Genomic DNA, 57,195 nt, shown 5'->3' on the forward strand with positions numbered 1-57,195 from the left:
CCCGCCGTTCTGTTCGTCCGCGTGTCACCCGCCCGAGGGGTCCGGGCTGTTCCGGAGCTGGTCCGATTGGTTAGAGTCCCTGCCATGGCTGAGAACTATGAAGACCCCGCCGGCAGCACCCAGATGTTCCGTGCCTTCGTGGAGACCCCGCAGGTGGAGACCCAGAGCAACGTGTCGGTGCACCGCGCCGGCAGCGGCGGCGGCCGCAGCGGGATGATCGTCATCGGGGCGGTCGTCGCGCTGGCTGTCGTCGCCGTCGTCGTCTGGCTCGCCGTCAAGTAACGGCGAGCCCCTCGCAGTACCGGGGCGGACGCGGCGTCAGCAGGGCTGGCGCCAGGCGTCCAGCTCCAGGTGCTTCTCCATCGAGCTGAGCTGCAACTGCTTCGACCGGCCGCAGTACTGACCGTTCGGCACGTTGTACTCGACGTGCAGCACCGCCTTGCCCTGCTGGATGAACGGGGTGAGCTTGTCGCACTCCGAGTACTCCGCGCACTGCTCGTTGACCGCGAAGTCGAAGTCGTTCACCAGTGCCGGGATCTGGTCCAGGTCGTTCTTGAGCGCGACCCCCAGGCCCCGGTCATGGGCGAGCCCGGCCACCATCCGGTTGAACGCCAACTGCTGGTCCGCGGTGAGCGGGAAGCCGCTCTTGTTCACGTAGGCGTCCAGCAGGTCGGGCTCGACGGCGTCGAAGCCCTTCCCCTTGCACATGTCGAACCGCTTGGCGAGCAGTGGGCGCAGCACGTCCAACTGCCTGATGTCGAGCCACTTCTCGCCCTTCCAGCCGTTGCCGGACCCCTCGACCGAGTTGGGGAAGGCGGCGGCGTCGGGGCGGAAGCTCTCCCAGGAACCGGCGTTGACGTAGCAGATCACCTTGCGGCCCTTGGCGTGCAGGGCGGCGACCACGTCGGCGCCGTTCTCAAAGCCGTCGATGTCGTACACCGGCACGTCCACCGACTGGTCGACCGAGCCGCCCAGTTGCCACTGCCAGGCGGTGCCGGGTGCGGGGTGCCAGATCGCCCCGGTGGTGCTGCCGGTACCCGGGGAGCTCGCCGGGCCGCTGGGGTGGCCCGGCGCGCTGCTGCCGGGGGAGGCCGAGGTCGCCGGTCCGGACGGGGAGCCCGAGGGCGAGCCGGGGGCCGAGGTGGCGTCGGAGAGCGAGGGGACCGGCTGCGGCGCCGGCGTGGCGTCCCCGTCGTCACCTCCGCCGTCGCTGCCGCAGGCACTGGCCAGCAGTGCGGTGGTCAAGGTCAGGGCCGCCCACAGGGCGGCGGCGGATCGACGGGTCACAGCGGGCACTCCGGGTCGGTCGGGGGCGAGGGCGATGGAGTGGCGGGTCGGCCCTTGGCGGAGGGGTGAGCTGAGAGGTGGGCAGTGGGGTGAGCTGAGGGTTGAGCGGTGGGGCCAGTGGTGGGGGACAGCCCGTACGGCAGGCGGTCCCAGGGGTTGGCCCCGCTGCCGGGCACCGCGCAACCGACGCCCGCTCGCCGGGAGGCGATCAGGGCGCCGGTGGCCTCGGCCCGGTCGGCGGGGACCTCGTAGACCAGGTGGCAGAACCGCTCGGCCGGGTGGTGTCCGGTCCACAGCGGCAGCACCAGGTCCTGGTAGCTCTTCCAGGTGCCCTCGAAGGTGACCAGAAGGTCGCTCAACTCGGGCTCGGCGTAGGCGGGTTCGGGGTGGTCACCGTGACCCAGCACGACCGTGGCGCAGCCTGCTGCCCGGGCTGCGACGGCGAGTCGGCGGTAGTGCGGGACGGCGTCCGGGTGGGTCGCCGCCTGGTCGAAGTAGACCCCGGTGGTGCCGTACCAGTCGCGGTGGTTGAGGATTTCGGCGACCACCTGGGCGTGCGGCCGGCTGCCGTAGCCGGTGTCGACGTACCCGAGCACCTCCACCCCGGCCTCGGCCAGTCGGGCCGAGGCCTCGGCGAAGGCCGGCTCCAGGGCCGGGCCCGGGCCGTCGGCCACGTTGAGTACCACGGCTCGTACCGTACCGGGTCCCGCGGCCGCCACCGCCTGCCAGGCCGCCGGGTCCACCGCGGGGTGGACGTACAGCGGCACCAGCAGGCGGGTGGCCGTGGCGGTGCCGGTCATCGTGCTCCGGCGGTCGGTGCGGCCCCGCCGGCTGCCTGCCACAAGTCGCGCAGGCTGTCAGCGAGTTGGAAAGTCGGCTGCCAGCCCAGGGTGGCGCGGGCGGCCGAGATGTCGGCCTGCTGCCAGGAGACCGCGGCCGACCGCTCCGAGCCGGCCCCGGTCTCGGCCAGCTCACCGGTCCAGCCGGCCGCCGCGATCAGGCCCTCGGCCACCGCCCGGACCGGCCTGGCCAGGCCGCCGGCGATGTTGAGGATCCGCGGCAGCGGCCCGGTGGCGGTGACCGCGGCGGCCACCGCCGCGGCGACGTCCCGGGCGTCCACGAAGTCGCGGTGCGCGCTCAGGTCGCCCAGGGTGATCACCCCGGTCGGCCCGGCAGCCAGCTCGGCCGCCAGCCGGCCCGGCAGCGAGGCCGCCGGTGAGCCGGGGCCGAGCGGGTTGAACACCCGCAGCGACACCGCGTCCAGGGCGGACTCGGCGACCGCCAGGGTGCCGGCCAGCTTGGTGACCCCGTAGATGCCCAGCGGGCTCGGCTGGCTGCGCTCGGTCAGCGAGCTGCCCGGCTCCGCGGGGCCGTACTCGCCGGCCGAACCCAGGTGCACCAACCGGGCCCCGGGCCGGGCCAACTGCAGCGCCTCGGCCAGCACCGCCGGGCCGCGGGCGTTGACCTCGGTCTGGTGGAGCGCCGAGCCGCTGACCGCACCGGCGCAGTTGACCACCACGTCGGGTGCCTGCGCGGCGAGGTCGACGGCCAACTCCTTGACCTGACAGGTGGCCAGGTCGAGCCTGAGGTGGTGGTCCGGGCGCCGGCCGGCCGTGCGCAGCTGCACCGCGGGCAGGGCCCGCAGTGCAACTGCGACGTGCCGGCCGAGGAACCCGTCCCCACCCAGCAGCAGGATCCTCACGCGGCCCGCCCGTCGGCGACCGCCTCGGCGAGCTGCGGCACCTCGACCGGCCCACTGGCGGGCTGGGCCGGGATCAAGGTGGGCTCCGCCACGGCCACCTGTGCCACCTGCGCCACCTGCGCCGCGTGTACCGCCTGTGCCGCCGGTGCCACCGGCGCCACAGAGCCGGCCGGAGCCACCGGGTTCGCCGCGGGCAGCAGCAGATCGCGGCGCAGGGCGAACTCGGCGTTGGCCCGGTCGTAGTCGTCCGGGCGGCCGATGTCCAGCCAGTAGCCGTCGAACTCGTAGGCGGACGGCGGGGTCTGGGAGTCCAGCAGGTCGAGCACCAGCTCGTCGAAGCCGAGCGGCAGCCCGGGCTGGTACTTGGCCAGGGCGTTGCGGGACACGCCGTAGACGCCCATCGAGACCCGGTAGTCGTAGCTGGGCTTCTCGTGGAACCCGGTGATGGTGCCGCGCTCGGTGGTCAGCACCCCGAAATCGATCTTCACCTCGCGCGCGTAGGTCGCGATGGTGAGCGGCGCACCCGACTCCTCGTGCTGCTGGAGCACCCCGGCGAAGTCCAGGTCGGTGAGGATGTCGCCGTTCATCACCAGGAAGTTGTCGGGCAGCCGGTCGAGCATGGTGAGCAGCGGGCCCATGGTGCCCAGCGGCGTGTCCTCGACGGCGTAGCCGACCCGCAGCCCCCACTGCGAACCGTTGCCGACGTAGGCGCGGATGATGTGGCCGAGGTGGCCGATGGCGAGCGTGACCGTCTTGAAGCCCGCGGCGGCGAGCTGCCGCATCACGATCTCCAGGATGGCGTGCTGGTCACCGATCGGGACCAGCGGCTTGGGCAGGGCGGTGGTGTACGGGCGCAGCCGAACACCCTTGCCGCCGGCCAGGATCACTGCGTGCATGTGGTCTCCCCCACGAAGTCGACTGGACTGTGTCAACACAGAGCGTGCTCAGAACTGGACGCTGTTCAGCGCCGTGACGTGCTCGGACCGGGTCACACGTTGTACAGGTCGGTCTTGTAGCGGGCCAGGTTGGCGGGGTCCCGGAAGAAGGCGATGGTCTTCTCCAGGCCGGCCTCGAGCGAGTGGGCCGGGGCCCAGTCGGTGGCGGCGCGCAGCCGGCTGGCGTCGGCCACCAGGCGCATCACCTCGGAGTTGGCCGGGCGGATCCGCTGGGTGTCCTCGCGGACCGTCAGGTCGACCTCCATCAGCTTGCCGACCAGGGTGACCAGGTCGCCGACCGAGATCTCGCCGCCGGTGCCGGCGTTGAAGGTGCGTCCCACCACGGTGTCGGCGGGCGCGGTGCCGACCGCGTGGAAGGCGGCGGCGGTGTCCTTGACGAACATGAAGTCGCGGGTGGGCCGCAGGTCGCCCAGGGTGATCTCGCGCTCCCCGGCGGCGATCTGCGCGATCACGGTGGGGATCACGGCGCGCATCGACTGGCGCGGCCCGAAGGTGTTGAACGGACGCAGCGTCACCACCGGGGTGTCGAAGCTCGCGTGGTAGCTGTCCGCCAGCCGGTCCCCGCCCGCCTTGGAGGCGGCGTACGGCGACTGGGTGTTGATCGGGTGGTCCTCGGTGATCGGCACGGTCTGCGCGGTGCCGTAGGTCTCACTGGTCGAGGTGTGCACCAGCCGCGGGATGTCCAGGTGGCGCACCGACTCCAGCACGTTCAGGGTGCCGGTCACGTTGGTCTCGATGTACGAGTGCGGCGCCTGGTACGAGTACGGGATCGCGATCAGCGCGGCCAGGTGGTAGACCGCCTCGGTCCCCTTGACCAGCCCGTTCACCGAGCCCGGGTCGCGCACGTCGCCGAGCACGATCTCCACCGAGTCCAGGGTGTCCCGGTCCAGGGTCTCCAACCAGCCGAAGGAGGAGAAGGAGTTGTACTGGACCATGGCCCGCACCCGGTGCCCGTGGGCGACCAGGTGCTCGACCAGATGGGAACCGATGAATCCCTCGGCTCCGGTGACTGCGACAGTGGTCATGTCGGTGAACTGCCTTCTGTTGTGTGGTGTGGGAAATCAGCGGTGACGCGTGGTGCGGCCCAGCACCACGACGGCGACCGGGACCAGGACGGCGGCTGCTGCTCCACAGCCGTAGACCTGGGCCATCACGGGGTCGCCGCCGAGGAGCAGGGCGAGAATCTCGGAACCGGCCGCGAAGACGGCCAGTCCGGCGGTGCGCCAGGCCACCGAGAGCGCCTGCAGCAGCAGCGCGGTCCATAGCGCGGCGGCGAGCAGGAGCAGGGCGGCCAGTCTGGTGGGACTGATCAGGTGGGCCGAGGCCCACAGCGGGGTGACCGCGTAGTCCAGCGCGGCCACCGCGGCGACGTAGCCGCCCAGGCAGCCGGCCAGGGCCAGCGTGGTGCGGCGGCGGAAGTCGCCGGGACTGAGGCTGACCCGCAGCGCGGTGGTGGCCGCCGCCCGGTAGCGGTACAGCAGCCACTCGGCCAGGCCCAGACTCAGGGTCAGGGCGACCAGCGCGGGGCCGGCGGCGGCCGAGTCGGGTACCGCCGGGGCGTGCGGTCGCAGGCCGTGGTGCACGGCGGCACCCAGGCCCGCGACCATGGTCAGGGTGCCGACGCCCAGGCCGAACAGGCCGGCCGCCAGCGTGCTCGACCAGCTGGGGCCGGTGTGCACGGTGGCCGGCGCGCGCAGGCAGTCGGTCAGTTCCCAGCCGGCCAGGCCGAGCGCCGCGGCCAGGGTGCTCACCAGCACCGCGGCCCGGGCCAGTCCGTTCAGGTCGACCAGGTGGACCAGCAGCGCGCCGACGGCCGAGGGGGCCAGCGCGACCAGCAGGTGCTTCTCCCGGCCCAGCACCAGCAGCACGGTGGCCGCGGCCAGGTAGCCGGACTGGCCGAGGAGGAAGACCAGGGCGGCCAGCGGCCCGCCGATCAGCCAGCCGCAGCCACCGGCCAGCACCGCCCCCAGCGGGGCGCCGATCGCCAGGGTCAGCCCGGCCGAGCGGCGGTCCAGCCGGCTCTGCCAGCCGTAGGCGCGGTGCGCCAGCGCCTGGTTCCAGGCCCAGCTGATCAGGGTGGCGGCCGCGGTGGCGGCCATCCCCGAGGGCAGGCCGTAGCGCAGCCGGTGCGGTGCGAACAGGTCGGCGCCCAGCAGGTAGGCCAGGCCCGGCAGGGCGAAGACCAGCCCGCGCAGCACGCAGCGCCAGGGGTCGATCCGCCACGGGTTCTCGGCGCTGCTCGGGCCCGGGTAGCGCCGGTCCACCTTGGCGAAGAGCTCCTCGGCCAGGGTGAAGGCGTCCGCGCGGCCGTAGAGCAGGGCGGCCTGCTCGTCGGTCAGGCCGTCGGACTCCAGGAAGGCGGCGATCTCGTAGGGGTGCACCGCGTCGGCGCACAGGTCGGCCAGCCGCTCGGCCAGGTCGTCCAGCGGGTCGGCGGAGACCGGCGGGTGCTTGGGGTCGGCGGGGTCCGGCGCCTGGGGGCGGCGGCGGCGCGGCGGCAGGGTGCGCAGCCGCATCGTCTCCTCGGCCCAGCCGGGGGTGCCCTCGTCCGGCACCAGCCGCAGCGGGCCGCTCACGCGGCACCCTCCGCGTCGCGGGACTGGGAGTGGACCACCGTCAGGTTGGTCTGACCCGCCGTCAGCTCGGTGTAGATGGAGCGGAAGCCGTCGATGTTCTGGCGGAGCGTGAACTGCTCGATCACCCGCAGCCGCGCCTCGGCACCCATCCGGGCCCGCCGCTCGGGGTCGCGCAGCAGCTCCAGGGCCGCCTTGGCCATCGGCTCCGGCTCGCGCGGCGGCACCACCAGGCCGGTCTCGCCGACCGCCTCGCGCACCCCGCCGACATCGGTGGAGACCGTCGCCCGACCCGAGGACATCGCCTCGATCAGGGTGAACGGGAAGCCCTCGCTGATGCTGGAGAGCATCACGATGTTGCCGGCCGCGTAGGCGTCCTGGATCAGCTCGACCCGGCCCTCGAAGACCACCGAGTCGCCCAGGCCCAGCTCCTGGGCCAGCTTCTCGCAGCCGTCCCGGTAGCCCTCGGCGCCGCGCGCGGTGCCGCCGAACAGGCGCAGCCGGGCGTCGGGTATCTCGGCCCGGACCAGCGCGAAGGCGCGGATCAGGGTCTCCAGGTCCTTGATCGGGTCGACCCGGCCGGCCCAGGAGAGGGTCGGCGTGGTCGGCTCGGGGCCGGCCGCCGGGAACAGCTCGGGGTCCACCCCGTTGTAGACGGTGCGGATGTTCTCGGTGGGGGTGCCGCCGCGCTCCTCCCAGCGTCGGTTGTACCGGTTGCCCGGGGTGACCAGCGCGGCCTGCGAGTAGCTCTCCTCGGCCAGCATCCGGTAGAAGCCGAGCAGCAGCGCCTTGACCGGCCACCGGTACGGCCCCGTGCGGTAGCCCAGGTAGCGCTCGCGCAGGTAGATGCCGTGCTCGGTGAGCAGGAACGGTACGGCGAACTGCTGGGCGGCTATCAGGCCCGGCAGCGCGGCCAGGCCGCCGCTGACGGCGTGGGCGACCCCGTGCCGGGGCGGCTCCACACTGAGCGGGCGCAGCGCGTGCTCGAGCAGGTCGGTGGCGTGCAGGGCGTCGTGCAGGGAGGGGTCCGAGGCGGCCGTGGGCAGGTACGGCCGGGACCACACGCCCTGCAGGGTGCGCAGCGCGCCCTCGGTGCGCAGCGCGGGGCTGAGCAGGCCGCGGCGGGCCAGGTCGGCGAAGCTGTACAGCTCGGTGCCGAAGTGGGTGGCGTAGACGGGGTCCAGCAGCGAGTGCAGGAACCGCTCGTAGGAGTCCAGGAAACGGCGCAGCTCACGGCCGCGCGGCGGCTTGCCGGCGGCGGCCGGTCCCCACAGCGGTGCCATGGTGACGGACCTGACCTGCGGCGGCAGCTCCCAGGCGAGCTCCTCGGCGCCGGTACCGGTCACCGCGATGATGTCGAACTCCACGTCGGGCATGCCCTGCACGAGCTGGTCGCACCAGACACTGACCCCGCCGTGAGCGTGCGGGTACGTCCCCTCGGTGAGCAAGGTGACGCGCATCCTGCTTCCTCTCCCCCCATCGGTGGCACCCGGTGGCGGCCGGGCGCCGCACCGGTGCGGTCTCGTCACGGTGGACGAGCCGCACCGATGGGTTCCGCTACTTGCTGCTGGTGTTACTTGCTGGTCGGGACCAGCGACTTGCCCTTGGTGCCCTTGGAGTCACCGGGGCCGGCCGAGACCGCCTTGCTGGTGCCCGTGGGCACCACCGCCTTGGGTGCGGTGCTGTTGGTCTTGACCGTGGTCGGTGCGACCTTGGCGGCGCTGACCGCGGCCGGGGCGGAGCCCGAGCTGAGGGTCAGCGTGACCGAGCTCTGGAAGACGCCCGGGGTGGCCCAGCCGGACAGCGTGCCCGCGTAGGCGCTGCCGAACGCGGTCGAGCCGAGCAGCTGGGTCTGCACGGTTCCGGTCGGCATGGTGGCCTCCACCTGGACGCCGGACGGCGCCTGGACGGTGACGGTGTTGCCGATCCGGTAGGCCGTCACCTTGCCGGCCGAGACCGCCTGGTTCCAGGCCGCCCGCTTCTGCATCTCCTGGCCGATCGCCGCCTCGCGCAGGTTCACGATCGGGGCCGTGCTGTTGTACAGCCCGTTGTAGCTGCTGATGATCGAGTTGAGCACCGGGTAGGCGATCCGGTCCTCGGCGAAGTTCGACTGGTGGATGAAGTGCGGCCGCGGGTCGTTGCTGGTCACGTGCCGCAGGTCGATCTGGGTCTCCAGCGGCACGATGTACGAGGCGTACCCGGTGCCGGTGTTCAGCGGGGCCGACAGGCAGGTGGAGTTGCCCGCGGTCTCGCAGACCCCGCTGCCGCCGTTGGCCTTGCTGGTGTAGATCCAGTTGTACTCGTCGACCTCTTCGTTGGTGTGGCCGGCGTTGTAGAACACGTTCATCGGGTAGCGCGGGACGGTCAGCGCGGAGCCGATCTGCCGCTGGCCCGACTCGCGGGACGCGTCCGAACCCGTGAACTTGATGCCCTCGGCGGTGAACGCGGGCGCCAGGAACGGGTTGTCGGTCGGCTGCTGCGGCAGCGTGACCAGGCCGGAGTGCTCACCGGTGAGCAGCTCGGTCTGGTCGATGTTCAGCTTCTGCTGCTTGGCCCAGTCGATGTTCTTCTGGATCGCGCTCTGGATGTCCGCCTGGCTGACCCACTGGATGTTGCCGGCGGCGTCCGTCTGGCACTTCCACGGCACGACCGTGACGTTCTGCTGGCAGCCCAGGAACGGGTGGTCCCAGGTGTGGTTGATGAACCGCATGGAGTTCTGGTTCGCCAGCACCGAGGTCAGCAGACCGTCCGTGGTGGCGCCCGTGCGCTCCAGGTAGTCCTGGCTGCCGAACCCGTTGAACGGCCAGTCGATCGTGAAGTTGTTCGCCTTCTGCCACTGCAGCAGGTAGCTCACGTCGTCCGAGGTCATCCGGATCGGGCTGCCGTCGGCCGGGGTGCCCGGCTGGCAGGTCACGTCACCGGGGGTGCACTTGAGGTTGGTGTCCCAGCGGTCGTCGGACAGGAACAGGTCGTCCGCGTGGAGCGCGAAGTAGTTCCGGTCGTAGCCGAGGTGCACGCCCTGGGTCAGCCAGTCCACCATGCCGCGCGCCAGCAGCCGGTACTGCTGCTGGTACTGGTTGTAGACGAAGGTGACGACCAGTTCCTTGCGGCTGTCGTGGCTGTACTCGCCGACCAGCGAACCGCGCGAGGTGGTGCCCGGGATCGGCATGTCCACCAGCGGGGTGAACGAGGCGCCGGCGGGCAGCGTGGCCAGCGGGGTGGCCAGGTAGCCGTAGCTCTCGCTGACGCTCGGGTCGTTGTCCTCGAACGGGACGTTGCCCTGCAGGTAGCCGAACGGCCCGGCGGTGCCGGCGGCGGTGACCCCGCCCTGCATCCCGTCCAGGGTCCCGATGAAGCCCGGGTTCTGCGCCCAGTTCAGACCGACGTCCGGCCGGGCGTAGGTGTACGCGTCGACCTGCCGGATGCCGAACTGCGCCTCGTAGGCGGCCAGCGCGGTCATCTCGGCGGAGCCCGAGGCGAACGGGTTGTCGTTCGGCAGCACCACGCCCTGGAACTTGGCGCGCGGCGAGCCGTTCACGGTGTCGCTCAGGAAGGCCGTGGTGATCTGCGGTCGGTTGGGGTCCGACAGCTTGACCACGGTGTAAGGCGTGCCCTCACTGGTGAGCTCCGCGGTGATCGCGGCGACGGCCGGGCCGCCGTCGTCGACCACGAGCACGGTGAGGTCAATTCTGTTCTGCGTTGCTGCGAACGCGGTCGTGGACTGCAGGCCCGCGGCCAACAGACCGGCTACCGCGCACGCGGCAGCCCGACGGGTCACTCGACCCATGTGGTTCCTCCCCTGAGAAGGTGGAGCGCCCCCGTGCATCCACCCGGCTGTACTTGTGTCCCCCGAGTCGCACGGTCAGCCGTGCTCGTCACTGCCGACCATGGTGGGCCAGAAATACCGGCTGCATGGGCTGAACGAGTGATAGTGCAGCCAATCTGTCATAGACGTTCACCTTGGTGCCACCTTGGGCACCGGAAAGTTGTTAAGCCGGACTTAATGTGCAGCTAAGCCGGGATGGGCCATGACAATTTCTGTTTGATGAACGCGTCTCACCAGGCGAAACATGTCGTATACGGGCGCGCAAGACCGCCTCGCGCGCTCCGAGTGACTTGTGTGCACGAGCGGGCGCACTTCGTAGTCTTGTCGGACCGCAGTTCGGCAGACCCCGAGGAGCAGTAGTGATCGACCAGCCCGCTCACCCCGATCAGGCCGTGGGCGAACTGGCCGCCCGCAGCCTCGGCTTGCCCGGCGCCGTCAACGCACGTGACCTCGGCGGTTACCGCACCGCCGACGGACGGCCGGTGCGCAGCGGGTTGGTGCTGCGCAGCGACGGGCTGAACCGGCTGACCGAAGCCGATCATGAGCCGTTCGCCGCGCTGGGCGTCCGACACGTGATCGATCTGCGCAGCCTGGCCGAGGTCCGGCAGGCCGGACCCGACCGGGTGCCCGGCCTGCCTGTGGCGGACATCACAGCGGTGGAGTACTCCGCCGAGCCGCTGAGCGTGCGCGCGCCCGGACCCGACGGCCTCACCCTCCACCACCTGCCGATCTTCGCCGCCGACTTCGACATCTACGTGGCGCTGCGCCGGGCGCTGGCCGACCGCGACCCGGTCAAGCAGCGCGAACTGCTCGGCGACGGGCGGGCCGCGGAGATCATGGTCGGCCTCTACCGCTGGTTCGTCACCGACCCGGTGGCCCGGCAGCGGTTCGCCACGGTGCTGCGGTTGCTGGCGGAGCCGGGGCAGGGGCCGGTGATCTTCCACTGCACGGCCGGCAAGGACCGCACCGGCTGGACCGCGGCCCTGCTGCTCACCGCCCTCGGGGTGGACCGGGACACGGTCTTCGAGGACTACCTGCTGACCAACGTGCGCTCCGCCGAACTGATCGACACCTTGGTCGACAGCTTCCACACCCGCGGCCTGATGCAGGAGCCGACCCTGCTGCTGCCGCTCTTCCTGGCCGACGCCGCCTACCTGGAGGCGGCCTTCGCCGAGGTGGCGGCCGGCTGGTCGGGCTTCGAGGAGTTCTGGCGGGCGGGCCTGGGCCTGGACGATCAGGTGCTGGCCGGGCTGCGGGCCAACCTGCTCGACGGCGCCTGAGCCCGGCCGCAGCCTTCGCCCCCGCGGCAGGGGCGGTCGGCCTTCGAGAGGTCAGCCCTCGCTGGTCAGCCCCTCGCGCAGCTGGGTCAGGGTCTTGGTGAGCAGCCGGGAGACGTGCATCTGCGAGATGCCGATCTCCTCGCCGATCTGGGACTGGGTCAGGTTGCCGAAGAAGCGCAGCATGATGATCCGGCGCTCCCGGGGCGGCAGCTTGGCCAGCAGCGGCTTGAGCGACTCGCGGTACTCCACGCCCTCCAGCGCGAGGTCCTCGTAGCCGAGCCGCTCGGCCAGCGGGCCGTCCCCGTCCTCCTCGCCGGGCGTCGAGTCCAGGGAGCTAGCGGTGTAGGCGTTGCCCACCGCCAGGCCCTCCACCACGTCCTCCTGGCTGACCCCGAGGCACACGGCCAGCTCGGCCACGGTGGGGGAGCGGTCCAGCCGCTGGGAGAGCTCCTCGCCGGCCTTGGTGAGCGCCAGCCGCAGCTCCTGCAGCCGCCGCGGCACCCGGACCGACCAGCTGGTGTCCCGGAAGAAGCGCTTGATCTCGCCCACCACGGTGGGCATCGCGAAGGTGGGGAACTCCACCCCGCGGTCCGGGTCGAACCGGTCGATCGCCTTGATCAGGCCGATGGTGCCGACCTGGACGATGTCCTCCATCGGCTCGTTGCGGCTGCGGAACCGGGCCGAGGCGTAGCGCACCAGCGGCAGGTTGAGCTCGATCAGGGTGTCGCGCACGTAGATGTGCTCGGCGCTGCCCGGCTCCACCGTGGCGAGCCGGCGGAAGAGCGAGCGGGAGAGGGTGCGGGTGTCCAGGTTCGCGGTGGCCTGCGGCGCGGCCGGCTGGGCGGGCACCGGCTGGGCGGGCGTCGACTGGGGGTCCGTCGGCTGCTGGTCCGTCAGCTGGTGGTCCGTCGCCCGGGGCTGCTGCTCGGCGACCGCCGTACCACCGTGGATCTTCGTGCTGACCGTTTCTGCGGACATGCACCCACCCCCTCGTGACTGGTCAACGGGAGCCCCCGCTCGGCGGTTCCCCGGTCTGCGCCGAGTGATCGGCGTGCCCCACCGCTTGCTTACCGGCCGGGCGCGGGTCGCAAACCCCGACGTCGCGAGATGTCACATGGCGGTAACGCGCAGCTATGGGTTGTTCCTGCTCATTCGTCCCAGGAGTTTCCGGTCCGCAGCCTGGTCAAGATTCTCGACAACAGCCGGGAGACGTGCATCTGCGACATGCCGAGCTCGCTGGAGATCTGGGACTGCGTCAGGTTGGCGAAGAACCGCAGCATCACGATCCGGCGCTCCCGTTCCGGCAGCTGGACCAGGAGGTGGCGGACCATGTCGCGGTGCTCGACGTCGGTCAGCGCGGAGTCCTCGTAGCCGAGGCGGTCCAGCAGGGCCAGCCCGCTCTCGTGCTCCTGGGCGGCCTCCAGCGAGGCGGCGTTGTAGGCCCGCCCGGCGTCCAGGCAGGCCCGTACGTCCTCCTCCGGGATCCGCAGGTTGGCCGCGATCTCGGGCACCTTGGGGGTGCGGCCGTGGGTGACCGTCAGTTCCTCCATCGCGCCGCTGACCTGGACCCAGAGCTCCTGGAGCCGGCGCGGGACGTGCATGGTGCGCACGTTGTCGCGGAAGTAACGTTTGATCTCCCCCAGGATGGTCGGCAGTGCGTAGGTGGGGAACTGCACGCCGCGGTCCGGGTCGAACCGGTCGATCGCGTTGATCAGGCCGATGGTGCCGACCTGGACCACGTCCTCCATCGGCTCGTTGCGGCTGCGGAACCGGGTGGCGGCGTAGCGCACCAGCGGGATGTTGACCTCGATCAGGGCGGCCCGCACCTGCGCGCGCTCGGGTGCGTGCGGCGGCAGCTCGGCCAGCCGCTCGAAGAGCACCCGGGTCAGGGTGCGCACGTCGATCGGGCCGCCGCCCTCGGCGGGCGGCTCCGGTGGCTCCGGCGGCTCGGGCGGCTCGGCGTGCTCGACCGGCTCCGGCTGCTCCACCGGCTCGGTGGGGGACGCCGGCTCGGTGCGGGCCACGGGCTCGGTGCGGGTCGGTGCGTCCGTGCGGGCCGACGGCTCCGCGAGTGCCGCCACCTCGGTCCGTGCCGCCGGCGCCGTCCGCGCCGTGCCGGTGTCCGTGCCGGCCCGCGGCCGGTCGTCCTGGATCCGCACGGACGCGCCACCCCCTCCTCGTTGACCGCCCTGCCCTGACCGGCAAAATCGGTCATAGCATCACAAGCCGGGCGCGCTCCGTTCAAGCACCACTCGGAGGCGTGTTGACGGACCGTCGGGTGGCTGCGGCCGAATGCGCCACGGCCCCCCGATCGCCCGGATGCCGCGCGTGGCGGTACCGGGTGGCGGGGGGCCGTTGGGTGGTGCGTGTGCGACTGACTGGCAGACGGGGCCGCCAGGGCCGGTCAGACCTCGAAGTCGGCGACCACCAGGGTGGCGATCTCGCGCCACTGCTGGGCGACGGCCACGTGCGCCGGATGGGTGGCGTAGGCGTTCAGGCCCGCCTCGTCGGCGAACAGGCTGTTCAGGGCGAAGTCGTAGGCGACGTCGCGCGGGCTGACGTTCCAGCCGGTCTGCCACTCGAGCAGCTCGGGGATCTGCTGGTCGAGCCCCTCGAAGCCCTTGGCGGCGGCGAGCGCGCGCTCGTCGTCCTTGGCGATGCCTTCGTTGAGCTTGAACAGGACCAGGTGGCGGATCACGGGAGACTCCAGCGGGGTGAGGGCGACAGACCTCGACACGGTAACCCGGGGCCCGCGGCGGGCGGCCGGAGTGCCCGCTATTTGACCAGCCCGGACATGAACTGCCCGAGCGAGTTGGCCGCGTCCGAGATGCCGACGAAACCCGACTGGACCAGTTCCGCCGCGCGGGCGGGCGAATGGATGATCGTGTACACCACGAAGATCAGCAGCAGGTACATGCCTATCTTCCGTGCCTGAGCCATCCCGACCGCCACCCTCCGCCGTCTTCCCCACCCGGGTCAGAGCGCAGCTTATCCACCGTTCGGCGTAATCAGGTGAGGGGCGCGTTCACCCGGCGGGACGAAGGTCCCAGTGACTCGGGTCATTGTGCGGATGCCTCGGACCGAGCGCGACGGCAGGATGGTTGACGTACCGGGGACCTGGCAGGAATCCCCGGTGCGTTGGTCCGGAGTCTCCCCGCTGTGGGACCGGGTGCCGTGGCTTCCCCCCTGACACGGCACTGGGTTGGGGAACTCCGCCGGGGCAGCCGACTAGTCCCCCCGAGTCGGCTGCCCCCTCAGCGGAGCTGATGGGTCGTCGGCTCCGCTGTTCCCTCTCTTCCGGCCGATCTCAGGCCGACCCCCCGGCCGACCACCCCGTCCCGGCCGGCGCTACGACTGGGTGAAGCGCACCTCGGCCTCCGGGACCAGCCCCAGCTCCTCGCCGGTCACCGGCTCGCCCGTGCTGATCAGGATGTTGTAGTGGTTGGGGAAGTGGCAGGCGTCGAAGCCCAGCACGGTGCCCACCGGGCGGCCGCCGATCCAGACCGTGTCGCCCCGGTCGATCACCCCCGCCCGGGAGATCTCGGTGAAGCCCAGGAACCCGACCCGGTCCACCCGGGTGCCGGCCTGCGCCTCGGACAGGTCGGTGGTGACCAGCTCGTGCAGCTCGCCGGCCCGCACGCAGCGGCTGGCGTACGGCTCCACCGTCATGCCGCGGTCCTCCCGGCGGTGCACCAGCACCTTGACCAGCTCACCGGCCACCGCGCGCTTGGCGCCGTCCTCGCGCGGCCGGACCTGGTGGTGGGTCAGCTCGGTCATCGGACCTCCTCGGGAATGCGGATCGCGACGTGGGTGGCCTGTTCGCCGGCCAGCCGGTAGGCCGCGTGCACCAGGTCGAGCGCGGCCTGGCCGCCGTCGCGGTGCCCGCCGGGGCGGTCCAGCGCGGCGCCGAAGGCGGCCAGGATGCCGCGGTACTCGTGCCAGAGCGACTCCTTGAACCCCGGGCACCCGGCCAGCAGATCGGCCCGGTGCACGCTGCCGTCGGCCAGTGTGATGGACACGTCCTTGAGTTCGCCCGGGTAGCTCCAGTCCAGCTCCACCCGGGCCCGGCGCGGCGGTGCCTCGTCGGTGGCCAGCTCCACCACCGCCCGCCGGTCCAGCCCCGCCGCGTCGCGCTCCACCGTGGCGCGGACCACCGCCGGCTCGGCGCCGGCCAGCACCAGGCGGACCAGGTCGAAGGCGTTCGGCCCGTTGTCCGCCACGCAGCCGCCGCCGCAGCGCGCCGGGTCCAGGTACCAGCGGTCCTGGCCGATGTGCTCCTCGATCTGCTCGAAGTAGCGCACCGTCAACTGCCGCACCGGCTGGTCCAGGCGGGCCAGCAGCTCGCGCAGCGGGTGGTTGTAGCGCCGGTGGAAGGCGGTGAACAGCACGGTGCCGCGCCCGGCGGCCAGCGCCGCCAGCCGCTGCGCGTCGGCCGGGTCGGTGGCCAGCGGCTTCTCCACGCAGACCGGCAGCCCGGCGGCCAGCAGGTCCCGGCAGAGCGGGTAGTGCGCGTCGTTGGGCGCGGTGACCACTGCGGCGGCCAGCTCGGGGTGGGCGGCCAGCAGCGCGCGGTGGTCCCGGTAGCCGGGCACCGGCGGGCCGTCGGCCAGCGCCGCCGCGCTCAGGTCGCAGACCGCGGCCAGCTCGAATCCGGGGTCGGCCTCGATCGCGGCCAGGTAGAACCGGGAGATCACCCCGAGGCCGATCACGGCGACCGGGCGCGGCGGGTGGTTCACGCGGCACCGCCGATCGGCCGCGGCGGGGTCAGGCCGGTGGCCGCGGCCAGCTCGGTCAGTTCCGCGAACCGGGCCGGCGACAGGTGCACCCCGCTGATCTGCTGACGGGCCGCCAGCTCGCCCTCGGGGTGGCCCGGGTAGCCGACCGGCGCGGTCGGGTCCACCGGCGGGCAGTCCAGCAGGGTGGCGAACAGCTCCGCCGCCTCCCGGGTGAAGTCGGCCCCGGAGCGCAGCGCGCCGGGGGCCACCGCCAGGGCCAGGTAGCCGATGTCGTCGTCGCGCCCGGTCGGCCCGCCGTCCCCGGCCAGCGCCTCCGGCGCCGGGCCCAGGCCCGCGCCGGACAGCAGCGCGCCCAGCACCTCGACCACCAGGCCCAGCCCGTACCCCTTGTAGGCGCCGGTCTCCGGCCGGCTGCCCAGCCAGAGCAGGTGCGCCTCGCCGCGGTCGAAGGCGGCCGGGTCGGTCACCGGTGCGCCGTCCTCGTCGGCCAGCCAGCCCTCCGGGATCGGCTGCCCGGCCCGGGCCGCGGCCCGGATCCGGCCGGTCGGCACCGCGGTGGTGCTCATGTCCAGCACGAAGGGGTGCAGCCGCTCCCCGGCGGGGGCGGCCACGCTCAGCGGGTTGGTGCCCAGCAGCGCCGCCCGCCCGCCCGGCGGCCGGGCGATCCGCTGCCGGCCGCAGTTGGCGGCCAGCAGGCCGATCATGCCGCGGCGGGCGGCCCGCAGGGTGTGGAAGCCGGCGCACCCCAGGTGGGTGGCGCCGCGCACCGAGACCAGCCCGATGCCGTGCGCGGCGGCCCGCTCCACGGCCAGGTCCATCGCGGCCGGCGCCGCCCACAGGCCCAGTGCCCGGCGGTCGTCGCGCAGCACGGCCGCGCCCAGGTCGGCCAGGGTCTCGGGTTCGGCTGCCGGGTCGGTGCGGCCCTGGTCCAGCAGCGGCAGGTACAGCCGGGTCAGGTTGGCCAGGCCGTGCGAGGTCAGGCCGGTCAGGTCGCCGTAGCAGAGCGCCTCGGCGGCGGTGCGGGCCCGGGCGGCGGGCAGGCCGCGGGCGGCGAACACCTCCGCGGTGAAGCGCAGCAGCTCGGGGTAGCGGACCAGCAGGCCGGGGCGGGGGGCGGTGGTGCCCAGGCGGGCACCATCGCCTTCGAGGGTGGCGGTCAGGGGCATACGGGGTGCGGCTCCTGGGGGTGCGGGATGCTCGGAGAGGGCTTGGGCAGGGTGGGGTGCCGGTCGAAGGCGAGCAGCAGCCGGCTGATCGACTCGGCGAACGCGGTCAGCTCGGTGGTGCGGACGAACTCGCCCTCGGCATGGGCCTGGTTGCCGGCCAGCGTGCCCGGGCCGAGCACCACGGTGGCGGTGCCCGGGCGGTTGGCCAGCCAGATCGCGTCGCAGGTGAAGGCCGGGCGGTCGACCGGCCAGCGGGCCAGGCCGGCCGCGGCCAGCAGCTGCGGCAGCCAGGGCTCGCCGAGCGGCGGCTCCAGGGCGGGCAGGCCGCGCTTGAGCCAGTCCAGCCGGGTGATCCGGCGGGCGTCCACCGCGGTGCGGGCCAGCAGCGGGTTGGCGGCGAACCGGTCGGCGAAGGCGGTCAGGCCCTCGGCCACCGCGGTGGTGAGGGCGCGCTCCAGCCGCTGGGCGGTGGCCCGGTCCGGGTAGGCGAGGTTGAGCAGCAGCTCGCCCCGGCCGTAGACCCGGTTGTGCAGGTGGCCGGTGTGCAGGCCGGCCACGCACAGCCGTCCGTCGCCCGGGTGCACGGTGGCGGCCAGGTGCTGGGCCAGGAAGCCGAGCAGCACCGTGGCGTTGTGGCCGGCGGCCGGCTGGTCGTCCACCGCGTCCTGGCCGACCACCCGCAGCCGGGCGGTCATCGCGGCGGTGCTGCTGGTCAGGGCGAGGTTGCCGGTGGGCTCGCAGAACACGTTGAGCCGGCCGTAGTGGCCCTGCTCGACCAGCGGGCGGGTGCCCAGGGTGCCCAGCGCGCCGCCCTCCTCGGCGGCCACCGCCTGCAGCAGCACGGTGGTGTGCCCGGGCAGCTCGGGCCGGGCGGCCAGCGCGGCCCGCAGCCCCGCCAGCAGCGCCACCGCCGGGCCCTTGGCGTCCACCGCACCGCGCCCGTGGTAGGCCCCGTCGGTGCAGTGCGCCGGCCAGTGGCCCGCCACGGTGTCCAGGTGCACGTTGAACATCAGGGTGCGGGCCCGCTCGCGCGGCGGCCCCAGCCGCAGCAGCAGGCTGGGCTGCTCGGCCAGGAAGGCCGGGTCGGCTGCGGCGGCGGTGCGCACCGGAACCGGCACGTCCGGCAGTTGGGCCCAGCGCGGGGCGGGCGCCGCGTGCTGCACGGTGGCGAAGCCCAGTTCGGCGGCGGCCTCGGCGTAGCGCTGCTGGGCCTGCCACAGGGCTGCCGGGACCACCGGCTGCTCCAGCGGCCCGGCGGTCGGCAACTCCAGCAGATCGAGCAGGAGTTGATGGTCGGCCGGGGTCAGCACGCCAGGCCCTCGGGGCCGGTGCGCCAGCCCGGTTCGCCCGCCACCACGGCCTCGGCCAGCGAGCGCAGCGCCTGCCCGCACGCGGCGAACTCGGCCCGGCAGACGGCGGCCGGCGCCCGGAAGCCCTCGTGCGGGCGGTGCACCAGGTGCGGTTCGATCGACAGGTGGCCCTGGTAGCCGGTGTCCAGCAGCAGCCGCAGGCAGTCGGCCAGTTCGGCCGTGCCCTGACCCGGCACCCGGTACTCGACCTGGTCGCCGCGACGCACCGCGTCCTTCACCTGGACGTGCCGCACGTACGGCGCCAGGGTGCGCAGCAGCTCCAGCGGCCGGTAGCCGTGGGCGGCGCCGTTGCCGGTGTCGAAGAGCAGGCCGAAGTGGTCGGTCCCGCCGGCCGCGTCCAGCAGCCGCAGCGCCCGCCCGCCGTCGCGGCCGGCCCAGCCGGAGCAGTTCTCGTGCAGCAGCACCACGCCCAGCTCGGCGGCCCGGCGGGCCAGCACCCGGATCCGGCGCAGCACCTCGCGCTCCCACTCCTGCTCGGGCAGTGCGTCGTTGGGGTAGGACATGATCCGCAGGTAGCGGGTGCCGAGCGCGGTGCACCGGTCGGCGAGCACGGTGAGCTCGACCAGCTCCTGGTCCAGGTCGCAGCTGATCGGGCGGGCCCAGCCGCCGATCCGGGAGGCGACCACCGGGACGGTCAGGCCGGCCTCGGCGATCCGGGCGGCGGCCCGGGCGAAGGCGGGGCGGCTGAGCAGGTCCAGCGGCTGGCCGTCGACGGTGCGCAACTCAATGGCCTGCCAGCCGAGTTCACGGGCGGCGGCGAGCTGTCCGGCGAGGTCGGCGGCGGCCTCGTCGGTGATCCCGCAGTAGCCGATCCGCCGTTCGGTGCGGCCCGGCGGCGAGTGGCTGGTGATCCGGCGGGGGGAGAGGTCAGTGGACACGGGTGAGCTCCGGTTCGCAGGGGGCGACGGCGGTGAGGGCGGGAGCGGTGGCGGCAATGCCGCTCAGGGCCTTCGCGGCGCCGAGCAGCTGGACCGCGCGCAGTTGGGGGGCGAACTCCCGCTCCGGGGCCAGCGGGCCGGCCAGGAAGCGGGCGTAGGTGCGCTGCAGGTAGCTGCCGAGCGAGTCGTCGGGGAACACCTCGCGCAGCTGCAACCGCTGGGAGTCGACTCGCAGTTGGGCGTACTCGTCGTCGGCGCTGCCCGGGTAGTGGCCGGTCGCGGTGCCGTGCGCGAAGCGCAGCGTGATCCGCCGCTCGCGCACCGGGCTGGTCAGGTCGGACACCAACTCGCTGCGCACGCCGCCGTGGTGGGCCAGCAGCAGTCGGGCCCCGCCGAGCCCGGGGCGCAGCCGGCCGGCCGCCCGCAGGTCGTGGCAGGAGGCGGCGGCCACCTCGGCGTCGCCGGCCAGCCGCAGTACCACGCCCAGCGAGTGCGGCAGTTCGACGTCGAAGGCGGTGGGGTGGCCGTCGGTGGTCAGCGAGCGGCGGAACCGCGGCTTGTGCTGGCGCACCGCGATCCGGCGCAGCTCGCCGAGCGGACCGCCGCGCACCAGGGTGGTCAGCCGGTCGGTCAGCGCGCTGGCCAGCCAGGGGGCCACCACGGCGACCTGCAGCCGGTGGCGGTGCACCAGGGCGGCGAGCGCGGCCAGGTCCGCCGGGTCGGTGGCCAGCGGCTTCTCCAGGATCAGCCGCTCGAAGCCCAGTTCGGCGAGCTCGGCGACCAGGGCGGCGCGGGCCCGCGGCGGGGTGCAGACGTGCACCACGGTGCGGGCCGGGTCCAGCTCGGCGCGGGCGGCGGCCAGGGTGGGGAGCCGGCGCAGCTCGGCGGGCAGCTGGGCGGGCCGGGCGGCCGGGTCCACCGCGAGCACCGGGGCCGGGGCGAACAGGCCGACCGCCGTGCGGCGCAGCCGCAGCAGCACGGGCAGGTGCAGTCCGGCGCCCGCGCGGCCGAGGCCGACGATGAGCGTGCGGAGCATCGCGGTGCCTTCCTTGCTCGGGCCCGTCGGCGGGCAGGCGGCGGTGGGGTCGGCGCGGGCAGGGGGTCCCGACCAGCCTGCCGATCTCGCTGACGACAAGTCAATTCACTTTGGGGTGTTTCTTCTCGAAAGAGTGGATTACTCGCTATCAACACTCTTTTGACGGTATGCGGCCTTGGAGTTGACATACCCTCGGTGCCCCCGAGACCAGCGCGAACACCCAGTGAGGGGGAGCCGTGCCGAGCCCCGCCGACACCGTTCCGCAGCAGAGCGAGCGGCCCGCAGTGCCCTTCTTCGACCAGGCCCGCACTTTCGCCGAGCTCTGGCCGCTGATCGAGCGCCACGCCCGCGAGGTGCTGGACGACGGAAAGTTCTCGCACGGCCGCCAGGTCGAGCGGCTGGAGCAGGAGCTGGCCCGGTACACCGGCGCCCGGTACGTGGTCGGGGTGAACAGCGGCACCGACGCGCTGGTGCTGCTGCTGCGCGCCGCGGGGCTGCGGCCCGGTGACGAGGTGGTGGTCCCCGCGTTCAGCTTCTTCGCGGGGGCCTCCTCGGTGGTGCTGGCCGGCGGCACCCCGGTCTTCGCCGACATCGAGCCGGTCGGCTACGGACTGGACCCGGCCGCGGTGGCCGCCGCCGTCACCGAGCGGACCAGGTTCCTTCTGCCGGCGCACCTCTTCCACCGGCTCGCCGACCTGCCGGGGCTGGCCGCCGTGGCCCAGCAGCACGGGCTGACCCTGCTGGAGGACAGCGCCGAGGCGATCGGGATGCGCCGGGGCGGGCGGCACGCCGGCCTGTTCGGCGCCGGCGGGGTGCTCTCCTTCTTCCCGACCAAGACGCTGGGCGCGATCGGCGACGCCGGGGCGGTGCTCACCGACGACGAGGAGCTCGCCCGCACCGTCGACGCGCTGCGCCACCACGGGCGGTTCGGCCGCACCATCGGCGACTTCCGGGCGATCAACACCGCCACCTCGCTGCCCGGCTTCAACAGCAAGATGGACGACCTGCAGGCCGCCGTGCTGCTGGCCAAGCTGACCAGGCTGGACGCGGACATCGCCCGCCGGGCCGAGCTGGCAGCCGCCTACGAGGAGCGGCTGGCCGGGCAGCGCGGGGTGCTGCGCCGCCCGGCGGTGGGCGGGGTCGAGGGCCAGGTCTTCTACGTCTACCTGATCGAGGCGGAGCGGCGCGACGAGTTGGCCGCCCACCTGGCCCGGCACGGGGTGGAGACCGAGGTCTACTACCCCTCGCCGCTGCCGCTGCAGCCGTGCTTCACCGAACTGGGCCACCGCCCCGGTGACTTCCCGGTGGCCGAGGCGGCCTGCGCGCACACCCTGGCGCTGCCGCTGTACCCCGAGCTGACCCTGGACCAGCTGGACCGGGTCTGCGAGCTGATCAGGAGCTTCTACCGATGACCACGACCGATCTGGCCATCCCGTTCTTCCCGCCGGACCTGTTCGAGGGCGACCGCGAGGTGCTGCTGCGGCTGCTGCGGGAGACCGGCACCGCGCCCGGTCAGCAATTCATCCTGGGCGAGCAGACCGCGCTGTTCGAGCGGGAGCTGGCCGAGCGGTTGGGCGCGGCGGACGTGGTGGCCTGCTCCAGCGGCACCTCCGCGCTCACCCTGGCGCTGGCCGCGATGGAGGTCGGCCCCGGCGACGAGGTGGTGGTGCCCGCCTTCGGCTGCGCCCCCCTGGCCTCCAGCGTGCTGGCGCTGGGTGCGGTGCCGGTCTTCGCCGATGTCGACCCGTGGACCATGGTGCTGGACCCGGGGGAGGCGGAACGGCGGATCACCGGGCGGACCAAGGCGCTGATGCCGGCCCACATGTTCTCGGTGATGGCCGACCTGCCGACCTTCGCCGCGCTGGCCGGGCAGTACGGGCTGCGGCTGCTGGAGGACTCCGCGGTGGCCCAGGGCGGGGTGCTGGCCGGGCGGGCTGCCGGGCTCTGGGGGGAGGCGGGGGTGTACTCCTTCGTCCAGGTGAAGACCTTCGGGATGCCCGGCGAGGGCGGCGCGGTGGTCACCCGGGACGCCGGGATCGGCCGGGTGGTGCGGATGCTGCGCAACCACGGGCAGGACGGGCGGACCAGGTTCCGGCACCACCGGATCGGCTGGAACAGCCGGTTCGACGAGCTGCAGGCGGCCTTCCAGCGGTACCGGCTGCCGGGGCTGGCCGGGCGGCTGGCCCGGCGGGCCGAGATCGCCGCCTACTACACCGAGCGGTTCGCGCCGCTGGCCGGGCGCGGGATCCAGGCCCCGCCCGCCGCCGCGCCGGAGCGGGACGGGCGGTGCTTCTACGTCTACACGCTGCTCGCCGAGCGCCGGGACGAGCTGGCCGGGCACCTGGCCGCGCGCGGGGTGGCCTCGCACGCCTACTACCCGTTGGCGCTGCCCCGCCAGCCGGCCTTCGCCCCGCTCGCCCGCCCGGGTGACGACTGGCCGGCCGCCGACCGGGCGGCCGAACAGGCCCTCTCCATCCCGGTCTACCCGCATCTGACGGATCCTCAGGTCGAGCTCGTCGCCGATGCGGTGTGTGAGTTCGCCACCAACTGACTTCTGTTTCCCGACTTTTGAAGCTGGCGTTCGTCCGACTTGTCGGCTCCTGGGCCCGGTTGACCCCGAATGGCGGGTGTCGGCCGGGCCCGCCGTTCGGGTGAAGCAGCAGCCCCGTCCGAGTGAAGCACGCATCCGTCCGAACGGGCGACGCCGCGTGACCGGACCGACCAAGATCCCTTGGCGCGCATGGGCGACGGTCGGTCGCCCCCGATCGACCCGCCCAGGACACGGAGCGTGACGGTTTGCTGCCTGGTTGTGATCAACTGGCGCCGAGCTCGGGCAGTCCGCCCGATATGTCCTAGGAGGACCCATGCAACGAGTCGTCACGGTCAAGCGTTCCGTCGCCCTCGCGGTCGCTGGTCTGGTCGTGGGCACCGTCGGTGCGCTGAGCATCCCGTCGGCGCTGGCGACCAACCACACCGCGCACAAGGCCGCCGCGGTTCCGGCGCTGACCCTCGACTTCTCCGGCACCAACGACGAGGCCAACGTGCCGCAGACCGTCGGCGCGGCCTTCGGCGGCACCGCCCGGGTCAAGGACACCAACGGCGCCGTCGTCGGCACCGCCTACGACCTGTGCGACAAGGACGCCGTCTCGGCCGCCGCCGACCAGGCCTTCTGCACCGGCCTGATCAAGTTCAACAGCGGCGACCAGATCTCCTTCAGCGCCGAGCTGCCGATCAGCAACACCGGTGCGTCGGGCGGCGACTCCTTCAACGGGGTGGTCAACGGCGGCACCGGGATCTACGAAGGCATCACCGGCCAGGCCAACTTCGTGCCCCGCGCCCAGGGCGTCTACGACCTGAACTTCAGCTGATCCACGGTCAGTCCAAGGGGAGCCGTCGATTCTTCGGCGGCTCCCCGCCTGCTTCCCCGACGCCGTTCGTAATCGGAGTACCGGAGTACCGATGACCGCAACCGCCGCCCCCGGCTACGCCTTCGCCGAGGCCGCCGACCTGTCCGAGGCCCAGATGCGGGCGCTGAGCGAGGCCTTCGACCCGTTCACCACCGAGCGGCTGGCCGGTACCGGGCTCGCCCCCGGCTGGCGCTGCCTGGAGATCGGCGCGGGCGGTGGCACCGTCGCCAACTGGCTGGCTCCGCGGGTGCTGCCCGGCGGTGAGGTGCTCGCCACCGATGTGGACACCAGGCGGATCCGCCCGGTCGCCGGAGTCCGGGTGCTGCGCCACGACATCGTCCACGACCCGCTGCCCGAGGGTGAGTTCGACCTGATCCACGCCCGCCTGGTGCTGCAGCACCTGCCGGAGCGCCTGGCGGTGCTGGACCGGCTGCTCGGCGCGCTGCGGCCCGGCGGGTGGCTGCAGCTCGACGAGTTCGACGTCAGCTACGGGCCGGTGCTGCTGGCGCCGTCCGCCGACGCGGCCGAGCTGTACGAGGAGTACCTCGCCGCCAAGGCGCGGGCGCTGGAGGTCAGCGGCGCCCGGGCGGTCTGGGGGCGCGAGTGCGCCGCCGACCTGCTGGCGGCCGGGTACGACCGGATCGACCCGCAGCCGCAGGTGGCCCTGTGGCGGTCCGGACACCCGGGCCTGGCCCTGCAGTTGAGCCACTTCGACATGCTGCGCGAGCGGCTGCTGGCCCAGGGGCTGACGGACGAGCAGCTGGAGCGGCTGCGGGCGCTGCTGCGCGATCCGCAGTTCGCGATCTGCTCGCCGGTCCTCTACTCGGTGCAGGCCCGGCGCCCGGGGCAGCCGGCCGCCCGGAACGGAGCAGCGGCGTGCGACTGCTGACCCGCAGGCCGCTCGACCTCGGCCCGTTCTTCGAGACCCTGGCCGACCGCGGCACGACCACCGCGGTGCGGCTGAGCCGGCCGCTGGACGTCGCCCCGGAGGGCGGGGAGGAGTGGACGGTCCCGCAACTGGCTGAACTGGTAGCCGAGTTGTCGGCCGTACTGGCGGCTGCCGGGGTCGGCCCCGGCGACCGGGTGGCGGTCCACAAGCGCAACCACTGGGACTACGCGCTGCTGGCCGCCGCGGCCGCCCGGATCGGCGCGGTGGCCGCGCTGCTCTCCGACCACCTCGAGCCGGATGCGCTGGCCGCCCTGCTGGCCCGGCTCGCACCGGCGGTGCTGCTCTCGGACCGGTACACCCTGGCGCTCGGCGGCACTCCCGGCGGCGTGCGCACCATCTGCCTGGACGGCCCCGCGCCCGGTGCGATCGACGCCGCCACGCTGCGCGGGGGCGCGGTGCCGCCCGTCCACCGCCGGTCCGACGACGAGCCGTTGGTGATCAACCACACCTCCGGCACCACCGGCCTGCCCAAGCTGGTGGTGCACACCACCGCCAGCCTGGTCCGCAAGATCACCGCGTTCGAGGCGCACCGCTGGCCGCTGGTCTCGGTGCGGCCCGAGGACACCGTGGCCTGCGCGAGCGCCTTCGCGCACGGCCGCTCCGTCTCCTGGACCATCTCCACCCTCTGGGCCCGCCCGCGCACCGTGCTGCTGCTCGCCGACTCCGAACCGGCGCGCGCCGCAGAGCTGTTGGGTGCCGACCCGCCCAGCCTGGTGGAGCTGTTGCCGACCAGCTACGTGCGCTGGCAGCCGCTCACCGCCGGCCCGCAGAACCCGTTCCGCGACACCCGGCTGTTCGTCAGCACCTTCGACGCCGTCCATCCGCCCACCGTGCGCGCCTACCTGGACGCCTCGGCGCGCCGGCTGCCGGTCTGGCTACAGGGCTGGGGGCAGACCGAGACGGGCCCGCTCACCTTCCGCTTCCTGACCCGGCGGGCGTTGGCCCGGCGCGAGGAGCGCCACCCCACCACCCGCGACCTGGGCCGCCCGGTGCCGGGGCGGACCGCCCTGCGGGTGGTCGACCCGGAGACCGGACTGCCGGTGCGCCGGGGCAGCGCCGGGGTGGTGCTGACCCGCACCCGGGGGCTGTGCGCCGGCTACCTCGGCGAGCAGGACCGCTGGGCGGCCAAGCTGCAGGGACGCTGGTTCCACACCGGCGACCTCGGCATCCGGACCCGCTCCGGGCGGTTGCTGCTGCTGGACCGCGAGGTGGACCGGATCCCCGGCCTGAGCTGCGTCGAGCTGGAGGACGTGCTGCACGACCGGCTCCCCGAGGTCGAGGAGGCCGTGCTGCTGGACGCCGGTCCGCAGCGGCCGCCGCTGCCGGTGCTGGTCACCCGCGACGGTGTGCTCGACCCGGGGCGGTGGGCGCACGCCGTGCGCGACCTGCCGGCGCTGGCCGAGCCGCTGCTGCTGGGCCGGGACGCGCTGCCGGTCACCGGCACCGGGAAGGTCCGCCGGTACGAGCTGCGGGAGCGCTACCTGAGTGGCACGGCGGCCTCGGGTACAGGGCGCTGGACCTGAGCGCCTTCCCGCGCTGACCCCGCGTCAGTCGCCCACCACACCCGACCCAGGAGTCCCCCTCGGGTCGGAGCAGACCGAGAGGACCGAGAACCGCCGTGGAGCCCGTCCCCATCGTGAACACCCTCACCCCCTCGCAGGCCGCCGGCCTCGGCGCCGCCCGGGCGCCGATCCCCTGGCGGGCGTACGCCCGGCTGGCCAAGCTGGACATCTACGACTACTACCTCAGCGTTCCGCTGCTCGCCGCCCTGGCCGGACCCACCGGTTGGGCCGCACCCGGGCGCACGTCGGTGGTGCTGCTGCTCGTCCTGCTCGGACAGGTGACGCTGACGGCGGCCCTGGTGACCTTCGACGACGTGACCGGCTACCGCGACGGCAGCGACGCGGCCAACTACGGCCCCGACGCCCCCGCGCGCCGACTCGCCCGCAAGCCGCTGGTGACCGGAGCGCTGACCGACGGGCAGGCCGTGCGCTTCGGCTGGCTGGCCCTGGCGGCCTGCGCGGTCAGCTGGGCGGGCGCGCTCGCGCTGGCGCCGCACCGCCCGGCCTGGGCGGTGCTCGGCGTCGTGCTCTGGTTCGCCCTCGGCTTCCAGTACTCCTGGTGGCTGAAGCTCAGCTACCACGGGCTGCAGGAGGTGTTCATCGCCGCGCTCGGCTGGTTCTTCGTGCTGCCGTTCCACGGGCTGCTGACCGGGCAGGCCGGCGGCCTGGCGATCGTCCAGACCCTGCTGTTCGGCCTGGGGCCGCTGCTCTTCGGCGTCTACTCCAACATCAACGACATCCCCGGCGACCGCTCGGTGGGCCGGCCGACCGTGGCGGTGCTCACCTCGCCCCGCGGCAACGCGCTCTTCGTCGCCGCCGTCAGCGCGCTGGAGACCGTGCTGATCGCCGGTGCCGCGGTGTCCGGCCTCGCGCCCTGGTGGTTCCTGCCCGCCATGGCGCCGGTGATCGGGCTGCGGGTACGGCAGTTCGTGCTGGGCATCGGCCGCGGCGACATCCTGCGGGCCCGGCTGCTCGGCGTCCGGATCCACCGGCTCGCCGTCGCCCTGCTGGTCGCCGTCGACCTGCTGCTCGACCTGGGAGCCGCCGCATGAGCGCCCCCGATCCGCGCTTCGACTGCGATGTCGCGGTGGTCGGCGCCGGGATCGCCGGGCTCGCCACCGCCTTCCGGCTGCGGCAGGCCGGGCTGTGGGTCCGGGTCTTCGAGGCCCAGGACCGGGTCGGCGGCCGGATGGCCAGCAGCCGGCGGCTGGGCTACCTGCTCGACGAGGGCGCCGAGACCATCGCCGGCCGGGGCTACGAGGCCACCTGGGAGCTGATCCGCGCCGTCGGCATCCGCCGCAGCGAGGTGGCGGTGGTCAACGGCGGCTTCGCGCTCTGGCGCCACGGCCGGGCGCACGCCCACCTGGGCCACCCCACTGGCCTGCTGACCGGTGCCGGGATGTCCTGGCGCGGGCGGCTGGCCTGGCTGCGCAGCGCGGTGGAACTGCTCGGCCGAGGCGGCGAGTTCGACCCCGACCACCCCGAGCGCACGCCACTGGGCGAGCTGACGCTCAGTCAGTACGCGGCCGGGCGCCACCCCGAGCTGCTCGACGCGCTGCTCCAGCCGGTCGCGGGCCACTGCTTCGGCTGGCGGCCCGAGCGGTCGGCGATCGGGCCGATGCTGGCCAACTTCCTGGCGGTCGGCGGCGTCGGTGCCCGGTGGATGACCTACCGCGCCGGGATGGACACCCTCGCACGGGCGCTGGCCGCCCGGGTCGACGTCGCGGTCGGCTGCCCGGTCCGCGCGGTGACGCCGGAGGCGGTGGGCGCCGCGGTGCACTTCGCCGACGGCGCGGTCCGCACCGCGCGGCACGTGGTGCTGGCGGTCCCCGCGCCGGTCGCGCTGGCCCTGCACCCCGAACTCCCCGCAGACGAGCGGCCGTTCCTGGCGGCGAGCACCTTCAGCCCGATGCTCAAGGTGGCCTGCCTGCTGGACCGGGCGCTGCCCAGCCCCACCCGCAGCCCCAGCTACACGCTCTCCGTCCCCGCGACCGAGAACAGGGTCTTCGCGGGTGCCATCCTCGACCACCTCAAGGCGGACGGTCGCGCGCCCCAGGGCCGCGGGCTGGTCAGCCTGTTCGTCGCCCCCGGGGCCGGCCCCGAACTGTTGGACGAGCCCGACGAGCGGGTCGTCTCGGTCGCCCTGACGGAGGCCGAGCGCTACCTGCCCGGGCTGCGCGCGGCCACCACCGCCACCTTCGTGCACCGCTTCCGGCACGGCCTGCCCGAGGCCACCCCGCAGGCGCTGCGGCTGCGCCGGGCCTTCCTGGAGCGGCCACTGCGGTCGGTCGAGTACGCGGGGGACTGGGTGATGGCGCGCCCCAGCAGCGAGGGCGCCGTCCGCTCGGCGCGCTTGGCGGTCGAGCGGATCCTGCGGGGCGCCGGGGTGCCGGCGGCCGCGGCCTACGCCTAGCGCCCTTCCCTTTCGGGGCTTCGCTCGCCCTTCGCCAGAAGCAACGCGGGAAGTCGGCGGAGTCGACTTCCCGCCACCCAATCCGCCTCAGGGCGCCGGGCGGTCGAGGCGAGTTCCGCGCAAGCCCGTAATTAATATCCATTCATCGGAATTGATCGGCACTCAGTTCGAAGAATCGGGGCACTCGCGCAGCAACGCGCCCACCCGTTTCGAGTACTGCCAGACAATCAGTTACGCTGTGCAGCGTCATGATTACGAGTTGACCCCGGCGGTGCGCCAACACCCCGGGGCCCGGCACCGGAGCACAGACACTCCAATGCACATTCATCGTAGCGCGCACGCGCGCTCGTTCACGGTTCTGCCCAACGCGACCCTCCAGGACCGCAGCCTGAGTTTCACCGCCCGCGGTCTCCTCGCCGATCTGCTCTCCCGCCCGGACGGCCACCGCGAGGACGGTCGCCAGATGGCCGACACCAGCCCGCAGGGCCGCGGCACCGTCCGCCGCGCCCTCAAGGAACTCACCGCAGCGGGCTACTACCGCGTTGACACCGTCCGCCTCCCCAACGGCACCCTCCGCTCCGAGGCCCACGTCTTCGACACCCCGCAGCTGGGTCCACCGACTGACACCCACCCGGAACCCGGTGAACCCGACCCCGGCCCGCCTGACACCCTTCCCAAAGAACCAGGGAACAAAGAACCCTCCCTCCCCGACCGCCTCCACATCGCGCTGCAGGTCCTGCGCCGCGTGCTGCGCTCCGAACCCCGCCTGCGCCTCGGCGAGGCAGAGGCTCTGACCCTCGCTCCGCTCGTCGCCCGCTGGCTCGAACGCGGCAGCACCGTCGCGGACTTGGCCCGTGCCCTGCTCCCCGACCTGCCCGCCTTCCTGCGCTCGCCGGTCGGCATCCTGCGCAACCGCCTCGAACGAAAACTGCCCCCGCCGCCGTCGGCACCCCCGCCACCGCGCCTCACCGAGTGCCCCGCCTGCCACGACCCGATCCCCGTCAACGGGCCCTGCCGCTCCTGCACCGGCCTCGCCCGACCCCGGGTAGCGGTCGGCCTGGGCGCGGCGGTCACCGCGGCGGGGGCCGCCCGCGCCCGCGCGGCCATGCTGGCTACGTGCGCACGCTGACCTGAACCACGGCATGGCGCCCGCTCGTTCGCCACGCTTCGTCCGACCCGTCCAACCTGCTGACCGTTGCTTCATCCATGCCCACGATCACGTCCGACTTCAAGGTCCGCAGCGCGGCGACCGACGACGGGAAGCAGCCCGCCACCTCGCCGAACGCCGTCGTCGGCGGCCACAGCTGATCACCCACCAGCCGACGGTAGTTGAGGTCGCCCTTCATCACCGTCATCACTGCCGCGCCGAACTCCGCCGCGAGGTCGGCGGGCATCTCCCGGTACGGCAGGGGCGCACAGAAGAACGCGTGCGTTCGGACGTCCAGCTCCCCACCCCGCATCGCCTGCCACAACCGCCGCCCGACCTCCCGCGCGGCATCCGGCTGTGCGTTCCGCAGCCGCTCGACCGTCGCGAGCACATCGTCCATCGTGGCGTCCGAGACGAAGTACGGCTGCGGCTTCACGTACAGCACCACCCGCCCGGCCAGCCCTTGCCTCAGCAGGAAGTCGATCAGCACCAGGTCCGGCAGCAGCTCCCGGCCCGCATTGTCCGCCACCAGGCACACCAGTCCACCCGGCCGGTGCTTCAACTCGGCCCACAGCAGCGCCCCTTCATCCACCAGTAGCTCGGACGCGCCGGCCCCGGCCACCCCCGCAGTGATCTGAAAACTCAGGTCCGCCCGGTTGCCCCACAACGCGGATGCCACCAGCACCTCCGCCTGAAGCCCGTCCAAGTCCGCCAGCGCGGCCAACTCTTCGTCGACCGACGCCCCGCCCAACTCGGCAGCCTTGAACGGCGCGAACGGATCCACCCCGCGCCAGGCGCCGGCCCCGAAGTACCCGGTGGCCTCCAGCAGCCTGCGGTAGAAGTAGCTCTCCGCCCACAGGAACGGCGCTTCACCCCAGGGCCGCCCCCACAGTCCTTCGCCCCACGCCAGCCACTGCGCCCCGTCCTGGGCACTCTCGGGCAGCGGTTCGAGCACCCCCGAGGTGCTCTCGGCGAGCAACTGTTCCACCCGCGCCCGCTCGCCAGGCCCGTACGGCAGCGCCCTGAGCACCCGCTGAACCAGCTCGGGGTGGCGCTCGTGGAACACACTCCAGGCGAACGACCCAGGGACATTGCTACGGATCACCGGCGCGGTTGGCACGTGGCACTCGACCTCTCTCGGCGTGAACAGGCGGCCCACCGGCAGGCAGGCGACCGAAGTCAGATTCTGCCCCTGGCATCCTCTCGACCTCGGCACCCCGCCGACAGCGCTTCTCCGTGGTGACCTGCGCAAAATGCGGCGATCCGCCCGGCGTTCCGTCACTAGACTGCGATCCCTGTTGCGTGGTCCATCCGCAGCTTCCTTGAGAGGACGGTGTCCAGACCCATGCGCTGGTCCCAGTTGTACGTGCCCACTCTCCGGGAGGACCCGGCGGACGCCGACGCGGTGAGCCACCGCCTGCTGGTGAGGGGAGGGTTCGTCCGGCAGCTGATGGCCGGGCACTACTCCCTGCTGCCGCTGGCCGTGCGCGTCCGGTCCAAGATCGTGGAGATCATCCGCGAGGAGATGACCGCGATCGGCGCGCAGGAGTTCGTCCTGCCGGCCATGCACCCGGCCGAGATCTGGCAGCGCAGCGGCCGCTGGGAGGTGATGGGCGAGGAGATGTTCCGGCTCAAGGACCGCAAGGGCGCGGACATGGCACTCGGCATGACCCACGAGGAGATCTTCACCGTCCTGGCCCAGGAGCTGCGCTCGTACCGGGACCTGCCGCAGATCTGGTACCAGTTCCAGACCAAGTTCCGCGACGAGGCGCGCCCCAAGAGCGGTCTGCTGCGGGTGCGCGAGTTCACGATGAAGGACTCGTACAGCTTCGACCTGGCGCAGGAGGGCCTGGACCGCTCCTTCGACCTGCACAAGGCCGCCTACGAGCGGATCTTCGCCCGGCTCGGCCTGCCCGCGATCGCCGTGCAGGCGTCCAGCGGGAGCATGGGCGGCAGCGCGTCGGTGGAGTTCATGAGCCCCTCGGAGGCCGGCGAGGACCTGGTGGTCCGCTGCCCGAGCTGCCGGTACGCCGCGAACACCGAGAAGGCCACCTCCGCCCTGGCCGCGGTGGCGGACGGCCCCGGCCTCGACGCGCCCGAGCGGTTCGACACTCCGGACGCCCGCACCATCGACGAGCTGACCCGCCTTCACGGGGTTCCGGCGGACCGCCAGATCAAGACTCTCGTCCTCGTGGTCGACAGCCGGCTCACCCTGGTCGTGCTGCGCGGCGACCACACCCTCGTCGAGCAGAAGCTGCTCGACGCCCTGGCCGCGACCGCCGTACGGCCGGCTACTGCGGAGGAGATCCAGGCCGCGCTCGGCGCCTCGCCCGGCAGCCTCGGCGCGGTCGGCGTCACCGGCCTGCCGATCCTGGCGGACGAGGCCCTGCGCGGCCGCACCGACATGACCACTGGCGCCAACACCGACGGCGTCCACCTGCGCGGCCTGTCGGTCGAGCGGGACATCGCGGTGCAGCACTGGGCCGACCTGCGCGAGGTCGTCTCCGGCGAGCCCTGCCCCCAGTGCGGCACCGCACTGGAGGTCGTGGTCACCATCGAGGTGGGCCACATCTTCAAGCTCGGTCGCAAGTACACCGAGGCCCTCGGCGTCACCGTGGCCGGCCCCGACGGCGACCGGGTGACTCCGATCATGGGCAGCTACGGCATCGGCGTGGAGCGCGCGCTGGCCACGATCGTGGAGACCCACCACGACGAGAAGGGCATCGTCTGGCCGGCTGCGGTCGCCCCCTTCGAGGTGGCCGTCGTCATGCTGAGCACCACCGACGAGACCGTGACCGAGGCCGCCGAGAGCCTGTACCGGCAGTTGCGCGCCGAGCGGGTCGATGTGCTGCTGGACGACCGCGACGAGCGTCCCGGCGTGAAATTCCGCGACGTCGAGCTCATCGGTATCCCGTACCGGATCACGGTCGGCGCCCGCGGCCTAGCCGAAGGCACGGTGGAGCTCACCACCCGGGCCACCGGCGAGACGCAGCTGGTGCCGGTGGGTGAAGCGGTGGAGCACCTGCGGAAGCGGCGAGAAACTCGGATGAGCGCGGACGGGTAACGCGCCTAGGCTTCCCGGCATGACCCCCAACGCTCCGCAGAGCCCCGCCGGCGAGACTACGCCTACCACCGAGCTGCCGACCCAGTACGCGCCGGCCGAGGTAGAGGGTGCGCTGTACGAGCGTTGGGTGGAGCGGGGGTACTTCGAGGCTGACGCCAGGAGCGAGAAGCCGCCGTACGCCATCGTCATCCCGCCGCCGAACGTCACCGGCTCCCTCCACCTGGGCCATGCCTTCGAGCACACGCTGATCGACGCCCTCACCCGGCGCAAGCGCATGCAGGGCTACGAGACGCTGTGGCAGCCCGGCATGGACCACGCCGGCATCGCCACCCAGAACGTCGTCGAGCGTGAGCTCGCCAAGGAGGGCCGGTCCCGGCACGACCTGGGCCGCGAAGCCTTCGTCGAGCGCGTCTGGCAGTGGAAGGCCGAGTCGGGCGGGCAGATCGCCAGTCAGATGCGACGCCTGGGCGAGGGCCTGGCGTGGAGCCGGGACCGGTTCACCATGGACGAGGGCCTGTCCCGTGCCGTCCGGACCATCTTCAAGAAGCTCTACGAGGACGAGCTGATCTACCGCGCCGAGCGCATCACCAACTGGTGCCCGCGCTGTCTCACTGCCATCTCCGACATCGAGGTGGACTACCAGGACGACGACGGCGAGCTCGTCTCCGTGCAGTACGGCGAGGGCGAGGACGCCGTCGTCGTCGCCACCACCCGCGCCGAGACGATGCTCGGTGACACCGCCGTCGCCGTCCACCCGGACGACGAGCGGTACCGGCACCTGGTCGGACGCACCATCAAGCTGCCGCTGACCGACCGGAGCATCCCGGTCGTCGCCGACCGGCACGTCGACCCGGCGTTCGGCACCGGCGCCGTCAAGGTGACCCCGGCGCACGACCCGAACGACTTCGCCATCGGCCAACGCCACGACCTCGACCGCATCGAGGTCCTCGACGAACGGGGCATCATCACCGTCCACGGCCCCTTCCAGGGCCTGGACCGCTTCGAGGCGCGCTCCGCGATCGTCGCCGCCCTGCGCGCCGAGGGTCGGATCGTCGCCGAGAAGCGCCCGTACGTCCACTCCGTGGGCCACTGCTCACGCTGCCGGACGACGCTGGAACCCCGTCTGTCGATGCAGTGGTGGGTCAAGGTCGAGACCCTCGCCAGGGCGGCCGGCGACGCGGTCCGCGACGGCCGGGTCACCGTCCACCCGGCCGACATGGCGCAGCGTTACTTCGACTGGGTCGACAACCTCAACGACTGGTGCATCTCGCGCCAGCTGTGGTGGGGCCACCGCATCCCGATCTGGCACGGCCCGAACGGTGAACTGGTCTGCGTCGGCCCGGACGAGCAGCCGCCCTCGGGTGAGGGCTGGACGCAGGACACCGACGTCCTGGACACCTGGTTCTCGGCCGGCCTGTGGCCGTTCTCCACGCTGGGCTGGCCGGAAGAGACCCCGGAGCTGGCGAAGTTCTATCCGAACTCCGTCCTGGTCACGGGCTATGACCTGATGTTCTTCTGGGTCGCCAGGATGATGATGTTCGGCCTGTACGCGATGGACGGCCGGCCGCCGTTCCACACGGTCGCGTTCCACGGCATGGTGCGCGACGAGTTCGGCAAGAAGATGTCGAAGTCTTTCGGGAACGCGGTCAACCCGCTGGACTGGATGGACAAGTACGGCTCCGACGCGCTGCGCTTCACCCTCGCCAAGGGTGCCAACCCGGGCGTCGACGTCCCGATCGGCGAGGACTGGGTCCAGGCCTCCCGAAACTTCGCCAACAAGCTCTGGAACGCGACCCGGTTCGCGATGATGAACGGCGCGACGGTCGAGGGCGAACTCCCGCCCGCTTCTGCGATGTCGGCGGCCGATCGCTGGATCCTGTCGCGCCTGAACCAGATCGTCGCCGCGGCCGACGTCTACTACGACGACTACCAGTTCGCCAAGCTCGCCGACGCCCTCTACCACTTCGCCTGGGACGAGGTCTTCGACTGGTACGTCGAGCTGTCCAAGACCACGTTCTTCGGCGGCGGTCAGCAGGCCGAGGTCTCGGCGCGCGTGCTCGGCGAGGTTCTCGACGTCACCTTGCGACTGCTCCACCCGATCGTCCCGTTCGTCACGGAGGCACTGTGGACCACGCTGACGGGCCGTGAGTCGGTGGTCATCGCCGACTGGCCGAAGGACTCGGGGTTCAGCGACGCCGCCGCGGAGCAGGAGATCGGGCTGGTCCAGCAACTCGTCACCCAGGTCCGCCGCTTCCGCTCCGACCAGGGCCTCCAGCCGGCCCAGAAGGTCCCGGCCCGCCTGGAGCTCGGGGACACCGCCCTGGCCGCGCACGAGGCCGCCATCCGCCAACTGCTCCGCCTCCAGCCGGAGGGCGAGGACTTCACCCCCACCGCCACCCTCCCCATCGCCGGCGCCGCAGTCTCCCTCGACCTGTCGGGCACCATCGACCTGGCCGCCGAGCGCAACCGCCTCACGAAGGACCTGGCCGCGGCGGAGAAGGAGAAGGCCCAGTCCGAGGCCAAGCTCGGCAACGGTACCTTCCTGGCCAAGGCCCCGGACGAGGTGATCGCCAAGATCCGCACCCGCCTGGCGAAGGCGGCGGAGGACATTGACCGGATCAAGGGGCAGCTGGACAAGCTGCCGGTGGAATAGAAGGCACGCTCGATGAGGGGGCTCAGATCACGGGATCTGATCCCCCATCGGGCCGTCCGCCCTCGAACCGGGCTACCCGTTACGACGAGGAGGGGACCGTACGGCCGGTGACGGCATGTCCCTCAGCCGCCGAGCAGGCCTGCGTGAGACAGGCCTGGACCGGCACGTACAGGCAGTAGGGCACGTACTCGGCCATCGGCCGCTCCTGAAAACTGACGGTGTGGGGGATGCTGGTGTCTGCGTCAAGATTCAGCTGCGTCGACTGATACTCGACAGAGATCAGGACCGGCGAGCCAACTCCCGCTCGATCGTCTGGGTCACCTCCGGCCAAGGCACCTGCATGGCTGACACACTGCTCCAGAAACCATGACTTTCCCTCACCAGCGCGCTCACCCCCAACGGCGCATCCATCGGCGACACCTCGGTCAGCAGTCGGCGAAGGACTCCGCCGGCGCCTCTCGACGCCGGATGAATCCCGCTGCCCACCATCAGGGTTGCGGTGCGGATGGCATCGAGAGTCTTACTCGGGCAGATGCTGGCGAATGATCCGAAGACCAGATGGGGCCATGACTGCCGGGTGCGGGCCCAGGCGAGCCGTTCGAGTCCGGACCCTAGGTCCACGGCCATGCAGCTCGGATCTATGGCATTCCACAGCAGGACGATGTCTCCGATGGGTAGGTCAATATGCCGAAAGTGCAAGGTGATGCCCTGGACCTCACGACGTGTCCACACGGTTGATCGACCATGAATGGCAAGGTGGCGTGCGTGGAGGCCGATCGAGGAGAGCAGGGAGAGCCAATGATCGAGGATCTCACCGAACTCATCCTGCCTGGCTACTGGTTCAACGCGCGATACGTTGACGAATGAGGTCAGGAATCCTTCTCGCAGGTTTCCGCTTGTGTCACGAGCACCAGTAAGTCTGACTACCGGCTGGGGAAGATATCCCCGGCGGAAGACATATGGCTGACGATCTTTCAGAAGGGGGTCCAGGGCTTGCACTGCGGATATCGTCAGCTCAGTATCGCGACCCCAGCGCAGCGGGAGGGGTCGCGCTCTCGCGACGCCGTAGGAGTGAAAGCTGGCCTCGATCCGGCACAGAAGTACATTCCAGGGGGTTGGCCTGGTCGGCGGGTGGAACGGTGTACCTCGCTGACGGTGTTCGAGTCGGAACCGCCCATCCTTGTCGGCCGAGAGCTCCCACTGTGGGCCGAATGAGCCGAGCAAGTCGCTCACGAGGCCTGAGGGCATCATGAATCGGCGGCGAGTACGCGGAAGTGACGCTCGGGGTCGAACCGCTGCAAGCCGATCTCCTGCACGTCAGCCGCGTTGAGTGTGAGGCAGCGTTCGATCGCGCCAGCCAACTGTCTTGCCGCGACTTCGTCATCATCCTCAGGTGCTACTCGGGCAATGGCTCCGGTATTCGAGCACAGCGCAGCGTCCGCGCAGGTCCCGTCACGCCAGCCGATCGCGGCAACGGGTGTGCCGGTGCGCAGAGATTCCCCGAATACGGCGGCGCCGGCTTCCACGTAGTCGCGCGCGCAGGTGTAGACGTACGTCGCCGCTCGGGAGAATGCGGAAGTCTTGGCCGAGCCGCCCAGCTCACCGGTCAAGGTGACGTGTTCTGCAGCGAAGAGCGCTGCGTGGCGTTGCAGGTAGCCACGGTCGAAGACGGGCCCCACGATGCTGATCCGTCGGCCGAGCAGCTGAGCGGCGCGGACGGCGAGGTGCGGCGCCTTCTGTTGGTCGATCCGGCCCAGCCAGACGAGGTCACGGCCGGGCACGGCTGGTGGCTCGACCTCGCCAAGGCCGAGATGGACGGCAAGCTCCTGTGCTGGGCTGTGAGTTCGGTAGCGCGCGGTCATCTCAGGCGAGTAGCAGTACAGACGGGACCGGGTGCCGTCAAAGGCATCGGGCGTGTGTTGGAAGGTCGGCGAATGCTGGAACGTGGCGATATCGCAGTCGAGCACGTCCCAAGTCCGGCGCCACGCCGGAACGGACGGATACTCATGACCGACGACAACCAAGTCATATTTGCTGCCGACCAGTTCACGCGTCTGTCGGTCACCCGGCCGGAGGCCCTCGAAGCGAACGGGACGGATGGTCCAGTTCTCTCCCAGGTCGCTCCTCCAGCCGGGGCCGAGGAGGTGTACGTCGGCGCCTGCGGCTCTGGCGCCTTCCGCTGCTGCCCAGAGCCAGCGTTCGATCCCGCCGTAACCGGCGGGCGGGAAGGTGTATTTGCTAGGGAAGTCGCAGACGCCGACTAACACTTATGCCTCCGTTGTTCCGTCCGCCGCGATTCGGCGGAATCCGAGGTAGGGCACCAGGGCCTCAGGCAGGACGACCGATCCGTCGTGCTGCTGCCCCTGCTCGAGCAGAGCCGCCAGGGTGCGGCCGATGGGCAGACCGGAGCCGTTGAGGGTGGCGACCGGCTTGGTCTTGCCGTGCTCGTCACGGGTGCGGATCCCTGCTCGGCGGGCCTGGAAGACACCGGTGTCCGAGCAGGAGGAGATCTCGCGATAGGTCTGCTGGCTGGGCAGCCAGACCTCGATGTCATAGGTGATCTGGGCGGAGAAGCCCAGGTCGCCGGCGGCGAGCTGAACGACCCGGTAAGCCAGGCCAAGCTCCTTCAGACAGGCCTCGGCGTGCCCGAGCATCTTCTCCAGCTCGGCCTGCGAGTCCTTCGGGTCACAGATGCGGACCATCTCGACCTTGGAGAACTGGTGCTGGCGCAAGATTCCGCGGGTGTCACGGCCGTACGAGCCGGCTTCCGAGCGGAAGCAGGGGGTGTAGGCGGTGAGGGCCAGCGGCAGGTCGGCGGGCGGAATGATCTCGTCCGCGTAGAGGTTGGTGAGCGGGACCTCGGCGGTCGGGATCAGGAAGAGCTCGCGGTCGCCCATGCTCGTCGCGAAGAGGTCCTCCTCGAACTTCGGCAGTTGGCCGGTGCCCGTCATGGTCTGACGGGTGACCAGGTAAGGCACCGAATGCTCGGTGTAGCCGTGCCGCTTCGTGTGCAGGTCCAGGAAGAGCGCGGCGAGAGCACGCTCGATGGCAGCGCCGGCGCCTCGAACTACACTGAATCGCGAGCCGGAGAGCTTGCTTGCCCGCCCGAAGTCCAGGATGCCGAGAGCCTCACCGAGGTCCACGTGGTCCTTGGGCTCGAAGGAGAAGGACTGCGGAGCGCCGACCCTGCGCAGCTCGACGGCGTGCTCGTCGGAGTCCCCCTCCGGGGTGCTGTCGAGCGGGAGGTTCGGGACGGTGAGCAGGAGGTTACGGAGCTCGGTCTGAGCCTGCTCCTGCTCGACCTCGGCCGAGCGGATCAGCTCCTTGATCTCGCGCGCCCGCTCCTTCAACGCCCCTGTGTCCTCGCCCTGGCGAGCAGCGTGTTGGACGTCCTGGGCTACGCGCTTGGTCTCGGCCCGCAGTTCGTCAACCCGGAGGATGAGTTGGGATCGACGGGACTGGAGGGACTCCAACGCAGAAAGATCCAGGGTGTAGCCGCGGCGGGCGAGGCGGCGGACCGCCTCCGGGCCCATCTCGATGAGGGCGCGGGGATCATGCATGGGAGTTCTTCTCCTCCTGCTGGACGGGTAGTCCATCGAAGGTAGCAAGGACGCGCTCGTCCTCCAGCCGCATAATCCAGCGCCCCGCCGCCACAGTGTCCCTCTCCTCCGCTTCAAGGGCTTCGAAGAGGATCGATGTCATAGCTTCGAGCTCGGCATCTGTGATCTTGATCAGGTAGAGGCAGGGCACTTCATCGAAGAAGAGCGGCAGAGCCGGGACGATCCCGTCGAGAGTGCGCCCCAGCCAGCGCAGTACGGAAGACAGCAGTCCGTGCGCGACCACCAACCTCGGTGAGGGCGACGCGGTGGTGCGCAGCAGCCCGACGAGCATCCGCCGGATCGCCTGACGCTGGGACTCGCGGGCACCGGGCGGGCATTCCCATGGGCCTTCCACCACCAGCCACCGCGCATACGCAGTGTAGGGGCCACCCTCGAACTGTCCGTAGTCCAGTTCATCGAGGGCCGGCTCAACGTTGACGGACGTGTCTGCGCCGCCCATCAGGCGACGAGCAGTCTCGCTCGTCCGGGCGAACGAGGATACGACCCAGCCCTCCGGTTCGATGGCGCTGATGATGCCTGCACCAGTACGGCAGCTGACCTGCCCAGCCGTATCGAGCGGAAGCTCAACGGTCGGGTCACCGTTGACCCGGTGGTCGGCGCTGTACTGGGTGCTGGCATGACGTAGGAGATAGGTCGTCATGTCGTGCGCCACTCCTGGACGACGGTAAGACCGAGGTCCCCTGCCAACCCGGCGATCACATGCTCCATCACGGACACACGGTCGTCTTCCACTTCGCGGTAGTACAGGAGGCCGTCCACACACAGGGCAAGGCTCCAGCGGCGTAGCCGGCGTGGATCGAGGCCGGCGGTCCTGACGGCGATCTCGAAGCGGGCTCGGGTACCACGCCCGAGGTCGTAGTAGACGGTCCAGAAGGCCCAGTCGAAGATCTGGTCGCCGACCATCGGCAGGGGATCGGCGAGAACGGGGTTCCTCTCACGGTCGAACAGGACGTTCTCCCGGTAGATATCCGCATGGAGGACTACCGCTCCTACCGGGTCCTGGCGCAGCTGCTCGACCAGTCTCTGTCCGAGCGCCGCGCCGTCGAGGGGCGGCCGGGGGCCTTGTAGTTCCATGCGCCGCCGCACCCGGGGCAGCATCTCGTCCGCGAGGAAGTCCCCGAGGCGGGGCAGCGCGGGGTGGTGGGAGCCCGGCGCTTGGCCGAGGGCGTGCAGCCGAGCAAGGGCGTCGGCCACCACGGAGTACTCGTCCGCCCCCGGCGGCGCAGAGCCTCCAGGCTCGGTGCCGACCAGCTCCAACGCCGCGATACCTAGGTCATCGGCCTGGTGGAGCACCCTCACGGCCGGTCCGCCGACCCAGAGCGCGAGGGCGATCACCTCGTTGCGGTACCGCTTGTCCTCCGGCCATGCCTTGAGCAGAATCGTGCGTCCGTTGCTCCGCTCATGCGTGACCATCAGCAGCGAGGCGTGGCCTGCATCGTGGTAGCGGTCCAGTATCAGCCCCCAGCGCTGCGCCGCTTTGACGAACAGCTCTGGGGCTCGGGCCAGCCAGCTGTACACTCCGGGACCATAGTGATCCCGGAGGCGGTGCCATGCACTGCGCGGGGGCACGAAGGGCTTTACCGTCGCCCGCATCAGCTGAGCCGGACGCCGCGGTGGACCAGTTCGTCCGTCAGCTCCGGGAAGCTGCCGAGCGCCAATGCGACTTGTGCCTGCACCTTTGCGATCTCCGGGGTCCCAGCCGCGAGCCGGACCAGCACCTTCCAGGGCTGGTCGAGACGCTGCCCGGTCGCGCTGACGAGATGGACCTCGGCGTAGCTGCCGGTCTCCTCGTACAGGCGCTGGGCCAGTCGGGTCGCGGCCAGATTGTACAGCTTCCCGACGTGGTAGACGGGGTTCTTGCCGCTTGCGCCTTCCAGGTTCATCGGGCGGAGCGGGGTGATCAGGCCGTTGACCCGGTTGCCGCGGCCGACGACCCCCTCGTCTCCCGACTCGATGGAGCTGCCGGTGTAGGTCAGATACAGCTCGTCCTTCTCCGGGACGTCACGGGCGTTGAGGAGGAAGGTGATGTCGACTCCGGGGAGGTGCTGCTCCGCGAACCTGGTGCACTCGGCCATGACCTCCTTCGTGTTGGCGAGGTACGCGGTGCGGTCGGGTACGTGGTCGGACTTCTGCGGGACGCACAGGATTGCCTCGGCCCTGGCGCCGTCGAAATGACCCATCAGCTTCACGTCCGAGCCGCACCACGGGTTGGCCCTGGTGAACTCGCTAATGCCGGAGAGGTGGTTGACCAGCGCATGGGAGAACGCCTCGAACGGGGCCATCGGCGCCCAGCCAGTGCCGAGCGAGGTGTCGTTGGCGAGCAGGACACGGCGCTCGCGCAGGTCATCCACCGAGCGGGGGGCGAACCAGCGAGACCGGTCCGTGCCGCCCCCGTCGGTGACGACCGCGCCCGGACTGGGGTTGCTGGTGATGTTGAAGACTAGGTCGAGGTGGCCGGCGACCTCGGGCAGCCGCTCCTGGAAGAAGGCCAGGACGGCCTGCTCGGCCAGCTCTCGCACCGGGATGTCCTTGCCCCCGCAGGCGTAGGCCGCGCGGCCGTTGAGCAGGACCTTGACCGGTGCAGTCATTCGGCCGGCCCCGTAGCGGACTTCACAGGAGCCACCGAGCAGCGCGAGCTTGTCGAAGTTGTGGTGAAGAACGGCGCCGAAGCGGTCGAGTGTGTAACGGCTGTAGGTGCGGGAGAGCTCCTCGGCCAGGTGATCGGCGAGGGTGTCCGGGTGACCGAGGCCCTTGCGCTCCAACAGGACGAGATCGGTAGGGCACGGGCGCCCGGTCTCGATGGTGATGCTGCTGTTCTGCACGGTGGTGCTGACGCGTTGCATGGCGGTCCTCCAAGTCGAAGTAGTGCTGTCGGTTGAAGCCGGGGTCCATCCGCTTCATCTTGGTGTCGACGATCTTCAGTGCGGCGTCCTCGAACCGCTGTGTGATCCGGCTGGCTGGCCAGGCTGTGGCCCACCGCATCGGGCTGAAGGAGGGCGAGCGCATGTTCCCGCTTGAACCTGGCTCTCGGTCTCTTGCTCACTTTGTGCTTGCTGATCGAGCAATCTGACGGTCCGTCGGATCCCTGACGCTGAGACTTCCCGTGCGAGTGAACCGGTTTTGGACCGCTCAAGATCAGATAGCCAGGAGGCCCCAGACGACTTTCGCGGCGCCTCTGCGTTGCCAGCCCCAGGCTGACGTGAGGGCCTCCACGATGAGCAAGCCGCGGCCGCGCTCATCGCCTAGGCCGCTCTGGCGGCACCGGGGAGCACCTGCCGACTGGTCCACAACTTCGATCAGAAGGCTGCTACCGGCTTGCTCCACGGTGATCTCGACACGCTCTTCGGGACGGGAAGCCGCCAGGGCATTGGCAACGAGCTCGCTCAGGACCAGTTCGAGGTCATCCAGCAGGTCGACGGAGATGCGCCCCGCGAAGTGGTCATGGACTCGTCGCCGAGTTGCGGCAACTGCGGAGGCATGGGGGCGGACGACGCAGGTGAGAGTGTCGAGGACAGCGCCAGGCTGGTCGATGTGGGCCAGCCTGAAGCAGCGTCCGGTGATGCTGCTGGTCGGTGCTGTCGTCGCCGCAGCGGGCTCACGACTGTCCACGGACACACCTCGCCCTATGTCGGATGGTGGTTGGCGGCCCTCATCGGCCGACACTTCAAGGCTGACGGCTCGGCAGGTTGCAGGCGAGTACCCGGATGCGGACAGGACGGTTGTCCGCATCGCTGGTTACCTGGCCGGGGTACCGTCAGAGATCGGCAACAGTCCGTCAGAATCGCGAGGATCGAATGGCTGACGAGGTCAGCGGACCGCTCGACGCGGCCTGGGTGGCGCGCAAGAAGACGAGCTACGACGAGCTCACCTTCGCTGAAGGAGCGTTGTGGTGGATCCAGTCTGATCCTGAGTCCGGGGGCGCCCGTCGGCTGGTTCGACTGGGTGACGACTTGGAACCGCGACCGCAGACGCCCGCTGACATTTCGGTCGGCGGCTGGCTGCACGCTTACGGAGGCGGGTCGTACGCCGTCGGACCTGAGAACCTATGGGTTGTCGGGGCGGAGGACAGCAAGGTCTACCGGATCGTTCCCGATGAAGTGCCACGAGCCGCTGTGCCCGATGCGGATGACTTCCGCTATGGCGATCTGCACTACTCCCAGGGCGTTCTGCTCGCCGTCCGCGGCAACGAGAGCGGCGACGAGATTGTGGAGGTTGCAGCAGATGGCAGCCAGGTCCGGGTGCTGGTCAGCTCGACGGGCTTCCTGGCAGCTCCGCGTCTGCACGGTGATGCGCTGGCCTATCTGGAGTGGGACGCAGACCGGATGCCGTGGGACTCCTCCAGGCTGCACGTTGTCCGGCGGCCTGGTAGGGGCACGGTTGTCGCAGGCAGTGAGAATGAATCCGTGGTGCAGCCGCTCTGGGGGCCTGACGGAGCACTGTACTTCCTCTCCGATCGGACCGGCTGGTGGAATCTCTACAGCTGGGACGGCACCGTGCGGTCGGTCGCGCCGATAGAGGCGGACTGCGCACCGGCTCCCTGGGAGGCCGGCTATCAGTCGTTCGCCTTCCTGCCGGATGGCGTGATCGTGTTGACGGTCCATGACGGCTTCCAGACCCGGCTGGTCATCCTCGGGCCTGATGGAAGTCAGGCCATGCCAGAAGCCGGCCTGACGTCCATCAAGCCATATATTGCCGCCTACGGAGGCCAGGTAGCCGTAATCGGCTCGACCCCCTTCAGCGCGCCCTCGTTGCGGTTGCTCGACCTCGCCGGAGCCGCGCAGGAGATCACCGCCGCATCAGCCGCCCACAATGCTGTCGTACGCCCGATGCTCCGTGGGGCGAAGCTGGATGATCGTGTGGTGCGCTACCTGTTCCATCCGCCGACCGGTGGTAGCGATGACTCAGCCGCCCCACTGATTGTCAGGGCGCATCCTGGCCCGACTGATGATGTGCCGATGAGACTTGACTGGACGGTGCAGTACTTCACGAGCCGCGGCTTCGCGGTGGCTGAGGTCGCCTACCGGGGAAGCACCGGCCAGGGCCGCGCGTTCCGCCAGGCGCTTCACGGCCACTGGGGCGAGTATGACGTGGCAGACTGCGAAGCGGTCGCCGAACAACTCCTCGCCGATGGAGTCGCCCGGCCGGGAGCGGTCTTCATTACCGGTGCGAGCGCTGGCGGTTACACGGCCCTCCAAGCAGCCTGCAGAGTCGGTCCGTTCACGGCGGCTACTGCTACCTCGGCCATCGTCGACCCGGTACGTTGGACGACCACGGCCCCACGATTCCAGCGCCCGCATGCTAGGGCCCTCGCTGGTCCAGCTGGCCCCGTTCACGCGAACATGATCGCTCTGCCCGTCCTGTTGATCCATGGGACTGAGGACGGTATTGCCCCCGTAGCGGACGCGCAGCACCTCGCGGCCGGGTTGGCAGCCCGGAGGCACGACTGTGAGGCCGTGATCCTTGCTGGAGTTGGCCACTATCTGTCCTCGTCAACCAGCTTGCAGGCGGCGCTGGAGGCGGAGTTGGGGTTCTACGAGCGCGTCATGAACGAGACAGCGTGATAGCGGCTGCCGGGAGGACTGCTCGCACGTACTCGTCGAGCTCGGAGACTGTCTGTCCAGCGTGGGGCTTGAGGTCAACCAGGAGCCGGGCGATGCGTTCGACGGACCGTCCGGACGACGTACGGGCCGCGTAGCCGACTGCTGCTTTCCCGACGGCGCACGCCTGCTCGATGTCGCCCGATCGCAGCCAGGTCGAAGCGAGTAGCGCGGCATCGATCGCGAGCCGGCGAACCCGGTCGGGTCCAACTCCCTCCAGCGCATCGGCGACCTGGGTGCGAGCGGAGGGAGCCCGCCCGAGATCGTTGAGGCAATGGGCCATTTCGTCGGCTAGGTATGCCCTGGTGAAGTAGCTGATCCATGGGGGCTCTTCGCCGACTACCGAGGAGTTGAGCAGGGCTTCCGCTTGGAGCAGGAGTTCGGTGGTTTCCCTCTCGTTTCCCATGCGCGCATGCGACCTGGCACTGACAGCCGTGATTGCCGCGCGGGTCGCGGGACTCGCTGCCGTGTCGATTACCTCGACTGCGGCTTGCGACCAACGAAGGGCTATGGAGGGATGGTTGCAGTGCAGGGCGAGGTGGCTCAGGTTCACGCCCACGAGGTATCCGCCGTAGGCGCGATCCCCTGTCCGGGCTGTCAGCTGCAGCGCCCGCCTGTAGTGAGACTGTGCCCATCCGGGGCGGCCGGAGTCCACGGCCTGGTAGCCGGCAAGCTCCAGGAAGCCGGTCGCGATCCTTGTTCGGTCGAGCTCCACCCCGGGGGCAGCGGCGGGTCGTGACAAAAGGCTGCTGAGCTCGGAATCGATGTAGCTGGAGAGATGGGCGCCGAAGTGGCCGGGCCCGTGCGCGTGGTCTAACCGGCGAAACATGTCGAGAGTGGCCTCAGCGACCAGGACATCTTGATCAGTGACCCACAGTCCATCGCTCGATGGGAGCTCTGCGAGTACTGGTGAATCCGTCGCGACCCACCGCGTGATCAGCGACTCTGAAGCCTCTGGGACGAATCTCGCGGGCTGAAGCCGCTCTTTCCGAGGAGACGTGGCTCGCCGTCGCTCCTCCTCAGCGGCGACCCACAACTCCAACAAGCTCCCGTCTGCCTCCAACACCCGGTCGCACGCCTCAATGAGCTGACGGTTTGGGAACCTCTCCGTCGCCTCAACCCGACGGATTAGATCACCGCTGCAGTGGACCGCTGCACCCAACCGCGCCTGGCTGAGCCCCTTCCGGCTCCGCAACTCGCGAAGCGCAGCTCCAAGTCGCGCTTGCGCCGATCCCTCCGCCACGATCTCCCGGGCTTTCGCCGACACATTGCCCCCTCGCTGGCCGCGGCCCGCTACCGCGCCTCGCGGATGCGTGACTGTCACGATAACGGCCTTGTAGGCTCTGTGTATCCGGAACTACACGGATGGTGACGGCGTGAAGAGTGGACGAGCAGTGGTTCGGCTTGTCGTCCTAGGCGCTCAGAGCGGCTCTGCCTAACTGATCTTTGCCCGGTGTTGCGTGAACAGATCGTGCCGCTGGTGGCCGTCCTGGCCGATGAACGCCTTGAACTCACCCAGAAGATAGGCGATGGCGCCGTTGGAGCGTTCGGTCATGGTCATCTCGAAATCACGGTTGAGGTGGTTCAGGTGGCGCTCGACCTCGGGCTGCTCCATGACGGTGCCGGTCTTGGCCAGCTTGGCGATCATCTGGTCCACCGTGAGCGGGCGGGTGTTGCCGCGGAGCAGACGGTAGACGGGGTCCTGGACCGCGGCCGTTGCTTCAGGGAGAACGCGCGGTTCGCCGGTCTTGCCCAGAGCCTTCTTGATAGCTTCCCCGAGTGCCCTGGCTACCGGCGGGGGAAAGGCGTTGCCGATCTGGCGGTAGACCGTCGTCTTGCGGCCCTTGAATTCCCACTTGAAATCGTCGTCGTCCCAGCCCTGGATACGCGCGACCATTTCAGTGGTGAGCTTGGGGTGCCCATCGACCGGGAAGTCCGGACCCGGTGCCTCATTGGCTACGCCCATGGCGTCGACGCCGAGGTCCTTCCAGGCCCGCTTGGCGCGGGTCGGGCCGAGGTCGGCCCCGCCGTGCTTCTTGGAGCCGCCGACAATGGTCGGTGCAATGTCGTTGGCCGTGAGTACCCACTGCTCCGTGGGCCAGCCGTTCTGGCCCATGAGGTCCTTGAGGAGCTCGCCCACTGTGGGAGGCTTCGTCGCGTTCGGCTCCGGCCAGGAGAAGTAAGGGGCAAATTCGCGCTGGAGTGCAACGAGTACGAACCGGGGACGCAGCTGCGAGACACCAAAATCGTTGGCCTGCAGCAGCTTCCACTCGCCCACGTAGCCGTACTCGTGCAGCTGGTCGAGGACGTGCTGACGATAGGCGGAGAAGCGATTGGCGCTGAGGCCGCGCACGTTCTCCAGTAGCAGTGCCTTCGGCTTGACGATGCCGCAGGTTTCTACCGCCCACGCGAAGAGGTCGCGTTCATCGTTCGCGCCGAGCTGCTTTCCTGCAATGCTGAACGGCGGACACGGAACACCCCCTGCCAACAGGTCTACGCCCTTGTGGTCGGAAGGATTCCAGACGCTCAGGTCCGCGACATCACCGACTCGGACAACCTCGTCGCCGTTGGGAAGGTTGTGTCGCAGGGTGTTCGCCGCGTTGGCATCCAGCTCGACCGCCAGCCGGTGGTGGAAGCCCGCGCGTCCGAGCCCGAGCGACTGTCCGCCCGCGCCGGCACAGATCTCGACGACCTCGAACCGCTCATCGGGCTCGGTTGTCGGCATGTGATCTCCCTCTAGCGGCGCCTGGCGAGCCAGCGCAAGGGGACAGGCGTTGCCGCCCGGCCCCACGAACTTAACGAGCATCCAACTACACCTGGCACTGGGGAAGCACGATACCCGCGGGTATCTCAGAGCGATGCTGACCAGCGTGGCGACCTGGATCCGACTGTGAAGTCTACGGGGCCCCGCTGACAGCGCCGGCCGCGCCTCGGCCCAGGCCCCGGTCGGCAAGGCTGCTGACCTGAACGGGGTTCGTCGGTTAGTCGCTGTCCGGGTGCGCAGGGCTGCTGGTCAGCGGCACTTTTGCGCGCCGCGCGCTGTTCGCGGCCTTGCCATCAGTCAGTGCCTTCCGGCGCTCGCTTACTGCGGTGACCGTCGCGACCGCGCACTCCTTCGGGTCCTGATGCTCCCAGAATCTCAGCACTAGCCACCCTTCCGCTGCCAGCCGGGCATCGGTGTCCCGGTCCCGCTGGATGTTCCCGCCGATCTTGGTCTCCCAGTAATCCGGGTTTGTCTTTGGTGGTACGAAGTGGTCCGGGCAGCCGTGCCAGAAACACCCATCGATGAAGACCGCTACTCGCACAGGACGGAACACGAGGTCAGCAGTTCGGCGCATCTTCGGCAGTGGCTTGACCGCAACGCGGTAGCGCAGCCCGGCGGCATGGACGAGTGAGCGCAGCGCCAGCTCGGGGGAGGTGTCCCGGCTTCGATTGCCGAGCATGCTCTTCCGGTTTGCGGCTGAGGATGCCCACGACCCGTCTGGCGCTACCCAGGCGGGGTTGGTCTTTTGAGAGTCAGACATGCTCATATTCCCGGCAGATTCGGTGCGAGTTCCTCGGGATCTTCCGGCAACGCCAGTGTCCAGCGAACACCGTCGAGGTCGACCCACGGCACCTCTCCATGGTCTGCCCTCAAGCGGGTGAGGCGGGCGCTGAGGGACTCCCCAGCCTGAGGGACGGCCAGACCGAGACGCTGTGCTACCTCCCCATGGCTTGAATAGTCGCCCAGGATGACAATGCCGCGTGGCCGAAGACGGGTGCGTGAACTGCCGCCTCCACGGACTCGCCTCATGTAGTCCTCCTGCATGGCGACGGTGGCCACGACGCTACGGCTGACCAGTCGGCGCTGTGCTCGGAGGAACAGCTCGTCCAGACGACGCTGCCCGCCCTTGTGGCTGAAGATCGCGGTGATGTCCTCGGGCGGCAGCCGCAGCAACACGTTGTCCTGCAGTGGCGCGTCCTTGAAAAGGCAGCGCACCGAGTTCTTGCCAGCCGCATTGAGCGTGCGCTTCCCGTCGCGATTGCCACCAGGGTTCAACAGCTCCGGGCGGGCACGGACCAGCCCAGCACACCACTTCGCCTCGCTACCGCTCGCCCAGACTACGAGCAGCAGCTCGCCGTGCGCCTCCGGCGGGACCATCCAGGAGCCGCGCTTCTGCGAGACCTTGCAGTCCACGTCGACGCCAGCGATCTGGTAGTCCATTCGCTCTCCGTCGGCAAAGGCGAACTCCCGCTGGAGGTTGATCTCGATGAGGGTTCCGAGGTGGATCTTCTCTGTCTTGTACAGCTGGTCCCACCGGAATCGGCCGGTGTGCTGGCCGTCCAGGAGCATGTCGATACTCCGCCGGATGGTGCCTGCGAAGCGGCGTCCGGCAGGGTCCTCGTCCAAAATCTTCCTGGCCACCGCGTCCAGCTGTGAGTCGTGTTCCGTCCACGCGGCCCAGAGCTGCGACTGCTCAGCCTCGGCTCCGTGGTCCACGGAATCCAGGGTATCGGCGCTGCTGTCCGACCAGGAGACGTCGACTGTCTCCTGCGGGCCGGGGTCAGACGTGGGCAGCTCCTCGCCCGAGGTAGCCCAAAAGCGCCCGGATATCGGCCATGTCCATACCCCCGGCCACCGACGGCTCCTCGACCAGGTCAGCGAGCTGCTGGACGGAAGGATCGTCGAGGATGCGGCCCATGAACTCGAGCTTCTCCTCAAGGCGGAGGGCCACTACCTCGTCCACTGTGCCCGAGGCGGCCAGGACGGTGACCCTGGTCTCCGCGTCTGGGTCGAGGCCGAGACGGTGAATGCGGTCCAGGCTCTGCAGGAACCGCCCGGCCATGAAATCCCGGTCCACGTATACGGCGTCATGGCAGACATGGTGCAGGCTGATGCCCTCGCCGAGGGTGGCGGGGTTGGAGAGCAGCACCATGCAGTCAGGATCCTCGCGGAAGCGCCGCAGCTGCTCCTCCCGGTCCTTGCTCCCGCCGTGCACCACTGCTGGCTGATAGCTAGTCAGAAGTCCTTCCAGGGTGGTCAGGCTGCGCACGAACGTGGTCCACACCAGGGTCTTCCTCCCCGCAGCCGCGTTCTCAGCCACGATGCTGAGCGTCTCCTGGTATTTCGGGGACAGCTCATAGCTGGGGAGGTTCTGCAGCAGCGAGAACAGCGAGTCGGTCGGCAGTGCCTCCAACGGCGGGACCTGGTAGGCGAGCGGCTCGTACCGGCTGCTGCCCTCTACCAGCAGCGCGGGGCTGGTAGCCGCCATCAGCAGGCGTAGCAGTGCCTTTCCGAGCGAGTCGAAGTCCCCGCGTGAGCCCTCCGCCCGGGCGGAGTACCGGCCTACCAGGGCGTCGTAGATCTCCCGGTGGAGCGGGGGCATCTCGACGTAGCGAATCCGCGGTTCGAAGGGGGGAAGCCCGAGCTCGTGCTTGGTCGTGCGAGTGAACAGCGGCTTCAGCACCGCGCTCGCATAGGCCAGATCGCCGCCGGCCACGGCGTCGTTGACTACTCGCCGCCCGCGCCCGGGCCATACGAACGAGAGCAGGCTCTCGAGGTCGCGAGCCCCGTTCGGGGCCGGCGTCCCGGTGAGGATCAGGCGGCGCCGACTCAGCGGGCCAAGTGCCAGACAGGCCGAGCCGTAGGTACCGCGCGCACCGAGCTTCATCCTGTGCGCCTCGTCGAGAATGAGCATGGAGGGGGAAGAGCGCAGCCAGTCAGCCAGGGCGGTCAGTGACCGGTCCAGCCGCTCGTAGTTGACGATCAATATCTCTGCACCTGGGTCCGGCGCGCCATCCAGGACCTGGACGCGCAGCGGCTCCTCAAAGCACTCGGTGCTTTCGTGCTGCCACGACTCGTAGGCCGATTTGGGGCTCACAACCAGGGCTTTGCGGGCCTCGCCGCGCTTACGGGCGGCGGAGTAGACGGCCAGAGCCACCCGGGTTTTCCCGGCGCCGGGCACGCTGAAGTTAGCGCCGTGCCCGAGAGATAGCAGCCGGGCGATGTCGCGCCGTTGAAAGGAAGTCAGATCGGCGATCCAACCTGCATCGAGCAGCGATGCGACCTCGTCAGGGCTGACCTGTCCGGCCGCTGCAGCGCCCTCGCTGTCAGTCAGCTGGAGCTCCGCCGACTCGGCATCGTCGAGTACACCGTTGACGAGGTCGAGCAGAGTCTCCTCCCACTCGACGTCCTCAGGCGCCGGCCACTCGCCGAGTTCGTTGATGCCGACCAGGAAGTCGTCCAGGTCGACTTCAGCGGACAGCGGGCCCCGCGGGCTCCCGGCCGCGAATCGGGCTGCGAGCCTTGCCAGATCAGCCTGGAATGCCGAGGCCGCGCGAAGCACGACACGGGTCCGCGTCACATCGAAGGCAAGCCGAAGAGAGGGTTCAGCGGTGGTCATCAGGCCTTCTCTGCAGCAGCGTCAAGGAGCCACGAGACCCCGTCGCCGGGCACCTTGATGCTGCGCGCTGACTCAAGGGCGAGCTTGCCGAGCATGGCGCGCAGGCTCTGGACGGCTTCGTCGTACGCCTCTTCGTCGAGGCTGTTCGACGCCCTGGCCATGACCAGGTCCGTGATGCACTGTTCGAGATCCTGACAGGCATCCGTGATGCGGTCTGGGGCTGCCTGGCGGCGCTTGCGGACCCGGGCGTCCTTGCCGGCGAACTCGAGCGAGCTTGAGAAGGCGTCCCTGGCTTCGGCAATGGTCCGGGAGGCTTCAGCAAGCTGGGGGGCCGGCACCTTGTCGCCTGCGGTCTCCACTGCCAGAGCCTTGAGGACTGTGTCGGTAAGCGCCTTCGCCACAGCCACCCCGGCGCCAGCAGCCTTGACCGAGCGGTTCAACCCGGGGATCGCGACCGTCGCCGGGGCCGCAGTCGGCGCAGGCTTCAGCGAATCAGGCAGGAGGCGGTCAAGGTAGCGGGCGTGGAAGTCCGGCTCAATGAGCCGGACGTCCGTCTTCGAGTACCCCAGTGCGATGGCGGCGAGCCGGCTTTCCTTGAGCAGGTCGGCCTTCTCCTTACTGACTGCTGAATCCTTGAGGTACCGGCGGTGCAGCTCGCGGAGCTTCTCCTGAGCCTCCTCGAAGTCCAGCAGTCGGAGCTGAGCATCGCCCGTGCTGCTTCGTGCGATCAGGTCGCGCAGGCACGACAGGATCCAGACGTCCTGCTCGGCGGTCTCCTTCCGGACGTGGAACTCGCGTGCGATGTCGGGCAGAAGGCGGCCGGCCGACACCTGCTCATCGATGGCGATCAGACGGTTGATGTAGGAGTAATCGCGCCGGTGGTCCTTGCGCAGCTGCAGTGACAGCTCGACAGTACTGATATCCGCCCAGGTACACGACTCAGGCAGGACGCCCACCCGGATGCTGGGGACACCCAGATCCTTGAGGGCAGCACGCCTCGTGTTTCCGTTGACCAGGATTCCGTCACGGGTAATCAGGCCGGGGTCGGTCTGCTTGAATTCCCGCAGACTTTCCATGAGCGCGTCGAAATCTTTGTCGCGCAATGCAGGGTCCTTGGGGAGGGCCCGGAGCAGGAAATGCAGATAGTCCTGGCTATCGTCGCTCCAGGGGTCCTCATCGAGGGCCCGGTCGCGAGCTGGCTCATGGCTGCGCTGCGCGCGGATCCGGTGTGTTCCCGGATTGAAATAAAGGTCGTTGACCGGCATGTCGATGACCTCGACATGCAGCGGCTTGCCGCGCCACTCGATGGTCAGCGTCTCTTTGATGCCGGTGCCTTCGCGGACTTCTCTGAGCCGCTCCTCCACAAGTGCCCGGTTGCTCGCAGCAAGCGGTGGCGCACCGAAGTCCGTCCTCATGGATCCCTCCAAAATCGTCAGTCCAGCTCTTGATCGGTGCGGTGGGGCGGCGGACCGCTCCTACAGCGGGCCGCCACCGTACCGCGTGCATGTGCGAGAGCCTGGGCTTAACCCAGTGCGGCCTTGACCTGTTCCCGGGAGTCCGCCGGCAGCGAGCGGAATGCGGCCCACAGGTGTTCCAGCTCGCTGAAGTCCCGAGCGTCCTGCGCGACCCAGCCGGCCAGGATCCCGCGCTCGAAGCCCGAGAGCTGTTTGATCTGGCCGAGCACCCCTGCGAGATCAGCAGTCAGGCCGCGCCCACCCACGCGGCAGCGGTTGCACTCGATGACCAGTTGCAGCTCGGTCGTCCCGTCAGGCAACTGGACGTCGCGCCGCGCGATGTCCAGCTGAGCGGCTTCGAAGGTGCCGGCGTAGGTCTGGCCCGGCGTGATCCCGCACGAGCGGCACATGTGGCTGTCCCGTGCCAGCAACTCGCGCCGCTGGGTAGCTGTGACCACCGTGCCGGTCTTCTTGCTGGCCTTGCCGGGTTCCCACACGGGCTGACCCGCCTCCACGAACCGCTGTTCGTGCGCGCCGAGGCTCAGGTCCTCCCGGTTCGTGTCGATCCGCCAGCCGAAGTCGCGCAGGTCACGCATACGGCGGTCGATCTGCGCGACCTCCGGAAAGGCATCTCGGAGCTGAGCCTTCGTGAACAGGTTCCCCTCTCCGACGACCTGGACCAGCCACAGGGCAGCCCGCTTCATCGTGCCGTACTTCTCGTCTTCCCAGGACGGCTGCTCCATGTGCGCACCCCAATGCGTGTCGGTCTGTCAGAGAACTCAGCCTTGCCCGTGGAACCAGGCCGAGGCGACTGCGAGCAGGTCCATTTGACCTGGTCGGCGACGGCAATTGGAAGGGGATGCGGATCTTTCGCCTACCTTGTGAATACCGAGAGCTTCACGGGCGCTGTGCTTTGGATCAGACTCGACCTTGCAACCGTGTGTTCAGTGAAGACGAGGAGTCGCGCTTGCCAGCGCCAGGTCAGATCAGGGCAGGGATCGACCCCGATGCTTCACCGGCCCACCGAGAGTTCGCCCGAAGGCTGAGGCAGCTGTGCCAGCTGATCACCGAGGGCAGCTCGGGGCCGAGCAGTCAGAAGGCAATCTGCGAAGCCTTCGAGGCACGTGGAAAGATCGGTGGTGTCTCCCAATCGACGCTGACCAGCCAGCTGGGTGCTAGACGAAGGCCGGACCTGTACGTGGCGCGGGAGCTCCATGCACTTGCTTCCGAGGTGGTAGAGGCAGACCCGGGCAGCCCCGCTGTCCCTATCACGCTTGCAGAGCTGGAAGCCCTCCACGCCAGTGCAGTGATCAAGCACTGTGACTGCTGCGAATTCGGCGCCCACGTGCCGCCTGTCGGTGTGGCGCAACATGCGGCAAGGCCAGTGGCAACGGAGGCAGAGTCGCCGGCCCTGACTCGCTCTCAGGAGTTGCCGGTCCCCCCGCCAGAGGGGGACCGGCAACATATCGGGGCAACTGCCCGCGCATGGCCGCCGCAGAGTTACCTCGAGCAGCACCTTCGTGCCGGCCGGACCGAGGACGCTCGGGTGATCCTCCGTTACGCCGGCGCCGCGTCAGCTCTCGTTGATGTTGTGGACGCGATCGCAGCTTGTCGGGCGGGAGAACTCGATGACGCCGCTGACACGATCTTGTATCACGCCGGCCGGCGTGATCCGAAGGATGTCCTCGGCATTGTGCGACTGTTCATCGAGCAGAGTCGACATGCCGACCTGGGCATTCTCCTGAGTGCGACTGAGCACGGGTAGGCAAGCTGTTCCAGGCTGCGGCTGCAGCCTGGAACAGCCAACGCGAAGGGCCCCGACCTTGACAGTCGGGGCCCTTCGTCTATCTTGCTCTGGCGGTAGCGGTGGGATTCGAACCCACGGTGAAGTTGCCCCCACACACGCTTTCGAGGCGTGCTCCTTTGGCCGCTCGGACACGCTACCGAGAGAGACTCTACCCGACCGGGTGGGCGGGGACGAAATCCGTTCTCGTTGTCGGGGCGGGCCTGGTCAGCGGTGGGGGGCGAAGAAGGTGAGCAGGGGGGCGGCGCACTCGTCGGGGAGCACAGAGGAGATGACCTCGGGACGGTGGTTCAGCCTTGGGTCGCGCAGGGCGTCGAAGAGGGAGCCGGCTGCGCCCGTCTTCGGCTCGTGGGCGCCGTAGACGACGCGGGCCAGGCGGGAGAGGACGATGGCGCCCGCGCACATGGTGCAGGGTTCGAGGGTGACGACCAGGGTGCAGTCGGCCAGGCGCCACTCGCCGATCGAAGAAGCCGCCTGGCGGATGGCGAGGACCTCGGCGTGGGCCGTCGGGTCGCCGGTGGCCTCGCGTTCGTTGTGGCCGCGGCCGATCACGGCGCCGTCGGGGGAGAGGACCAGGGCGCCGACCGGCACGTCGTGGGAGGCGAGGGCGAGGAGCCCCTCCGTGATGGCCTCGCGCATCGCCGGCTCCCAACGGGTGCGGACCGGGTCCGGGCGGACCGGGGCCGGCAGGGGCGGGATGTCGACGGCGAGGTGGGGCTGCATTCCCTCAGTGTGCGGGATGCAGCCCCTGCGGCGGACAGTCAGCGCACCGCCTCCAGCACCTCCGCGCAGCCGAGCGCGTCGGCGATCTCGGAGAGGGCGTCGCCGGGCGCGGCGGCCTCGTCGGCCAGTTCCAGCAGGGCGGGCGCCGCCACGCCGAACTCGGCAAGCAGTTCGGCGTCGCCCAGCGGGCCGACCGGGACGCCGCCCGGGCCGGTCAGCGGCGCGTCCTCGTCGTCGTCGGAGTCGGAGAGCTCGGCGTCCTCGCTCTCCTCCAGTTCGTCCACCAGGCTGTCGATGTCGTCGAACTCACTGTCGCCGGCCCGCCCGACCAGCTCCTCGGTGAGGACCACGTCCCCGTAGGAGCTGCGGGCCGCGGCCGCGGCGTCGGAGACGAAGATCCGTGGATCCTCCTCGCCGTCCACCCGGACGACGGCGAACCACGCGTCCTCCTGCTCGATGAACACCAGCACCGTGTCGTCGTCCTGTGCCGATTCGCGTGCCAGGTCGGCAAGATCGGCAAGGGTCTCGACGCTGTCCAACTCGGTCTCGCTCACATCCCACCCGTCCTCGGTGCGAGCAAGCACTGCAGCGAAGTACGCCACCAGGGACTCTCCCAAATGGTCTCGGCCGTAGGCGATCTCGGGCGAACGCGGTCTGGCCGCCCCCGCACCAGAGGCGGCCCGCTGTTCGGACCGTCCCACCGGCATCGTGACAGATAGCCAGCCCTTGCGGGGAGTCTTCTACGCCGCGTCTTCGCAGGTCGTGTCGGATTCGGCAGCTTGGTGGCCGGGATTGCACCGTTGGGTGACGCCGGAGGGGCTGGGTGGCGCTCAGATGCGGAAGGTGCGCATGCGGAGCGCCTCGCGCATGCGACGCTCCTTGGTCTTACGCGGCTGGACCCGGGCGCGCAGCTCGCGGGCCTCGGCGAGCTCGCGCAGGAAGACGGCCCGGCGACGGCGGCGCGCGGCCTCGGTCTCCCGGGCGGGCGCGTCGTCCTTCGGGGCGTCGGCCGATTCGGCCGCAGGATCCTCCGGCGTCCTCTTCATACCGTCCGACTTTCCCAGAACTCGTGAGTAGAAGCCACAGGAGGGAAACAGGAGAGAAAGGAGAGGACTCGCGACACGCCGGTGAAGGCCGGGGAGGGGCCGGACGGGGCCCGGTCCGGAAAGAAGGGCAGCTGGACGGCGGCTGGACGGTCGAAGGCACTCCTGGACGCGGTTAAGGTCGAAGGCATGCGGATCCACGTCGTCGACCACCCCCTGGTGGCCCACAAGCTCTCCACGCTGCGCGATGAGCGCACCGACTCCCCGACCTTCCGTCGCCTGACCGACGAGCTGGTCACGCTGCTGGCGTACGAGGCCACCCGGGACGTGCGGACCGACGAGGTCGAGATCACCACCCCGGTCGCGGTCACCACCGGCGTGCGGCTGAGCTACCCGCGCCCGCTGGTGGTGCCGATCCTGCGGGCCGGCCTGGGCATGCTGGACGGCATGACCCGGCTGCTGCCCACCGCCGAGGTCGGTTTCCTCGGCATGGTGCGCAACGAGCAGACGCTGGAGGCGTCCACCTACGCCACCCGGATGCCGGACGACCTGTCGGGCCGCCAGGT

50 protein-coding genes, 1 tRNA gene and 1 pseudogene (1 of these 52 only partly in view) are annotated in these 57,195 nt (G+C 70.5%); 14 read left to right on the plus strand and 38 right to left on the minus strand.

Annotation, left to right across the window (positions count from 1 at the left end):
* Positions 1-84 precede the first annotated feature (84 nt).
* Positions 85-282: a hypothetical protein gene (locus C7C46_RS12490; RefSeq protein WP_110668813.1), complete on the plus strand. Its 198-nt coding sequence runs from the start codon at positions 85-87 to the stop codon at positions 280-282.
* Positions 283-318: 36 nt separating this feature from the next.
* Here the strand turns inward: C7C46_RS12490 and C7C46_RS12495 are convergent, their stop codons facing one another.
* From C7C46_RS12495 to C7C46_RS12530, 8 genes and pseudogenes are all read right to left on the minus strand, one after another.
* Entirely contained in the window at positions 319-1,296 is a 978-nt protein-coding gene (locus C7C46_RS12495; RefSeq protein ID WP_425470057.1) for an endo alpha-1,4 polygalactosaminidase, read from the minus strand.
* The gene (locus C7C46_RS12500) at positions 1,284-2,087 is read right to left on the minus strand and encodes a spherulation-specific family 4 protein (RefSeq protein ID WP_110668969.1); all 804 of its coding nucleotides are present in this window, start codon (positions 2,085-2,087) and stop codon (positions 1,284-1,286) included. Before C7C46_RS12500 ends, C7C46_RS12495 begins: the two co-directional genes overlap by 13 nt.
* Complete coding sequence (locus C7C46_RS12505; RefSeq protein WP_110668815.1) at positions 2,084-2,989, minus strand: NAD-dependent epimerase/dehydratase family protein; 906 nt, start codon at positions 2,987-2,989, stop codon at positions 2,084-2,086. The genes C7C46_RS12500 and C7C46_RS12505 overlap by 4 nt, the downstream gene beginning before the upstream one ends.
* Positions 2,990-3,174: 185 nt before the next feature.
* Positions 3,175-3,885, minus strand: a pseudogene (locus C7C46_RS12510) (nucleotidyltransferase family protein); the annotation flags it as partial.
* Between the two features lie 92 nt (positions 3,886-3,977).
* A complete protein-coding gene (locus C7C46_RS12515) occupies positions 3,978-4,970 on the minus strand; it encodes an SDR family NAD(P)-dependent oxidoreductase (RefSeq protein ID WP_110668817.1) in 993 nt (330 codons plus the stop codon).
* Positions 4,971-5,006: 36 nt separating this feature from the next.
* Positions 5,007-6,521, minus strand: coding sequence for a hypothetical protein (locus C7C46_RS12520; RefSeq protein WP_110668819.1), 1,515 nt, complete (start codon positions 6,519-6,521; stop codon positions 5,007-5,009).
* Positions 6,518-7,978 carry a GT4 family glycosyltransferase PelF gene (gene pelF, locus C7C46_RS12525; RefSeq protein WP_110668821.1) on the minus strand — a complete coding sequence of 487 codons (1,461 nt, stop codon included), beginning with the start codon at positions 7,976-7,978 and terminating at the stop codon, positions 6,518-6,520. The genes C7C46_RS12520 and pelF overlap by 4 nt, the downstream gene beginning before the upstream one ends.
* A gap of 113 nt (positions 7,979-8,091) precedes the next feature.
* A complete protein-coding gene (locus C7C46_RS12530) occupies positions 8,092-10,305 on the minus strand; it encodes a hypothetical protein (protein WP_245984374.1) in 2,214 nt (737 codons plus the stop codon).
* Positions 10,306-10,703: 398 nt separating this feature from the next.
* Between C7C46_RS12530 and C7C46_RS12535 the strand changes: the two genes are divergently transcribed.
* The gene (locus C7C46_RS12535; RefSeq protein WP_181442320.1) at positions 10,704-11,624 is read left to right on the plus strand and encodes a tyrosine-protein phosphatase; all 921 of its coding nucleotides are present in this window, start codon (positions 10,704-10,706) and stop codon (positions 11,622-11,624) included.
* Positions 11,625-11,675: 51 nt separating this feature from the next.
* Here the strand turns inward: C7C46_RS12535 and C7C46_RS12540 are convergent, their stop codons facing one another.
* The 10 genes from C7C46_RS12540 to C7C46_RS12580 form a co-directional block, all read right to left on the minus strand.
* Complete coding sequence (locus C7C46_RS12540; protein ID WP_110668825.1) at positions 11,676-12,602, minus strand: RNA polymerase sigma factor SigF; 927 nt, start codon at positions 12,600-12,602, stop codon at positions 11,676-11,678.
* 170 nt (positions 12,603-12,772) lie between these two features.
* Positions 12,773-13,783, minus strand: coding sequence for an RNA polymerase sigma factor SigF (locus C7C46_RS12545; RefSeq protein WP_245984375.1), 1,011 nt, complete (start codon positions 13,781-13,783; stop codon positions 12,773-12,775).
* 245 nt (positions 13,784-14,028) lie between these two features.
* On the minus strand, positions 14,029-14,322 hold the full coding sequence (locus tag C7C46_RS12550) for a Dabb family protein (protein ID WP_110668827.1): 294 nt from the start codon (positions 14,320-14,322) through the stop codon (positions 14,029-14,031).
* Positions 14,323-14,399: 77 nt separating this feature from the next.
* Complete coding sequence (locus tag C7C46_RS34980) at positions 14,400-14,540, minus strand: hypothetical protein (RefSeq protein ID WP_181442328.1); 141 nt, start codon at positions 14,538-14,540, stop codon at positions 14,400-14,402.
* A gap of 432 nt (positions 14,541-14,972) precedes the next feature.
* Positions 14,973-15,401: a DUF6917 domain-containing protein gene (locus C7C46_RS12555; protein ID WP_110668829.1), complete on the minus strand. Its 429-nt coding sequence runs from the start codon at positions 15,399-15,401 to the stop codon at positions 14,973-14,975.
* A complete protein-coding gene (locus tag C7C46_RS12560) occupies positions 15,398-16,360 on the minus strand; it encodes a Gfo/Idh/MocA family protein (protein WP_110668831.1) in 963 nt (320 codons plus the stop codon). The genes C7C46_RS12555 and C7C46_RS12560 overlap by 4 nt, the downstream gene beginning before the upstream one ends.
* Positions 16,357-17,526 (minus strand): Ldh family oxidoreductase, encoded by a 1,170-nt coding sequence (locus C7C46_RS12565; RefSeq protein ID WP_110668833.1) that lies wholly within the window; start codon positions 17,524-17,526, stop codon positions 16,357-16,359. Before C7C46_RS12565 ends, C7C46_RS12560 begins: the two co-directional genes overlap by 4 nt.
* Positions 17,517-18,836 (minus strand): M20/M25/M40 family metallo-hydrolase, encoded by a 1,320-nt coding sequence (locus C7C46_RS12570; RefSeq protein ID WP_110668835.1) that lies wholly within the window; start codon positions 18,834-18,836, stop codon positions 17,517-17,519. Before C7C46_RS12570 ends, C7C46_RS12565 begins: the two co-directional genes overlap by 10 nt.
* Entirely contained in the window at positions 18,830-19,774 is a 945-nt protein-coding gene (locus C7C46_RS12575; protein ID WP_220040603.1) for a sugar phosphate isomerase/epimerase family protein, read from the minus strand. Before C7C46_RS12575 ends, C7C46_RS12570 begins: the two co-directional genes overlap by 7 nt.
* Positions 19,764-20,810, minus strand: a complete 1,047-nt coding sequence (locus tag C7C46_RS12580; protein ID WP_110668837.1) for a Gfo/Idh/MocA family oxidoreductase — start codon at positions 20,808-20,810, stop codon at positions 19,764-19,766. The genes C7C46_RS12575 and C7C46_RS12580 overlap by 11 nt, the downstream gene beginning before the upstream one ends.
* A 236-nt stretch (positions 20,811-21,046) precedes the next feature.
* Here C7C46_RS12580 and C7C46_RS12585 point away from each other — a divergent pair, with 236 nt between their 5' ends.
* From C7C46_RS12585 to C7C46_RS12620, 8 genes are all read left to right on the plus strand, one after another.
* Positions 21,047-22,222 carry a DegT/DnrJ/EryC1/StrS family aminotransferase gene (locus tag C7C46_RS12585; RefSeq protein WP_245984376.1) on the plus strand — a complete coding sequence of 392 codons (1,176 nt, stop codon included), beginning with the start codon at positions 21,047-21,049 and terminating at the stop codon, positions 22,220-22,222.
* Positions 22,219-23,361 carry a DegT/DnrJ/EryC1/StrS family aminotransferase gene (locus tag C7C46_RS12590; protein ID WP_110668839.1) on the plus strand — a complete coding sequence of 381 codons (1,143 nt, stop codon included), beginning with the start codon at positions 22,219-22,221 and terminating at the stop codon, positions 23,359-23,361. The genes C7C46_RS12585 and C7C46_RS12590 overlap by 4 nt, the downstream gene beginning before the upstream one ends.
* 313 nt (positions 23,362-23,674) lie before the next feature.
* On the plus strand, positions 23,675-24,178 hold the full coding sequence (locus C7C46_RS12595; RefSeq protein ID WP_110668841.1) for a hypothetical protein: 504 nt from the start codon (positions 23,675-23,677) through the stop codon (positions 24,176-24,178).
* A 91-nt stretch (positions 24,179-24,269) separates the two neighbouring features.
* Positions 24,270-25,106, plus strand: a complete 837-nt coding sequence (locus C7C46_RS12600) for a class I SAM-dependent methyltransferase (protein ID WP_110668843.1) — start codon at positions 24,270-24,272, stop codon at positions 25,104-25,106.
* Positions 25,094-26,689 carry a class I adenylate-forming enzyme family protein gene (locus C7C46_RS12605; protein WP_110668845.1) on the plus strand — a complete coding sequence of 532 codons (1,596 nt, stop codon included), beginning with the start codon at positions 25,094-25,096 and terminating at the stop codon, positions 26,687-26,689. The genes C7C46_RS12600 and C7C46_RS12605 overlap by 13 nt, the downstream gene beginning before the upstream one ends.
* Before the next feature lie 95 nt (positions 26,690-26,784).
* Positions 26,785-27,780: a UbiA family prenyltransferase gene (locus tag C7C46_RS12610; RefSeq protein ID WP_245984377.1), complete on the plus strand. Its 996-nt coding sequence runs from the start codon at positions 26,785-26,787 to the stop codon at positions 27,778-27,780.
* Positions 27,777-29,141: a protoporphyrinogen/coproporphyrinogen oxidase gene (locus C7C46_RS12615; RefSeq protein ID WP_110668847.1), complete on the plus strand. Its 1,365-nt coding sequence runs from the start codon at positions 27,777-27,779 to the stop codon at positions 29,139-29,141. The genes C7C46_RS12610 and C7C46_RS12615 overlap by 4 nt, the downstream gene beginning before the upstream one ends.
* Before the next feature lie 316 nt (positions 29,142-29,457).
* Positions 29,458-30,270, plus strand: a complete 813-nt coding sequence (locus C7C46_RS12620) for a hypothetical protein (protein WP_110668849.1) — start codon at positions 29,458-29,460, stop codon at positions 30,268-30,270.
* Here C7C46_RS12620 and C7C46_RS12625 read toward each other — a convergent pair.
* Positions 30,254-31,447, minus strand: a complete 1,194-nt coding sequence (locus C7C46_RS12625) for a damage-control phosphatase ARMT1 family protein (protein ID WP_245984378.1) — start codon at positions 31,445-31,447, stop codon at positions 30,254-30,256. The two genes, C7C46_RS12620 and C7C46_RS12625, sit on opposite strands and share 17 nt — an antisense overlap.
* Before the next feature lie 186 nt (positions 31,448-31,633).
* Here C7C46_RS12625 and C7C46_RS12630 point away from each other — a divergent pair, with 186 nt between their 5' ends.
* Together C7C46_RS12630 and C7C46_RS12635 are read left to right on the plus strand one after the other, a co-directional pair.
* The gene (locus C7C46_RS12630; protein WP_110668851.1) at positions 31,634-33,352 is read left to right on the plus strand and encodes a proline--tRNA ligase; all 1,719 of its coding nucleotides are present in this window, start codon (positions 31,634-31,636) and stop codon (positions 33,350-33,352) included.
* 19 nt (positions 33,353-33,371) lie between these two features.
* Positions 33,372-36,005: a valine--tRNA ligase gene (locus tag C7C46_RS12635; protein WP_110668853.1), complete on the plus strand. Its 2,634-nt coding sequence runs from the start codon at positions 33,372-33,374 to the stop codon at positions 36,003-36,005.
* A gap of 279 nt (positions 36,006-36,284) precedes the next feature.
* On the opposite strand, the gene C7C46_RS12640 is transcribed toward C7C46_RS12635, so the two are convergent.
* The 7 genes from C7C46_RS12640 to C7C46_RS12670 all read right to left on the minus strand — a co-directional run bounded on the left by C7C46_RS12640 (position 36,285) and on the right by C7C46_RS12670 (position 43,234).
* The gene (locus C7C46_RS12640; protein ID WP_245984379.1) at positions 36,285-37,004 is read right to left on the minus strand and encodes a hypothetical protein; all 720 of its coding nucleotides are present in this window, start codon (positions 37,002-37,004) and stop codon (positions 36,285-36,287) included.
* A gap of 248 nt (positions 37,005-37,252) precedes the next feature.
* Complete coding sequence (locus C7C46_RS12645; protein WP_110668854.1) at positions 37,253-38,272, minus strand: glycosyltransferase family protein; 1,020 nt, start codon at positions 38,270-38,272, stop codon at positions 37,253-37,255.
* On the minus strand, positions 38,273-39,565 hold the full coding sequence (gene serS / locus C7C46_RS12650; protein ID WP_110668856.1) for a serine--tRNA ligase: 1,293 nt from the start codon (positions 39,563-39,565) through the stop codon (positions 38,273-38,275). It abuts the gene before it with no gap.
* Positions 39,558-40,265 carry a histidine phosphatase family protein gene (locus tag C7C46_RS12655; RefSeq protein ID WP_110668858.1) on the minus strand — a complete coding sequence of 236 codons (708 nt, stop codon included), beginning with the start codon at positions 40,263-40,265 and terminating at the stop codon, positions 39,558-39,560. The genes serS and C7C46_RS12655 overlap by 8 nt, the downstream gene beginning before the upstream one ends.
* A complete protein-coding gene (locus C7C46_RS12660; RefSeq protein WP_181442321.1) occupies positions 40,262-41,143 on the minus strand; it encodes an aminoglycoside phosphotransferase family protein in 882 nt (293 codons plus the stop codon). The genes C7C46_RS12655 and C7C46_RS12660 overlap by 4 nt, the downstream gene beginning before the upstream one ends.
* Before the next feature lie 74 nt (positions 41,144-41,217).
* On the minus strand, positions 41,218-42,468 hold the full coding sequence (locus C7C46_RS12665; RefSeq protein WP_110668862.1) for a methionine adenosyltransferase: 1,251 nt from the start codon (positions 42,466-42,468) through the stop codon (positions 41,218-41,220).
* Positions 42,469-42,760: 292 nt separating this feature from the next.
* A complete protein-coding gene (locus C7C46_RS12670; protein WP_181442322.1) occupies positions 42,761-43,234 on the minus strand; it encodes an ATP-binding protein in 474 nt (157 codons plus the stop codon).
* Positions 43,235-43,419: 185 nt separating this feature from the next.
* Here C7C46_RS12670 and C7C46_RS12675 point away from each other — a divergent pair, with 185 nt between their 5' ends.
* Positions 43,420-45,186 carry a prolyl oligopeptidase family serine peptidase gene (locus C7C46_RS12675; protein ID WP_181442323.1) on the plus strand — a complete coding sequence of 589 codons (1,767 nt, stop codon included), beginning with the start codon at positions 43,420-43,422 and terminating at the stop codon, positions 45,184-45,186.
* On the opposite strand, the gene C7C46_RS12680 is transcribed toward C7C46_RS12675, so the two are convergent.
* From C7C46_RS12680 to C7C46_RS12730, 12 genes are all read right to left on the minus strand, one after another.
* Positions 45,167-46,546, minus strand: coding sequence for a helix-turn-helix domain-containing protein (locus C7C46_RS12680; RefSeq protein WP_342775396.1), 1,380 nt, complete (start codon positions 46,544-46,546; stop codon positions 45,167-45,169). The genes C7C46_RS12675 and C7C46_RS12680 overlap by 20 nt on opposite strands.
* Positions 46,547-46,657: 111 nt before the next feature.
* A complete protein-coding gene (locus C7C46_RS12685) occupies positions 46,658-48,028 on the minus strand; it encodes a DNA cytosine methyltransferase (RefSeq protein ID WP_245984381.1) in 1,371 nt (456 codons plus the stop codon).
* A 175-nt stretch (positions 48,029-48,203) separates the two neighbouring features.
* Positions 48,204-48,746, minus strand: a complete 543-nt coding sequence (locus tag C7C46_RS12690) for a very short patch repair endonuclease (protein ID WP_110668867.1) — start codon at positions 48,744-48,746, stop codon at positions 48,204-48,206.
* Between the two features lie 2 nt (positions 48,747-48,748).
* Complete coding sequence (locus C7C46_RS12695; RefSeq protein WP_110668869.1) at positions 48,749-49,702, minus strand: NaeI family type II restriction endonuclease; 954 nt, start codon at positions 49,700-49,702, stop codon at positions 48,749-48,751.
* 64 nt (positions 49,703-49,766) lie between these two features.
* On the minus strand, positions 49,767-51,605 hold the full coding sequence (locus tag C7C46_RS12700) for a DEAD/DEAH box helicase (protein WP_110668871.1): 1,839 nt from the start codon (positions 51,603-51,605) through the stop codon (positions 49,767-49,769).
* Positions 51,605-53,020: a transcriptional regulator gene (locus C7C46_RS12705; protein WP_110668873.1), complete on the minus strand. Its 1,416-nt coding sequence runs from the start codon at positions 53,018-53,020 to the stop codon at positions 51,605-51,607. The genes C7C46_RS12700 and C7C46_RS12705 overlap by 1 nt, the downstream gene beginning before the upstream one ends.
* A 107-nt stretch (positions 53,021-53,127) precedes the next feature.
* Complete coding sequence (locus C7C46_RS12710) at positions 53,128-53,802, minus strand: hypothetical protein (RefSeq protein WP_110668875.1); 675 nt, start codon at positions 53,800-53,802, stop codon at positions 53,128-53,130.
* A gap of 830 nt (positions 53,803-54,632) precedes the next feature.
* Positions 54,633-54,818 (minus strand): hypothetical protein, encoded by a 186-nt coding sequence (locus C7C46_RS34295; RefSeq protein ID WP_146259071.1) that lies wholly within the window; start codon positions 54,816-54,818, stop codon positions 54,633-54,635.
* Positions 54,819-54,914: 96 nt separating this feature from the next.
* Positions 54,915-55,004: transfer RNA gene (locus C7C46_RS12715), tRNA-Ser, on the minus strand.
* A gap of 66 nt (positions 55,005-55,070) precedes the next feature.
* Positions 55,071-55,586, minus strand: a complete 516-nt coding sequence (gene tadA / locus C7C46_RS12720; protein WP_110668877.1) for a tRNA adenosine(34) deaminase TadA — start codon at positions 55,584-55,586, stop codon at positions 55,071-55,073.
* A gap of 38 nt (positions 55,587-55,624) precedes the next feature.
* Positions 55,625-56,140 (minus strand): tRNA adenosine deaminase-associated protein, encoded by a 516-nt coding sequence (locus C7C46_RS12725; protein WP_245984383.1) that lies wholly within the window; start codon positions 56,138-56,140, stop codon positions 55,625-55,627.
* 276 nt (positions 56,141-56,416) lie between these two features.
* The gene (locus C7C46_RS12730; RefSeq protein WP_110668881.1) at positions 56,417-56,632 is read right to left on the minus strand and encodes a hypothetical protein; all 216 of its coding nucleotides are present in this window, start codon (positions 56,630-56,632) and stop codon (positions 56,417-56,419) included.
* A gap of 186 nt (positions 56,633-56,818) precedes the next feature.
* On the opposite strand from C7C46_RS12730, the gene upp reads away from it, so the two are divergent.
* A protein-coding gene (gene upp, locus C7C46_RS12735) for a uracil phosphoribosyltransferase (protein WP_110668883.1) crosses the window boundary here: on the plus strand, positions 56,819-57,195 show its 5' portion. The gene runs 259 nt beyond the window's last position; 377 of the gene's 636 nt are visible here — the first part of the coding sequence; the start codon lies at positions 56,819-56,821; its stop codon lies beyond the right edge, outside the window.

Source organism: Streptomyces tateyamensis, assembly GCF_003205575.1.
Classification (GTDB): Bacteria; Actinomycetota; Actinomycetes; order Streptomycetales; family Streptomycetaceae; genus Kitasatospora; species Kitasatospora tateyamensis.

Coding starts and splice junctions, on each gene's coding strand:
- C7C46_RS12490 (WP_110668813.1), top strand. CDS start 85: ATGGCTGAGAACTATGAAGACCCCGCCGGCAGCACCCAGATGTTCCGT.
- C7C46_RS12500 (WP_110668969.1), bottom strand. CDS start 2,087: ATGACCGGCACCGCCACGGCCACCCGCCTGCTGGTGCCGCTGTACGTC.
- C7C46_RS12515 (WP_110668817.1), bottom strand. CDS start 4,970: ATGACCACTGTCGCAGTCACCGGAGCCGAGGGATTCATCGGTTCCCAT.
- pelF (WP_110668821.1), bottom strand. CDS start 7,978: ATGCGCGTCACCTTGCTCACCGAGGGGACGTACCCGCACGCTCACGGC.
- C7C46_RS12530 (WP_245984374.1), bottom strand. CDS start 10,305: ATGGGTCGAGTGACCCGTCGGGCTGCCGCGTGCGCGGTAGCCGGTCTG.
- C7C46_RS12540 (WP_110668825.1), bottom strand. CDS start 12,602: ATGTCCGCAGAAACGGTCAGCACGAAGATCCACGGTGGTACGGCGGTC.
- C7C46_RS34980 (WP_181442328.1), bottom strand. CDS start 14,540: ATGTACCTGCTGCTGATCTTCGTGGTGTACACGATCATCCATTCGCCC.
- C7C46_RS12555 (WP_110668829.1), bottom strand. CDS start 15,401: ATGACCGAGCTGACCCACCACCAGGTCCGGCCGCGCGAGGACGGCGCC.
- C7C46_RS12565 (WP_110668833.1), bottom strand. CDS start 17,526: ATGCCCCTGACCGCCACCCTCGAAGGCGATGGTGCCCGCCTGGGCACC.
- C7C46_RS12580 (WP_110668837.1), bottom strand. CDS start 20,810: ATGCTCCGCACGCTCATCGTCGGCCTCGGCCGCGCGGGCGCCGGACTG.
- C7C46_RS12590 (WP_110668839.1), top strand. CDS start 22,219: ATGACCACGACCGATCTGGCCATCCCGTTCTTCCCGCCGGACCTGTTC.
- C7C46_RS12595 (WP_110668841.1), top strand. CDS start 23,675: ATGCAACGAGTCGTCACGGTCAAGCGTTCCGTCGCCCTCGCGGTCGCT.
- C7C46_RS12600 (WP_110668843.1), top strand. CDS start 24,270: ATGACCGCAACCGCCGCCCCCGGCTACGCCTTCGCCGAGGCCGCCGAC.
- C7C46_RS12615 (WP_110668847.1), top strand. CDS start 27,777: ATGAGCGCCCCCGATCCGCGCTTCGACTGCGATGTCGCGGTGGTCGGC.
- C7C46_RS12620 (WP_110668849.1), top strand. CDS start 29,458: ATGCACATTCATCGTAGCGCGCACGCGCGCTCGTTCACGGTTCTGCCC.
- C7C46_RS12630 (WP_110668851.1), top strand. CDS start 31,634: ATGCGCTGGTCCCAGTTGTACGTGCCCACTCTCCGGGAGGACCCGGCG.
- C7C46_RS12635 (WP_110668853.1), top strand. CDS start 33,372: ATGACCCCCAACGCTCCGCAGAGCCCCGCCGGCGAGACTACGCCTACC.
- serS (WP_110668856.1), bottom strand. CDS start 39,565: ATGCATGATCCCCGCGCCCTCATCGAGATGGGCCCGGAGGCGGTCCGC.
- C7C46_RS12655 (WP_110668858.1), bottom strand. CDS start 40,265: ATGACGACCTATCTCCTACGTCATGCCAGCACCCAGTACAGCGCCGAC.
- C7C46_RS12665 (WP_110668862.1), bottom strand. CDS start 42,468: ATGCAACGCGTCAGCACCACCGTGCAGAACAGCAGCATCACCATCGAG.
- C7C46_RS12675 (WP_181442323.1), top strand. CDS start 43,420: ATGGCTGACGAGGTCAGCGGACCGCTCGACGCGGCCTGGGTGGCGCGC.
- C7C46_RS12685 (WP_245984381.1), bottom strand. CDS start 48,028: ATGCTCGTTAAGTTCGTGGGGCCGGGCGGCAACGCCTGTCCCCTTGCG.
- C7C46_RS12690 (WP_110668867.1), bottom strand. CDS start 48,746: ATGTCTGACTCTCAAAAGACCAACCCCGCCTGGGTAGCGCCAGACGGG.
- C7C46_RS12700 (WP_110668871.1), bottom strand. CDS start 51,605: ATGACCACCGCTGAACCCTCTCTTCGGCTTGCCTTCGATGTGACGCGG.
- C7C46_RS12705 (WP_110668873.1), bottom strand. CDS start 53,020: ATGAGGACGGACTTCGGTGCGCCACCGCTTGCTGCGAGCAACCGGGCA.
- C7C46_RS12710 (WP_110668875.1), bottom strand. CDS start 53,802: ATGGAGCAGCCGTCCTGGGAAGACGAGAAGTACGGCACGATGAAGCGG.
- tadA (WP_110668877.1), bottom strand. CDS start 55,586: ATGCAGCCCCACCTCGCCGTCGACATCCCGCCCCTGCCGGCCCCGGTC.
- C7C46_RS12730 (WP_110668881.1), bottom strand. CDS start 56,632: ATGAAGAGGACGCCGGAGGATCCTGCGGCCGAATCGGCCGACGCCCCG.